Source organism: Haloferula sp. A504, from assembly GCF_044385805.1.
GTDB lineage: Bacteria > Verrucomicrobiota > Verrucomicrobiia > Verrucomicrobiales > Akkermansiaceae > Haloferula.
This window is the reverse complement of sequence record NZ_JBISBU010000029.1, coordinates 1-56,245: the sequence shown is the minus strand read 5'-3', so window position 1 is coordinate 56,245 and position 56,245 is coordinate 1. Positions and strand designations below refer to the sequence as shown.

General features: G+C 63.3%; 48 protein-coding genes and 1 tRNA gene (1 of these 49 cut by a window edge). 20 read left to right on the top strand and 29 right to left on the bottom strand.

Annotated features, from left to right (window positions below; translation table 11 throughout):
• Positions 1–155 carry the 3' end of a tyrosine-type recombinase/integrase gene (locus tag ACG2LG_RS14030; RefSeq protein WP_396259960.1) on the top strand. It extends 991 nt beyond the left edge of the window, so the window shows 155 of its 1,146 coding nt (coding positions 992–1,146); the start codon falls outside the window, past its left edge; it ends in the stop codon at positions 153–155.
• Between the two features lie 32 nt (positions 156–187).
• Here ACG2LG_RS14030 and ACG2LG_RS14025 read toward each other — a convergent pair whose 3' ends face one another.
• Positions 188–1,006 (bottom strand): helix-turn-helix domain-containing protein, encoded by an 819-nt coding sequence (locus tag ACG2LG_RS14025; RefSeq protein ID WP_396259959.1) that lies wholly within the window; start codon positions 1,004–1,006, stop codon positions 188–190.
• 92 nt (positions 1,007–1,098) lie between these two features.
• On the opposite strand from ACG2LG_RS14025, the gene ACG2LG_RS14020 reads away from it, so the two are divergent.
• From ACG2LG_RS14020 to ACG2LG_RS14005, 4 genes are all read left to right on the top strand, one after another.
• On the top strand, positions 1,099–1,299 hold the full coding sequence (locus ACG2LG_RS14020) for a helix-turn-helix transcriptional regulator (RefSeq protein ID WP_396259957.1): 201 nt from the start codon (positions 1,099–1,101) through the stop codon (positions 1,297–1,299).
• 15 nt (positions 1,300–1,314) lie between these two features.
• The gene (locus ACG2LG_RS14015; protein WP_396259955.1) at positions 1,315–2,256 is read left to right on the top strand and encodes a CHC2 zinc finger domain-containing protein; all 942 of its coding nucleotides are present in this window, start codon (positions 1,315–1,317) and stop codon (positions 2,254–2,256) included.
• Positions 2,253–3,533: an AAA family ATPase gene (locus ACG2LG_RS14010; protein WP_396259954.1), complete on the top strand. Its 1,281-nt coding sequence runs from the start codon at positions 2,253–2,255 to the stop codon at positions 3,531–3,533. The genes ACG2LG_RS14015 and ACG2LG_RS14010 overlap by 4 nt, the downstream gene beginning before the upstream one ends.
• Before the next feature lie 77 nt (positions 3,534–3,610).
• Positions 3,611–3,889 (top strand): hypothetical protein, encoded by a 279-nt coding sequence (locus ACG2LG_RS14005; protein ID WP_396259953.1) that lies wholly within the window; start codon positions 3,611–3,613, stop codon positions 3,887–3,889.
• A gap of 216 nt (positions 3,890–4,105) precedes the next feature.
• Here the strand turns inward: ACG2LG_RS14005 and ACG2LG_RS14000 are convergent, their stop codons facing one another.
• From ACG2LG_RS14000 to ACG2LG_RS13960, 9 genes are all read right to left on the bottom strand, one after another.
• Positions 4,106–4,666 carry a hypothetical protein gene (locus tag ACG2LG_RS14000; protein ID WP_396259951.1) on the bottom strand — a complete coding sequence of 187 codons (561 nt, stop codon included), beginning with the start codon at positions 4,664–4,666 and terminating at the stop codon, positions 4,106–4,108.
• On the bottom strand, positions 4,569–5,003 hold the full coding sequence (locus ACG2LG_RS13995; RefSeq protein WP_396259949.1) for a helix-turn-helix domain-containing protein: 435 nt from the start codon (positions 5,001–5,003) through the stop codon (positions 4,569–4,571). Before ACG2LG_RS13995 ends, ACG2LG_RS14000 begins: the two co-directional genes overlap by 98 nt.
• Positions 4,993–5,442, bottom strand: a complete 450-nt coding sequence (locus tag ACG2LG_RS13990; protein ID WP_396259948.1) for a hypothetical protein — start codon at positions 5,440–5,442, stop codon at positions 4,993–4,995. Before ACG2LG_RS13990 ends, ACG2LG_RS13995 begins: the two co-directional genes overlap by 11 nt.
• Before the next feature lie 129 nt (positions 5,443–5,571).
• The gene (locus ACG2LG_RS13985; RefSeq protein WP_396259946.1) at positions 5,572–7,416 is read right to left on the bottom strand and encodes a DUF262 domain-containing protein; all 1,845 of its coding nucleotides are present in this window, start codon (positions 7,414–7,416) and stop codon (positions 5,572–5,574) included.
• A gap of 1,005 nt (positions 7,417–8,421) precedes the next feature.
• Entirely contained in the window at positions 8,422–9,162 is a 741-nt protein-coding gene (locus ACG2LG_RS13980; RefSeq protein ID WP_396259944.1) for a hypothetical protein, read from the bottom strand.
• A 40-nt stretch (positions 9,163–9,202) separates the two neighbouring features.
• Entirely contained in the window at positions 9,203–10,456 is a 1,254-nt protein-coding gene (locus ACG2LG_RS13975; RefSeq protein ID WP_396259967.1) for a restriction endonuclease subunit S, read from the bottom strand.
• Between the two features lie 71 nt (positions 10,457–10,527).
• A complete protein-coding gene (locus ACG2LG_RS13970) occupies positions 10,528–11,976 on the bottom strand; it encodes an N-6 DNA methylase (protein ID WP_396259942.1) in 1,449 nt (482 codons plus the stop codon).
• Positions 11,977–12,271: 295 nt separating this feature from the next.
• On the bottom strand, positions 12,272–15,646 hold the full coding sequence (hsdR, locus tag ACG2LG_RS13965) for a type I restriction-modification system endonuclease (protein ID WP_396259941.1): 3,375 nt from the start codon (positions 15,644–15,646) through the stop codon (positions 12,272–12,274).
• A gap of 115 nt (positions 15,647–15,761) precedes the next feature.
• Complete coding sequence (locus ACG2LG_RS13960) at positions 15,762–15,983, bottom strand: helix-turn-helix domain-containing protein (RefSeq protein ID WP_396259940.1); 222 nt, start codon at positions 15,981–15,983, stop codon at positions 15,762–15,764.
• Between the two features lie 94 nt (positions 15,984–16,077).
• Between ACG2LG_RS13960 and ACG2LG_RS13955 the strand changes: the two genes are divergently transcribed.
• The 3 genes from ACG2LG_RS13955 to ACG2LG_RS13945 all read left to right on the top strand — a co-directional run bounded on the left by ACG2LG_RS13955 (position 16,078) and on the right by ACG2LG_RS13945 (position 18,216).
• Positions 16,078–17,478, top strand: coding sequence for a hypothetical protein (locus ACG2LG_RS13955; RefSeq protein WP_396259938.1), 1,401 nt, complete (start codon positions 16,078–16,080; stop codon positions 17,476–17,478).
• Positions 17,479–17,528: 50 nt separating this feature from the next.
• Positions 17,529–17,855 carry a hypothetical protein gene (locus ACG2LG_RS13950; RefSeq protein ID WP_396259936.1) on the top strand — a complete coding sequence of 109 codons (327 nt, stop codon included), beginning with the start codon at positions 17,529–17,531 and terminating at the stop codon, positions 17,853–17,855.
• Between the two features lie 275 nt (positions 17,856–18,130).
• Positions 18,131–18,216 (top strand) — tRNA-Leu (locus ACG2LG_RS13945).
• 411 nt (positions 18,217–18,627) lie between these two features.
• Here the strand turns inward: ACG2LG_RS13945 and ACG2LG_RS13940 are convergent.
• From ACG2LG_RS13940 to ACG2LG_RS13930, 3 genes are all read right to left on the bottom strand, one after another.
• Positions 18,628–19,491, bottom strand: a complete 864-nt coding sequence (locus ACG2LG_RS13940) for a nucleotidyl transferase AbiEii/AbiGii toxin family protein (RefSeq protein ID WP_396259934.1) — start codon at positions 19,489–19,491, stop codon at positions 18,628–18,630.
• A complete protein-coding gene (locus tag ACG2LG_RS13935; protein WP_396259933.1) occupies positions 19,488–20,093 on the bottom strand; it encodes a hypothetical protein in 606 nt (201 codons plus the stop codon). Before ACG2LG_RS13935 ends, ACG2LG_RS13940 begins: the two co-directional genes overlap by 4 nt.
• A gap of 76 nt (positions 20,094–20,169) precedes the next feature.
• Entirely contained in the window at positions 20,170–20,388 is a 219-nt protein-coding gene (locus ACG2LG_RS13930) for a hypothetical protein (RefSeq protein WP_396259931.1), read from the bottom strand.
• Between the two features lie 281 nt (positions 20,389–20,669).
• Here ACG2LG_RS13930 and ACG2LG_RS13925 point away from each other — a divergent pair, with 281 nt between their 5' ends.
• Both ACG2LG_RS13925 and ACG2LG_RS13920 read left to right on the top strand, forming a co-directional pair.
• A complete protein-coding gene (locus ACG2LG_RS13925) occupies positions 20,670–23,783 on the top strand; it encodes a DUF3427 domain-containing protein (protein WP_396259929.1) in 3,114 nt (1,037 codons plus the stop codon).
• Positions 23,784–24,055: 272 nt separating this feature from the next.
• On the top strand, positions 24,056–24,499 hold the full coding sequence (locus ACG2LG_RS13920) for an ExbD/TolR family protein (RefSeq protein WP_396259927.1): 444 nt from the start codon (positions 24,056–24,058) through the stop codon (positions 24,497–24,499).
• Positions 24,500–24,509: 10 nt separating this feature from the next.
• On the opposite strand, the gene ACG2LG_RS13915 is transcribed toward ACG2LG_RS13920, so the two are convergent.
• From ACG2LG_RS13915 to serA, 3 genes are all read right to left on the bottom strand, one after another.
• Entirely contained in the window at positions 24,510–25,253 is a 744-nt protein-coding gene (locus tag ACG2LG_RS13915; protein ID WP_396259926.1) for a hypothetical protein, read from the bottom strand.
• Positions 25,254–25,370: 117 nt separating this feature from the next.
• Positions 25,371–25,802 carry an exosortase system-associated protein, TIGR04073 family gene (locus ACG2LG_RS13910; protein WP_396259924.1) on the bottom strand — a complete coding sequence of 144 codons (432 nt, stop codon included), beginning with the start codon at positions 25,800–25,802 and terminating at the stop codon, positions 25,371–25,373.
• A gap of 301 nt (positions 25,803–26,103) precedes the next feature.
• The gene (gene serA / locus ACG2LG_RS13905) at positions 26,104–27,708 is read right to left on the bottom strand and encodes a phosphoglycerate dehydrogenase (RefSeq protein ID WP_396259923.1); all 1,605 of its coding nucleotides are present in this window, start codon (positions 27,706–27,708) and stop codon (positions 26,104–26,106) included.
• Positions 27,709–28,038: 330 nt separating this feature from the next.
• Here serA and ilvD point away from each other — a divergent pair, with 330 nt between their 5' ends.
• Complete coding sequence (gene ilvD / locus ACG2LG_RS13900) at positions 28,039–29,739, top strand: dihydroxy-acid dehydratase (protein ID WP_396259921.1); 1,701 nt, start codon at positions 28,039–28,041, stop codon at positions 29,737–29,739.
• A gap of 86 nt (positions 29,740–29,825) precedes the next feature.
• A complete protein-coding gene (locus ACG2LG_RS13895) occupies positions 29,826–30,281 on the top strand; it encodes a hypothetical protein (RefSeq protein ID WP_396259920.1) in 456 nt (151 codons plus the stop codon).
• Positions 30,282–30,381: 100 nt separating this feature from the next.
• On the opposite strand, the gene ACG2LG_RS13890 is transcribed toward ACG2LG_RS13895, so the two are convergent.
• Both ACG2LG_RS13890 and ACG2LG_RS13885 read right to left on the bottom strand, forming a co-directional pair.
• A complete protein-coding gene (locus ACG2LG_RS13890; protein WP_396259918.1) occupies positions 30,382–31,839 on the bottom strand; it encodes a hypothetical protein in 1,458 nt (485 codons plus the stop codon).
• Between the two features lie 169 nt (positions 31,840–32,008).
• On the bottom strand, positions 32,009–34,525 hold the full coding sequence (locus tag ACG2LG_RS13885; RefSeq protein ID WP_396259917.1) for a M16 family metallopeptidase: 2,517 nt from the start codon (positions 34,523–34,525) through the stop codon (positions 32,009–32,011).
• Between the two features lie 102 nt (positions 34,526–34,627).
• Here ACG2LG_RS13885 and ACG2LG_RS13880 point away from each other — a divergent pair, with 102 nt between their 5' ends.
• Positions 34,628–35,008: a hypothetical protein gene (locus tag ACG2LG_RS13880; RefSeq protein ID WP_396259916.1), complete on the top strand. Its 381-nt coding sequence runs from the start codon at positions 34,628–34,630 to the stop codon at positions 35,006–35,008.
• A 66-nt stretch (positions 35,009–35,074) separates the two neighbouring features.
• Here the strand turns inward: ACG2LG_RS13880 and ACG2LG_RS13875 are convergent, their stop codons facing one another.
• The 3 genes from ACG2LG_RS13875 to ACG2LG_RS13865 all read right to left on the bottom strand — a co-directional run bounded on the left by ACG2LG_RS13875 (position 35,075) and on the right by ACG2LG_RS13865 (position 39,636).
• Positions 35,075–36,940 carry a SulP family inorganic anion transporter gene (locus tag ACG2LG_RS13875; protein ID WP_396259915.1) on the bottom strand — a complete coding sequence of 622 codons (1,866 nt, stop codon included), beginning with the start codon at positions 36,938–36,940 and terminating at the stop codon, positions 35,075–35,077.
• Positions 36,941–36,950: 10 nt separating this feature from the next.
• Positions 36,951–38,012 carry an LptF/LptG family permease gene (locus ACG2LG_RS13870; RefSeq protein WP_396259913.1) on the bottom strand — a complete coding sequence of 354 codons (1,062 nt, stop codon included), beginning with the start codon at positions 38,010–38,012 and terminating at the stop codon, positions 36,951–36,953.
• A gap of 79 nt (positions 38,013–38,091) precedes the next feature.
• A complete protein-coding gene (locus ACG2LG_RS13865; RefSeq protein WP_396259912.1) occupies positions 38,092–39,636 on the bottom strand; it encodes a Na+/H+ antiporter NhaC family protein in 1,545 nt (514 codons plus the stop codon).
• Positions 39,637–39,836: 200 nt separating this feature from the next.
• On the opposite strand from ACG2LG_RS13865, the gene ACG2LG_RS13860 reads away from it, so the two are divergent.
• The 3 genes from ACG2LG_RS13860 (at position 39,837) to ACG2LG_RS13850 (ending at position 43,448) form a co-directional block, all read left to right on the top strand.
• Positions 39,837–40,463 carry a D-Ala-D-Ala carboxypeptidase family metallohydrolase gene (locus tag ACG2LG_RS13860; protein ID WP_396259910.1) on the top strand — a complete coding sequence of 209 codons (627 nt, stop codon included), beginning with the start codon at positions 39,837–39,839 and terminating at the stop codon, positions 40,461–40,463.
• 132 nt (positions 40,464–40,595) lie between these two features.
• Positions 40,596–41,942: a Trk system potassium transporter TrkA gene (trkA, locus tag ACG2LG_RS13855; protein WP_396259909.1), complete on the top strand. Its 1,347-nt coding sequence runs from the start codon at positions 40,596–40,598 to the stop codon at positions 41,940–41,942.
• A 15-nt stretch (positions 41,943–41,957) separates the two neighbouring features.
• Entirely contained in the window at positions 41,958–43,448 is a 1,491-nt protein-coding gene (locus ACG2LG_RS13850) for a TrkH family potassium uptake protein (protein ID WP_396259907.1), read from the top strand.
• A gap of 184 nt (positions 43,449–43,632) precedes the next feature.
• Here ACG2LG_RS13850 and ACG2LG_RS13845 read toward each other — a convergent pair whose 3' ends face one another.
• From ACG2LG_RS13845 to ACG2LG_RS13825, 5 genes are read right to left on the bottom strand one after another with little or no spacing between them, the layout of a single operon-like run.
• Positions 43,633–44,430 (bottom strand): hypothetical protein, encoded by a 798-nt coding sequence (locus ACG2LG_RS13845; protein ID WP_396259905.1) that lies wholly within the window; start codon positions 44,428–44,430, stop codon positions 43,633–43,635.
• Positions 44,427–45,665: a thymidine phosphorylase gene (locus ACG2LG_RS13840; RefSeq protein WP_396259903.1), complete on the bottom strand. Its 1,239-nt coding sequence runs from the start codon at positions 45,663–45,665 to the stop codon at positions 44,427–44,429. Before ACG2LG_RS13840 ends, ACG2LG_RS13845 begins: the two co-directional genes overlap by 4 nt.
• Positions 45,665–46,063, bottom strand: a complete 399-nt coding sequence (locus ACG2LG_RS13835; protein ID WP_396259900.1) for a type II toxin-antitoxin system death-on-curing family toxin — start codon at positions 46,061–46,063, stop codon at positions 45,665–45,667. The genes ACG2LG_RS13840 and ACG2LG_RS13835 overlap by 1 nt, the downstream gene beginning before the upstream one ends.
• The gene (locus ACG2LG_RS13830) at positions 46,060–46,287 is read right to left on the bottom strand and encodes an AbrB/MazE/SpoVT family DNA-binding domain-containing protein (RefSeq protein ID WP_396259898.1); all 228 of its coding nucleotides are present in this window, start codon (positions 46,285–46,287) and stop codon (positions 46,060–46,062) included. Before ACG2LG_RS13830 ends, ACG2LG_RS13835 begins: the two co-directional genes overlap by 4 nt.
• A 57-nt stretch (positions 46,288–46,344) precedes the next feature.
• Positions 46,345–47,490 carry a phosphopentomutase gene (locus ACG2LG_RS13825; RefSeq protein WP_396259897.1) on the bottom strand — a complete coding sequence of 382 codons (1,146 nt, stop codon included), beginning with the start codon at positions 47,488–47,490 and terminating at the stop codon, positions 46,345–46,347.
• 183 nt (positions 47,491–47,673) lie between these two features.
• On the opposite strand from ACG2LG_RS13825, the gene clpB reads away from it, so the two are divergent.
• Positions 47,674–50,250: an ATP-dependent chaperone ClpB gene (clpB, locus tag ACG2LG_RS13820; protein WP_396259895.1), complete on the top strand. Its 2,577-nt coding sequence runs from the start codon at positions 47,674–47,676 to the stop codon at positions 50,248–50,250.
• A 56-nt stretch (positions 50,251–50,306) separates the two neighbouring features.
• Positions 50,307–50,771 (top strand): hypothetical protein, encoded by a 465-nt coding sequence (locus ACG2LG_RS13815; protein ID WP_396259894.1) that lies wholly within the window; start codon positions 50,307–50,309, stop codon positions 50,769–50,771.
• A 171-nt stretch (positions 50,772–50,942) separates the two neighbouring features.
• Here ACG2LG_RS13815 and ACG2LG_RS13810 read toward each other — a convergent pair whose 3' ends face one another.
• The 3 genes from ACG2LG_RS13810 to ACG2LG_RS13800 form a co-directional block, all read right to left on the bottom strand.
• Positions 50,943–52,547, bottom strand: coding sequence for an MFS transporter (locus ACG2LG_RS13810; RefSeq protein ID WP_396259892.1), 1,605 nt, complete (start codon positions 52,545–52,547; stop codon positions 50,943–50,945).
• Between the two features lie 220 nt (positions 52,548–52,767).
• Positions 52,768–53,814: a ketol-acid reductoisomerase gene (gene ilvC / locus ACG2LG_RS13805; protein ID WP_396259891.1), complete on the bottom strand. Its 1,047-nt coding sequence runs from the start codon at positions 53,812–53,814 to the stop codon at positions 52,768–52,770.
• A 100-nt stretch (positions 53,815–53,914) separates the two neighbouring features.
• Positions 53,915–54,331, bottom strand: a complete 417-nt coding sequence (locus tag ACG2LG_RS13800; RefSeq protein WP_396259889.1) for a DUF5069 domain-containing protein — start codon at positions 54,329–54,331, stop codon at positions 53,915–53,917.
• Positions 54,332–54,496: 165 nt separating this feature from the next.
• Here ACG2LG_RS13800 and fabD point away from each other — a divergent pair, with 165 nt between their 5' ends.
• Positions 54,497–55,423: an ACP S-malonyltransferase gene (fabD, locus tag ACG2LG_RS13795; protein ID WP_396259887.1), complete on the top strand. Its 927-nt coding sequence runs from the start codon at positions 54,497–54,499 to the stop codon at positions 55,421–55,423.
• Between the two features lie 2 nt (positions 55,424–55,425).
• Positions 55,426–56,025 (top strand): recombination mediator RecR, encoded by a 600-nt coding sequence (gene recR, locus ACG2LG_RS13790; RefSeq protein ID WP_396259886.1) that lies wholly within the window; start codon positions 55,426–55,428, stop codon positions 56,023–56,025.
• The last annotated feature ends 220 nt before the right edge of the window (positions 56,026–56,245 follow it).

Genomic DNA, 56,245 nt, shown 5'->3' with positions numbered 1-56,245 from the left:
ATCGGGTGGCGCTGTGGATGGGCCACACCTCGGCGGCGGTGACCTTTGCCCACTATCAGGAGCGGGCGACTACGGAGGAGGCAGAAGCTTGGTTTGGAGTGTTTCCGAAGGCCGAAGAGCCGAAGGGAGAGAAGGGGAAGCAGAAGGCAGGATAAATTGTTCTCTTTCGCGTATCGCGAATGAGGTGTCACCGGACTCTCCGGCTGGTGGTTTGGCCCAAGCGAGCCGCTCTGTTGGCGAGCCTCCAAACCCATCCGTGGCGGTATCTGGGATTCCCCTGCCTCAACGGCTTTAGGCGGTAGGGACCGGTGCCACGCTCAAAGTGAGCCTTCTCTCGCGCGATAGATTGCTGAAGGAGCTCCCGTGCGGTCGTCTCGGGGAGTTGCTTGAAATGCTGGTTGGCGGACTTCACGGTGTCGTAACGCACCATTTCGTCGCTTTCCCAGAGTTCGGGACTTTTTGCCAGTTCGGCAATCGTCTTGCGAATCCGCGTGTGGTTGATACGGGCTGGCTTCTTGCTCGGCCATGGGAAATTGAGCGATTCTGCCGCAAATGCTGTGTAGCTGAGAGAAACGCTGTCCAAGACCGTGTCTCCGACGGCTCTCATTGCCCGCCGCAGAGCGATTCTTACCACGGGGAGGATTGCTTCGAGTATCTCCTCTTCTCGTCGGGACAACCTGCGATTCTCGTTCCAGAGCGCCTTGCGGCCTGCAACCCACTCGCTGTATTTCTCCTCGCCCTGCCACTTGGGCCAGTGCTCGACGAGCATTTCGTTGCAATCGCGGATCGGAGCCCCCGGGTCGCCCGCCATCAGCCAACTCGCCGACACTCCGTATGCTGAGGAGATTGCGACCGCTTCTTCGGTGAGCAGAGTGCGGCCATACAGCTCCACCGCCTGAATTGTCCCTTTGCTGCTGCTGATCTGCTGCGCAAAGGACTCGCGATCAATTCCGAGTGCGTTGCGCAGAACAGCAACTGGATGGTTCTCTGCCGTTCGTTTGGACATTTTCAGTTAGAGTTTTGGTCATTCGATCGATTGGCGGGATCACTGGATTCCTATTCAACCCTAGGGAGTTCGGCACGACGCCGCTGACCGCTATGAAGCCACACCCACCCCACCTAATCGATGCCAAAGGTGCCGCCGAGATGCTCGGTGTCGCCCTGAAGACCGTCCGCAAACTCACCCAGGCCCGTCGCATTTCGTGCGTCCGCCTGAGTCGTCGCTGCGTCCGCTACGATCCCGCCGCGCTGGCCGAGTGGATCGAGCAACGGACCGTGAAGGCCATCACCCGCAAGTAATCGGGAGAACGAGCCATGAACTTCTCCGAACTTCGCGATTTGTGTCGGCACCGGCTTCTTGAATACGCCGAGCGAGTCGGCATCGAGTTTCACCGGTCGGGCAAACGCTGGCTGGCAAGGTGCCCTTTCCACCCGGACCGCAACCCATCCTTCTCCGTCTTCATCGGTCGGAATGGCCTTCCCAGGATCATCTGTTCGTGTGGATGGCAAGGGGACGTTTTCGACCTCGCGATCGCGATGGGCCGGGCTTCTGGATTCAAGGAGGCGCTCGATGATGTCGCGGCGGTTCTTGGGCTGCCGGTCGTCGGCGCGAGAACTGTGGCTCAAACTCCAAGTCGTCACCCGCGGGGGAGGAGAACTCCGCCCCGCCGTCCCCAATCAGAGCCCATCGTCCTACCTGCCGACTTCGAGGAGCGGCATCGACGTGCAAGGTGGCGTCTGTGGTCTTCGCCCAGGCTTTTGGCAAAGGTCGCGGATGAACTCGGCGTGCCTGTCGAAGTGGTCCGATCCCTCTGCTACACCACGGATGCCCTTGGGTGGGCAAGCGGGCGGCTGGTCTACCTCTACGAAACGGGGGCCAAGCTGCGGAACTTGCCTGGAAGGAAGCCTCGTTTTCGCTGGATCGTGGGGAAAGCAAGCCGTCCTTGGAGGTGGCACTTCGCCGCCCGCGAGGAGGTCAGGCGGATCTACATTTGCGAGGGCGAGTCCGATTGCGTCGCCGCAGTCGCGGCTGGACTGGAGGAATTGCACCCGAGGGGTGGGGGAGTGGGTGCGGCGGTCGTTGCTTCTCCGGGCACATCATTTCCGCTGGAGTGGGCGGAGCTTTTTCAGGGGAAGGAGGCACTGTTGCTCTTTGACTTGGATCAAGCGGGCACGACTGCCGCCGAAAAGGTCGCCGGACTGCTAAAGCCCTTTGCCCGTTCCGTGCGGGTTGCCGGGAAGGAGGGGGCAAGATGAGCAAGGAGCCGAAAGACCTTCGGGAAAGGTTTGTGGCTGAAGGGCCGGAAGGAATCCGGAAGTTTGCAGAAGGTGCCGCCCAGGTCTCTGAAGGCCAGCCGCTCCCAGAATCTCCAAAAGCGGTGCCCCTGATGGACCTGCGGACCGAGCCTCCGGAAGGGGCGGAACTCCTCAAGTCACGCCTAATGTTCCGAGCGGAGGGTATGGTGGTGGTCGGTCAAACGGGTGGTGGAAAATCTACCCTTTCGATCGGCATGGCGCTGCACTGGGGGTGCGGCCGGATTTATCTTGGGATCGCGCCGTCCGGCCCCCTCAAGATCCTGATTGTCGAAGCGGAGGACGTGGAATGGACCAACGGTTTCATGCGAGACGGGGCCTTGGTTGCGATGGAACCCCTTGATGACTGGGAACGCAAGTTGCTGAAGCAGAACGTGCACGTCTGCGAGACACGAAGCCACGTTGGGCCTGGCTTCTTTGACAAGGTGCTGCGTCCGCTCCTTGAGAAGCACCGTCCCGATCTCGTTTTCATCAATCCTGCCTTCTCGTACCTCGGAGGAGAGGCGAACTCTGCGGTCGATGTCGCCGATTTCCTGCGCGTTGGATTGAACCCGCTGTTGGAGGAATTTGACTGCGGAGCGGTCGTGTTTCACCACACGAACAAGCTGCCGGGGATCGAGTCGCAGCGCATGAAGGATGTGAATCCACTCTATCTCGCGTCTGGACACAACGAGTGGAACAACTGGCCGCGGGTGGGGCTGGCCATGATGCCCACTTCGGACCCGGAAATCATGGCTCTGGTTGCCACGAAACGCCCGAAGGCTGCTGGGTGGCGGGACGACGAGGGGAATCTCACTTCGACCTGCTACATTCAGCGGAGTGCTGACCCAGGAGAACCGTCATGGACGATGATAGGATGCGTCGAAGCTCGAAAATCAATGGCCGAGGCTTCGCCGAAGAAGGCCGGTCGGCCTGCCAAGATCACATTCGAAATTATCGAGAGGATTGCATTGGAGGCAGGTGTGGAAGGCATCCGCAGAGCGGAATTGACCGCGCAATGTGAGGACGAGTCCGGAGCAGCCAATTCGACTTGCAGAGAGAGGGTCCGCCAAGCGCTCGAGCGCGAGATTCTAGTCGTGCTGCGAGAGGAACAGCAGAAAAGGGCGGATGGAAGCCCTGTCGGTTGCCGAAAGATCCAAGTCCTCGGTCACAGGGAGGCGATTGCTGAAAACTTTCCGTCAATCGATGGAAACCCAATTCCGGCAGTCGAGAGCGATTGATCGATGAAAATGCCGCAACCTTTAGGTGCGGCATTTCAATCGATCGATCCCTGCCGGGACTACCGAACGCCAAATCCATGAGACAGAAATACAAGAAGCGGTTCTCAGAGAACCTGACAATTATCGTCGAAGTCGAAGCCCCGCTGGTCGAGGGAATGCAACCGACCGTGAACGCGAATGTGATCGGTCGGATGGTTCCGAAACATCTCCCCGCCTACATCGAGTGGATGGAGAGGATTTACCAAGAATGTGCCGACCACTGGCAGCAGACAATTGCGGTCATGCTTCCGACGGGGAGCAAGCACACCATGCTGGTGGAAGTCTTCAAACCATGCCCGGATACGGCGAGGAATTGAGCATCTCGCCCCCCCGCCCGGCATCTCGGAACTCCAGGTCCTTGCGTCTGTCGGTGAAGACGCAGCGGCCAGGCCAGATTGATGGGCTCGATGCTGAGTCGCGCGTAGTCGAGAACCGCTCAGCGGGAGACGGATGGATGGGTCACGAACTCCTACGTCTCCGCATGGGAACGAAAGCCGATCGTGGCAAAATCGAAGACTCGTTTCATCGGGCGATCAGGACCGCTGCCCTGAAGCGGACTTCTTCTTTGCCGCCTTTTTGGCTTTCCGGCCGGTTGCATCCGGTTTCTTCGTGATCGGCTCAAACGACACCGAGGGAATCGAGAGCATGCCATGAACGGACCGGGCTGTGAAGTTTGCCAGAGCTTCGCGGCAGGTTCCGTAAAGGATGGAGGCGGCGGTGACTTCGATGAGGGCGTTGCGCCTCTCTTCTGGATACGCTTCCGACACGGAGAACCAGCCGCGGACCACCACTTTTCCCGAGTAGGGTGCCTGCTTGGCACTGTCGGGTGTCCCAATCTCGACGGTCAGATCGACCATCCACTTCAGAGGGTCTTCAGGGTGCCGTTCGATTTTCCGGTTTGTCCGCAGCGAGTGGTGCCCGTCAGGTTCGGCAGACTCCGAGGCGGTGATCTCAAACGCCAGCAGCGTGTGATGCTCCAGAGTCAAGGGCGAGGCTTTAAGCGGCGTTGGCATCGTCGTGGTCGGCGATTTCGTCGGTTTCGAGGGTGAAACTGGCGAGGACTTCGGTCCTCGGCTCGGGACGGAAAGCGGCATGCACTTCGTCGTCCCGGTAAATTTGCCATTGCGCCTTCGCTCCCTTGGGAACGAGAGCCGTCGAGATCGAGGCACCGACAGCGTCGGCCGCACGCACCAGCGTCTCCATCTTGAAGTTGCTGGTGCCGTTGAGCATGGCCGTCACCCGGGACGGCCCTACGCCCATCTTCTTGGCGAGCTGGGTGCGGTTGATGCCCTTCTCCTTCATGAGGCCGAGGAGCTGCTCGACGAACATCAGCCCCTGGAATTCCGCTTCGCTTTCCGGATCGAAAGGGAGACGGGAAACGAGTTGCTGAAGCTCGCTGGGGCGGTCGGGTTTCTGGATTTCAATTTTCATCAGGTAGCGGGACGAGGGTGAGTTTGGTGGACGGGGCTTGCTTCGCTTTCAGGTAGGCCTTGCGAAGCTGCTTGGCCTTGGAGATGTCGGCGGACTGCTCTTTCTTGTTGCCCTTCTTCCCGCCGCAGGCGGCGACGATGAACTGGCAGCCAAGTCCTTGGATTTCATCGGGGAAAGTGTAGAAGCGGAGCCCGCTCTTGGTCTTCACTTCGAAAATCTGGTCTCCGACGTGCCGAAAGGTGATGCGGTTCTCGATCCGGTCGTGCTCCGCGACGACTTCGAGCCGCTTGAGGATGCTCTGAAGACCCTGGGGATTGCTTTTGCCGAGCTTGAGGAGGAAATCATGGGCGAGGTCCTTTCCGTTCAGGCCAAGCGTGACCACCCGCTTGGCAGAGCCAACATGCAGGGTGGTAAGCGTGATTTCCAGTGACTTTTTCACGCGCAGGTGAAATTTTGGTTAATTTTCCCTAAAGATCGCGGCGTAGCCTCACCTCCGGAGCATCGGCAGAAACGTTTTCTGAAGTAGCCATTCGGACGATTGTAACGGGTTGGTGTCTTTGGTGGACCGCTACTCCGAGTCCTCCTCTCCTTCCTCGCTTTCGGCTTCGGGGGCGATTCCTTCGGGGAGGTGTTCGACTTCCTTGCCCATCGCCGCCTCGACGAGGTCGAGAAGTGAACGGGTGCGGGCGGCGACGAAGCCGGCGAAATCGTCGTCCCTGAGCAACTCGGGATCGATTCGATGGGACTGGAGGATTTCGTCCATCCCTTCGTCGGCGATCTGGACCTGCTTGTGGGACTGGATGGCCTGAATGTAGGCGGAGGGAGCCTTGCCGCCGATCATCCGGTTCGCCTTGGCGGAAATCGGGGTCTTGTTGGCGATGCCATCGTACACCTTCCGGTCGATCCCGTTGTCCTCGCACCACTTGCGCGGGAAAATGTGGTGGATGTCGAGATTGATATCGCCTGCTTCGAGTTCCTGGATGTCGGACTTCCAAAAGAAATCCTTGGCACCGTCGCGGAGGACGAGAATGTTCAGGCCCTTGTAAGCGGCGCTGTTGCGGCTCCGCAACGTCGCCAGCCGGTTCTCTTGGAAATTCGCCTCGTAGACCGTGCGTGGCAGGGCATTGTCATCCTCAAACCATTCAAGGAGCTGCTCCAGATCGTTTGCAACACGGGTTTCGACCGCTCCTCCGTAAAGTTCTCCAAGGACCCCGCACCAGAACCAGCGGCAGAGCTTGTCGTAGATCCTCGGTTCCCGCCAGCGTTCCTCACCAAGCCATGTCATCACCGCGGCCAGCGGCACCAGCTGAGTTCGATAGGGGATGTCACGGTCGGAGAAGAAGCACTGGTTCTTGAGGAACTTGCCGACCTGTCCAAACCCGGCCTCCACGCGATCGGCCCAGCGGCGGTAGTCCTCCAGCGCCAACGACAGCATCGAAACGCGCTTGGCGCTTACGGGGGCGATACTCTTGCCGGTCTTGCCCGCCGCTATGTCGGCACGGCGGCGCTCCAGCGTATGAAGGAGGGTGATGGCCTGGATGAAGTCCGTGTTCTCGATCGGCTCCAGCAGTTTCTCCCGTTTCAGCCGTTCGTGCCGGCCCTCGACCTTCCGCAGGCGGCTGCCGAACCAATCGTCGCGAAGGTTGAAGCCGTCTGCGGCGAAGGAGGCGGTAATCAGCTCGAAGACCGTCAGTGGGACGCCGCCTGTGTTCACCTTCTCGAAGACGAGGCAGACCGCCTCTTTGCTGGTCTCTTTCCCGAGGGCGATGACCGGAAGCAAGTAGCTTCGGAAGGCGCTCAGCACCGTTTTCCGGAATGACATGTAGGTTCCGAACTTGTCCGGAGCGAAGTCCTGGAGGCTCTCTTCCCATGAGTCGGAGTTGAGGATCTCCCGGCAGGGGAACATCATTTGCGTGCACTCCAATTCACGAGTCGAAAGGTCGCGGTCCACCTTGCGGCCGAAGTCACTCTTGATCTGCCGGCCGGAATCGACGGCGAATATCGCCTCGTCCAGCCGGCCGTCCTCCATCGCGAGGGCGATGTCGATGTAGTAGTAGCGTTCAATCGGCTTCTTCTTCTCGTTGAAGGTCTTCACGGGCCGGTCAAGGGCCAGCACCTGGGTGAGTGAGGTCAGCCTCTGCTGGCCATCGAGAATCAGTTGGTCTGCTTCTGGCTGACCGTGGGGGAACGCGACGTTTTCCACCGGTCGCACCTGGAAGCGAACCTCACCACCCGTGTCGAGGAGCATCACCGCACCAACCGGAAAAGAGCGGGCAATGCTCACCAGAAGCGAGCGCACGTGCTCGTCGTCCCAAACCCATCCACGCTGGAAGTCGGGCAACTGGATCTTTCCTTCGGTGATGTCCTGGATAATGGTAGGAAGCGAAGTCTTGGTGCTGTCAAACGTGCTCATGATCTGGATAGAAGGAAGGGGGAAGGCCGGGTGGTTTCGGCTAGGAGAATTGAGCCTTGTAAAGGATGCGAATCAGTTTTCGAGGTGCTTTTCGATGAAGGCCTTGAGCGACTTCTCGACGGCCCTCGAGGAAGCAGGGATTTCGGTGACGTGGTCGTAGGTGAGCTTGAAGAGTTTGAGGTCGGACATGATGACGCAGAGAGAAGCTTTGAGATCAGGGCCAATAGTTCAAATGCAGTAACTCACGATCGACTTTCGGAAGATCCTCGGAGGCTGCTTGAAGCGCTCGCAGGCCGGCGTCTTTTAGGCCGGCTATGAAGCGATTTCGAGTACTAGTGGTAGATCTCGCCCATTCGGATTCGACCTTGTAATCCTCGACAAGCTGCTCCGGAGTCCTCTCGTCCTCAGGTATCTCCCCGGCATGTCGTCTGGAATATTCATTTAGAAGCCACCTTTGCCAACGACCATAGTGTCGATTTCTCATGATAAAATCCAGCAAGACGAAAGCTGGGAAGATGTCCGGATGTTGGTGGAAGTGAAATCGAGGCTGTCCATCAGGAATCGAGTGGACGTGAGGGAACGGGTGGTTGAAAATCTGTCCCCGCTCTTCAAAGGAATAGTCTAGCCGGTAGTATTGTGACTTGGCCCTCCGTCTCCAATACAAGAACTCCAAATCTCGATCTGGCGTGACCACTGCCTGGACAGAGCACCGAGTAATCAGGCTTTCGTTCCACGACAGGTCGATGAAAATTCCCACCCCCTGTGCCAGCTGACAGCTTTTGATGGATTGATAGACTGTCCTTCGATCAGGGTGCTGAATGCCGCATGCCGATTTGACGATGCGCCGGAAAAACTGGGTAGGGTTGTAGTGCTCATTCCGAAGGTCCACATCAGACCACTCAGTCGCGACTGGGAACCTGTATCTCCCGCTTCCTCTTCCACAACGGAAAAGGGAATTGGTTAAATTGGCCATCCCTTCCGCGCCAAGCAGCGGTTCAGTGCTCATCAGAGTCCTTCCAATTGATCCAAGATTTGCTGAATGGCGGGCCTGATCCCCAATACGGAGTTCTCAAGGACAGATTGGTGGTCAAAATAGGTGCTGCATGAGCAATAGTCAGGAGCCAGCTCGATCGGTTTGCCGGTTTCGAGCGGGATCTCCCTTCCGAGGCCGATGTGCTCTGTGGGCTGTGTCAGGCAATCAGGGCGGTATCCAGGACGACGATCAGGTTCATCTAGCCGCTCGTCCGTGCTATCGTAGATCGTCGTAACTGATACATGAAGACGTGATCGAATTACGGAGTGAATTCTTTGAATATAAGAGGAGTGATTCGCGAAAATTGAGTGCCTTAAAGAGTCGAATGCTTTGTGGAAATCCCTGAGGAAAGAGCGCCGAACAATGTGCAGCGAAGGGCCGCATGGCCCGATGATGGTCGCGTATTCTGAATCGTTGAATGTGGTTATCACTTCGATAAAGTCTTCCTTACTCATCGCCCATTCGGATGCCGCGATGTTAATGGGAACCAGTTCGCGACGCTGTAGGAACACTTCCAAGTGATTCCGATTGTAGGGCCCGTCACCGAGCTCTGTTGGGTGGTGATGAGTTCCGGCAAAGAGGCGGGCTTGGAGCAAGACGCGCTGCGTATCTGCGTCTTCCCAGTCAATCCCATACCAATCGGTAATGTCATCGCGGGTCCATTCCTGGCTTCTGAATAGTTGCAGGCGTCTAGAAACTTCTTCCGATGTCATTGATCTTGTAAGTTCAGGTGCGTCGTTTTTGCTTCTTCGATCAGGGCGTGGGGCTACTCGCAGCGAGGTGCTCCAGAAGGCGGGCGGCCGGTTCGTCGTTCGGGTCCTGGGGGGCGAGTTCGCCGCGGAAGGCTTTGGCGAGGGTGGCGGGTGTGAGGCGGTCGATGAGCTTGCGGGCCTCGGCGAGGCCGGATTCGATGCGGTCTGCGAAGGCGAAGAGCGCTTCGACGCGGTGGACGATTTCTTGTTGTTCGGCGAGGGAGGGTAAGGCGAAAGTAAAGCTCTTGAGTTGTCCGAGATTGATTCGGGGGCGGGTGGCACCGTGAACGTTCTCAGCAAGGAGGTGAAAGGTTGAGCGACATGCGAGGCGCAACATCAGGAACTTGGGGAGGCAGCGTTGCTGATCGGCGCGAATGCAGTAGCAATCCGATTTATTGATGGCATTGCCTGACCATGAGTCGGGTAGGACGGCGACCCGAGTTTCTTCGGAGATGAAGGAGGAAAAAAGTACGTCGTCACTCTTCAGGGTGTGCCGCGTCAGAGTCTTGTATTTCGCCGGTGAAATGAAGGCTTCCTTGTCAGCGTGGAAGTTCATCCAGCCGATGTTCTCAAGCCTTGCAACGCGAATGCCGGACGAGGTGTAGTCGACGGTCTTCAGGTGGGACCCGAAAGGACCGTCGAAGATCTGTTGAGCGATATCTTGGACTTGGGTGTCGTGCCAGTCGTCGCCCACCGCCTCCTCCACCCTCCACTCCTCGGTGAGTTTGCCGGAGGTGGCGGCGGCGAGGACGGATTGGCGGAAGCGTTTGAGGAGGGCGGGTAGGCGGTCGAGGCGGGCGCGGCAGGCGTCCACCCGGCCCAGCAGCACCTCCAGCTTGTCCGCGATGCGTTTCTGTTCGGCGAGGGGAGGAACCGGGAGGCTGTAGTTCAGAAACGATTTTCGCGTGAAATGCTTGATGGTGGTGCCGCTGAAGAAGTCTTCGAGTACGCGGTTGGCAGCGTCCAAGCGGAGGCGGTAGGCGATCCATTCAGGAATCACGGAACCATTTGAGCGGAAGCGAAGCAGTGCCTTTTGGTAAACGAGCTGGCTGTCGCCTCCTCTCCAGACAGAAGCCCGACCTGGTTCTCCACCCTCGCAAACAAAGACGTCTCCATCCCGAACCGAGAATTTATCCCTCTCTTGCTCCGCGATTCTGACCTCTTTGAGGTCTGATAGGTCGATGGAAAACCATCTCACATTGATGTTTCTAAGGTAGAAGCACGGCTCTCCCTTGTTCTTGGATCGGTCGAGCATCTTGCCCAACTGCACTTCGCCGAGGTGAGCGATGACCTCGGTGGTCCAGTTGGCCGGTAGATAGCCCTCGCTCATGCCATTGCCTCCTCCTCAATCTCCTCCCCAAGCTCCGTGAGGATGCCGCGGAGGTCATCCATGATGCCGTCGAGTTCCTCCATGGCGGTGGTGGCGAGAGCGGCGGGTTCGGGGAGGGACTCGCTGGAGTCGGCGGTCTCGTCCTTGAGCCAGGAGATGTCGAGCGAGTCGTCGCGCTTGGCGATGTCCTCGCGGGTGAAGCGGCGGAAGCGGCCGGTTTCGCCGGTGTCCTTGCGCTTTTTCAGTGCGGCGGCTTTTGCCTGCGGGTCCTTGCCGTAGGCCTTCTCAAAGTCCGAAAAATGCTCGCGGGTGAGGGCGGTGCGTTTGCCGAAGGCGGGCATGTTGGCGCGGAGGTCGTAGATCCAGACTTCCTTGGTGTTGCCTTTTTCCGTCCGGCCGCGGGTGAAGAAGAGGACGTTGGTTTTCACGCCGTGAGCGTAGAAGATGCCGGTGGGCAGGCGCAGGATGGTGTGGAGGTTGCACTTGTCCATGAGGTCGCGGCGGATCTCCTTGCCGACATTTCCCTCGAAGAGAACGTTGTCGGGCAGAACGACGGCGGCGCGACCGCCGGGGGCGAGCGAGCGGTAGATGTGCTGGAGGAAGCAGAACTGCTTGTTGCTGGTGGGGTAGGTGAAGTCGGTGCGGGTGGGCAGGCCGCCGCCTTTCTTGGTGCCGAAGGGGGGATTGGTGAGGATGAGGGTGGCCTGGGGCAGCGTGGTGCCGTCCTCGGAGAGGGTGTCGCCGTAGCTGATGCCCTGCTCGATGCCGTGGAGCATCATGTTCATGAGCGCGAGGCGGTGGGCATCCTGGACGTGCTCCATGCCGAAGAAGGTTTCGTTGCGGTATTTCCGCTGCTGCTTCTCGGTGAGCGAGTCGATGTCGTGGTGCTCGCGCAGGTAGTGGTTGGCGGAGATGAGGAAACCGCAGGTGCCGGCGGCGGGGTCCTGGATGACGTCGTCGAGCGTGGGCTTCATCACCGCGACCATGGACTCGATGAGCGGGCGGGTGGTGAAGTACTGGCCGGCCCCGGATTTCTTCTCGCTGGCGTTCTTTTCGAGCAGGCCCTCGTAGAGGTCGCCGAGTCCCTCCTGGCGGGCGGAATACCAGTCGAGCTTGTCGATCTCGCTGACGAGGGTGGAGAGGGTGGCGGGCTTCTTGATGAAGGAGGCGGCATTGGCGAAGATCTCCTTCACCAGCCGCGAGCCGTGGGAGCCGAGGTGGATGAGGGTCTTCTTGTAGGCTTCGAGCCGCTCGGGGGCGGCGAGGGCTTCGAGGTCGGTCCAGCGGTGGCCCTCGGGGATCTGGTCCTCGGTGCCGGTTTCCTCGGCCATCTTGAGGAAGAGGAGGTAGGTGAGTTCGGTGACGTACTGGTGGTAGGTCACGCCGTCGTCCTTGAGGACGTTGCAGAGGTTCCAGAGCTTCTGGACGATGTCGTGGGTGGACATGGGTGGAGTAGATGCTGAAAGGCTGAAAAGCTGAGATGCTGAAATGGAGAGTGGGTGAGGTGTGGGGGCGTTGGGGAGAGTGAAATGGAAAAAGAAGAAAGTGGAAGGTGTCTGGGGGTGGAGTGAGCGTGGTGACGGAGGGTCCGCGAGAATCCATTCTCGGGTAGGACAGCGATGGGGTCAGGTGACGAAGAATTGTGGGGTCGGTCGGGTGTGCATAGAAAATCGGGAAATCTATGCACGTTGAAGGCAATGAGTTCAGTTTGAGGGCATTTCTATGCGCTTTGCGTGGGCATCACTGGGCTTGGTTCCAGACGGTGTCGTTGAAATCGTCGAGGATGGTTTCGAGTTCGCCGCCGAAGATCTTGTTGAGACGGCGGAAGCCGCCGCCTTCGGCCTTGAAGATGAGGATGGGGTCGTCGAGGGCCTCGCGATCGACGATGTTGTTGGCCTTGGTCTGGGCGGCGAGTTTCTTGAGCCACTCGCGCTGGGGAGTGGTCCAGGATCGGGAGGCGAGGATGGTCTGGAGGGCGTGATCGACGCGTTCCTTGAAGGGGACGAGGGGATCGCCGAGGGCGGCCTGACGAATGTAGCCGATGATGCGGGCGGCGATCTCTTGGTTGGTCGTCTGCTTCCACGCGGCTGCGAGGGTGGTCTCGGAGAAGCCGGCGCGGTCGAGTTCGAGAACGAGTTGCTTGAGCTGCTTGCGCGTGAGGTCCCGGGGGCGGGTGAGAACGGCCTGGAGGGCGGGGAGCTCGTTGGAGTTGGATTGGATGAACTCCTTGAAGGCATCGAGGAAGTCCTCGGGCTTCTGGCCCTCCGGGAAACCGTGGGACACGCCATCCAACTTGTCTTCGTGATCGGAGACGAAGATGGGGGCGCGGGGGCGGTCACCGGTGCGGTCGAGAATTTCCCCAAGGCCCGGATGTCGGGTGAACCAGCCGACGATCTGGTCGAGTGGCATCGAGCGGAGTGCGGTCGCGAAATCATCGGGCGTCATCCCGGCGCAGGTCTCGAAGTCAGCCCTGGCCTTCTCCGAAAGGGTCCGTTTCTTACGCTGGAGCTTGGCGACAAACTGGTCGCGGACGAGGCCGAGCGCCTCGGGTGTGGGAGCGGTGCTGGTTTCCTCCGCGAGCTGGGTGAAGGAGATCGATGGGTCGACGACCACGGGTTTCATTGAGGTGACCGCCTGGAGCGAGTCGTAGAGGCGGACGGCGTCGAAGATGCGGAAGGTTTCCTTGCCGACCTCGTCGCAGCGACGGGTCGCCCGGCCGAGCATCTGGTCGTAGAGGATGCGGCTGTTGATGCGGCGGAGGAAGACGAGGTTGCAGATCGCGGGAACGTCGATGCCGGTGGTGAGGAGATCGACTGTGACGGCGACGTTGGGAAGCTGCTCGTTCTTGTAGCGCCGGATCAGTCTGAGTGGCTGGTCGGCATTGCCCGTGATCTTGATGACGGCGTCGTCGTCCACCGAGTCGTATTGCTTGCGGAACGCCTTCTTCAGCAGATCGACCACGAGGTCGGCGTGGGCGTCATTGGCGCAGAAGATGAGGGTCTTTTGCGGCGAGGCGGGGTCGAGTTCGGTGGCGAGGTAGTCGCAGACGACCTGGTTGAAGGACTTCGTGATGACTTTGCGGTTGAAGTCCTTCACGTCGAAGGCAAGCGCGTCGGGGGCGTTGTGGAGATCGACGGTGTCAGTCTGGGGGTTGTAGACCGAGACCTTGTCGCCCTTCTTCCACTTGATGCCCTTCTTGCTGAGTTCGGTGGTGATCTTGATGGGCGGGTCGTGATCGATCAGGTAGCCGTCGATGACCGCCTCGCGATACGAGTAGGTGAAGACGGGTGGGCCGAAGATTTCGGAGGTGTGGAGGGCGGGGGTGGCGGTGAGGCCGATCTTGGTGGCGTCGAACCAGTCGAGGACGCGACGGTATTTCGAGATGTAGTCGTCGTAGCTGCGGAAGGTAAGTTCCGTTTCCGAGAGTTCGCGGTCGAGCAGGTAGCCGCGGTGGCATTCATCGACGATGATGCAGTCGTATTCGTCCACCGGGGGAGGCGAAGAATCCTCGCCCGGGTAGAGCACGCGCTGGACCATGCCCTGGATGGTAGCGATGTGGACGGCGGTATCGGAGTCGGGGCTCTGGTCCTCAAGCTCCTTGATGCCGAAGATCTCGGCGAAAGTGTTGAGGTTCTCCATTCGCGTGTCCTTGAAGGCATTGGCGGCCTGTTCGCCGAGGGCGGCGCGATCGACGAGGAAGAGGATGCGGCGGAAGCGCTTGGTCTTGAGGAGGCGGTAGATCAGGGCGATGGCGGTTTTGGTCTTGCCGGTGCCGGTGGCCATCGCGAGCAGGATTTCCCGCTGCATGGCGGCGATGGCACCCTCGGTGAGGAGGACGGCCCGGATCTGGTAGTCGCGGAGGGTGAAGCCGTAGTTGAAAGGCTCGGACGAAAGCTGCTGGTGGGCGGCCTTGGAGTCCTGCTTGAGCAGGGCGACCAGTCCTTCCGGGGAGGGCCAGCCCTGGAGTGGGTGGCTGAGATTGTCGGGCCGCCGGAGGTCGCAGAACCAGATGCCGCTGTGGGTTTCGAGTTGGCGGAGGAAGGGGCGGCCGTTGGTCGAGAAGGCGAAGGGCAGGCGGAACTCGCCATCGGAACCCCAGTTGCTCTCGTGGAGTTCGGTTTCGTCCGAAGGCTGGAAGCCGCGGCTGTAGCGCTTGGACTGCTGGAGGGCGGAGGAGACGTTGAGGTTGCGGCGCTTGGCCTCGACAGGACCGAGCGGCAGGAGTCCGGCGAAGAGGATGTAGTCGGCCGGGCCGCTTTCGGTGGGCCACTCGGCGATGGCGAGGAACCTGCCTTTCTCAGGGCGTGCTCCCTTTGAGTAACGCAGGTTTTCCGAGTCGGCGGTCCAGCCGGCGGCCATGAGCTGGGCGTCGATGAGCTGGCGGGTGGCGGCTTCGTCGAGTTCGACATGCTCGGCGGCCTGACTGGCGGCTCGCGAGATCCGGGCGGTCTCGGCGGGGGGCTTTTCAGCGTTCGAGGCTTGCTGGGCGGAGAGGCGAGCCTGGAGCTGCTGGTTCTTGGCTTCGATCTCGGAGGCGAGTTCTTCCCAGAAAGCGCGCTCGTCTCGAGCCTTGTCGCGTTGTGCGGCGATCTCGTCGAGTTGCCGGGATTGGATCTCCTGCGCCTTTTCTTGGGAGGCGAGTTCCTCCCGTGCTTTGGCGAGGGCTTCCCGCAATTCCTCGCTCTGGTCGGCCGGAGGCGTGGGAGGGATGAAGGCACCGGACTTGAAGCCGGGATCACGGAAGGTGCGGTGGAACCAGACGGCGAGCTGCCAGGTGATCCGGAGAGTCGCAAGGGCGGTTCGGTGGTCGCCTGCGAGGGAGTGGTTCGCCGCATTGCCCGAGCGCCGGACTTCACCGAAGAGCTGGTGGATCTCGTAGGGGAGGATGCCGCGGTCCCGGAGGCGGGAAAGGAGGTCGTATTGGCTTTCCTCAGGGTCGGAGTAGAGGCCGGCGTAGGAAGCGACGGTCTGGGCGAGGATTTCCGCCAGTTGGCGGAGCTTGAGGAGAGAGGTGTTCGGGTCTTCGGGAAAATACCGCTCAGCGAGCACTCCGATGCGGAGAAGCTGCTCGTCGTGCTCTGCCAGGCAGGCGAAGTTGCTCTGAAGTCGTGGCATGCGGTGCGAGGCCGGGTGGCCGGAAATATCTACAAACCAATCCCCTCCGGACCTAACACCACCCTGAAGAGGCCTAAAGAGCAGTTCAAGCCCGCAGTCAGCCAGCCGGGACTTGTCACTTGAGCAAGTCAGCCAGATCGACTCGCAAGGCTCGGGCGATCCGAAGCAGGCTGTAGAGGGTCGGACTCGTCTGGAGGGACTCGATGTGGCGGAGGCCGGTTCGGCTGATTCCGGCCATTTCCGCAAGGCGTTGCTGGGAGATTCCCCGCTCGGTCCGCGCTCGGGTGAGTGCCTTGCAAACCATCTCGACTGTCTTTCGCTCCTTGTCGGGCTTCACCCCTGACCATTTATGGTCTTGAGGTAGACTGGCTGTATGGCCATGAATGGCCATAGTGATTGCCAAATGTCTTTCCCCTCCGCGATGGATGGTAATGGCTGCAATCGCGATCGTGTTCGCGGGAGCCGTAGGGGCGGAGCCGCAGTCAGGTGAGGCCGAGCGGTCGGCGGCGGAGGCGCGGAAGGATTGGTGGTTGGAAAAGGAGCGGAGTAATTTGGAAGGCCGGATGAGGCAGGGAGTTCCATGGGTGGAGCGCCGTGCTTGGAATCGTCGTGCGAGTGAGGCGAACCGTGTTGGAGGATTCAAGGAGGGGGACGCGGGTTACATCGCACTGCTGCCGGTGGATCCCAACGCCACCGCGGGAGCTGGTCGCGAAGTGGCGGTGGGTGAGGAGAGGCATGCGGAGGCTGAGGCCGAGCCGGCGAAGATTGATGATGTTGTGGCGGGACAAGTGGAGCCTGAGCGGGTTGAGGCCCCAGGATCAGGTAGGGAGCTGGTAGCGGCCAATGCAGCCGCTCGCTGGCAAATGCTATGGGGGAGCCTCGCTTCGGTCGGTTGTGCCCTATTGGGGTTTGGCCTGTCGACGCAGGGAGGGCTTGGTCGCAGGGCTCTCGGGTTGACCTTATTGGTCTTAGTCATTCTTGGAGCGATGGGCACTGTCGGTATGACGGGGGCCGCAGACGGCATCTTGGCCGTCGTGGGCCTCGGATTCTCAGGTGCCGTGGGTTCCCGAGCTAGAAATGCCGGGTACCCTCTATGGTTGGCGGGTGTTACCGGCATTCCTCTTTTGTCGCTTCCGCTGACCTTGCTGCTTCTCTTTTCCAGAAGTGGCCGAATTAGCTCTGGCCAGCCGCAATCAGAGCCCGAGTCCTCAGAGGTTGATTCAAGGGAATCCGATGAACCAATGGCAGAGGAAGCAGGGGGAGGACCCGAGCCAATAACACGAACCGAGACAACGATGAAGCTGGAAGACTACGCCATTACGATACCGGAAGCCGACGAAATCGAAGGAGGCTACGCCGTCATGAACCATGGAACTCAATACTCCATCGAGCTTCACAACGAATCTTCGAGGCGATGCGACGCCGAGGTGGAGATCGACGGGCGCTCCGTCGGGACATGGAGGGTCGATCCGCACGATTCGATTCGCCTCGAAAGACCTTCGGGTGACACCGGGCGCTTCACCTTTTTCTGCAAAGGCAGCGAAGAAGCCCTCATGGCCGATCTTCATGACAATGAGGCGCTTGGCCTGATCAGTGTGGAGTTCAGACCGGAGAAAAGAGACGACGGGTTGCGGGCCTCGCCGCTGAGCGATGGTCGTTTGGAGGGTGGGGGAACAGGATTGACCGGCGAAAGCAATCAGCGGTTCACCAAGATCGCTGCCCTCGACTACGACCATGAAAGTGTCCGGACAATCCATCTCCGATTGGTCGCCAGGAAGCCCGAAGTGCGACCTCTTCATCCAAGATCCACCCCGGTGCCTCCGCCGGTCTAGTGGATGCTGGGGGGGTGGAAGGCTGACTGGCAGGATGCTATCATCATGCCATGAAGAAGCGGGCAGCAATCGAGGAGTTCCTGCGCCGGATTGCCTCTCATCCGCAGCGGCATCTTCTCAAGCTCTTGGCGGCGGGGCAGACCTTTGTGTGGACGGCCAAGCTTACCAGGATCTCACGGACGACGATTTGGCGCTGGTGCCGCGACGATGAGGAGTTTGCCCAATTGGTGGCCGAGGCCCGTGCACTGGGTGCCGAGCATCGGGCCTACGTTCTTTGGGCGAACCACCCCTTCCGGGGATGCAGACCACCGAGCCGGCATTCAGGTTCAGGTCTTCGCCCGAAGCCTCGTTTCAAATACGGTGTATTCCCAAGGTGAGCCCCAAGACCGCTGATAGCCTCCAAAGCGAATGGCTTCGTACGCGCGCGCGCGCCCCGCGCGGGGTGAGTGTTTCACGATCGGCAAAAAGCATCGACTGGCCGAGTTTGCTCAGGGAACCTCCCGCGTGTCCGGGAGGTGCTTCCCGTGTAAACGGGGACAAGTTTTGGACGAGTGAATCGAGGGTATTTCCTAGTCCTTTGGGGTTCTATGGAGTTCTTTGATTACACGTGAAGCCATTAAATACCACTCATAATGAGTGGGTTATGACTAAAGCCACCGTGGCGGAATTGGTAGACGCCGCGGACTTAAAATCCGCTGAACCGCAAGGTTCGTGAGGGTTCGAGCCCCTCCGGTGGCACTTTCTTAAAACCAAAGACTTAGGGAGAGTCTGGGTAGGTCGTTGACATCCCACCATCGGCAGTGTCTGACAAATTTCTGAGAAAGGGCGATCGGAAGGCCTTCTAAATGGGCGAAAAAAGGGGGGGGGGCCGCACTGCGTCGTTCGCCATCATTCGGTCTCGGTTCCGGTCTACGCCGGGATCCACGGAGGTAAGGCCCGTTCCACGTCGCGGTCGAGGAGTGCCTCCGCCGGACCAACGGAAGGAAGCTCGGGGTCAGGGTCACGGCAGGGTTCTCAAGGTATCGCGGTCTGCGATGTGAATGAGAGCGGTCGCCGGGATCTGCTCGGCCCGCCTGCCTTTGCGCCAGGCGGCCGGCCTCGAGGTGAGTGCATCTTCGATCAGGTTCGACACCTGACCGGGGGCAAGCGTCAACCGACGTTCATTCGCCTGGTGAGGTCGTTGAAGAAATCGAGCGACCAAAGGTCGGTCTCACGGGGATCCGGCAGGAATACCCGGACTTCCTCCGCAGCCTGCTTGAAGTCGACCTTCTCGAAGCGCTGGAGAAGCAGGCGCCTCAGGGTCTCGCCATCGATGAGTGCGCCATCCCAGTGACCGGATTGGCGCATCCGCGCATCGAGGTGCTTGAGATTGGGCTGAACCTTCCGACTGGCATACCAGACGAGATCATAGAAATCCCGTCCCTTGACCCTCTGCTTCCATCCCCGGCAAAGAACGGCATGCAGCTTGCCCGCGAACAGGCTGCCCAAGTCGTAGACTGTGACCTGGTAGGGGCTTGGCAATAGTTGGGTGCGCACCTCGGTGGTGGCGTGAGGTGGCGGCTGCAAGTCCATCTCCAGCTTGATCCGGAGCGTTTGGTTCTTCGGCAAGCGATCGGCAAGGTCGGCCGGTGCCCCGATATGCAGAAGGTTGAGCTGGGTGTTCCCCTTGAGAAATGCGGACTCGATGCCGGTCGCTTCACCGCTGGATTTGGGCTCGGCCTCGAAGGTGAAGCCCCAGGATTCAAGTTCCGTGGCAACGGCGGGAAGGAAGCGGTCGAGCCGTGAACCGTCGCCTTCGTCAAGCAGCGTGAAATCCAGATCCTCGGAGAATCGGCGCAGCCCATGGAAGATCCGCAGGGCCGTGCCGCCATAAAATGCGGCATGGTCGAAGAATCCTCCCCGCCACAGCCCGAGCAGGGCGATTTCCTGAACGACCTCGCGCGCCGCGTTCTGATAGTCCGTCGGCGTCTTCGGCTGGTAGGCGTCCAGCATGTCCCGGAGGACGGCGTTCATGAGTGGAGGAGGCGGTTCTTCTCGGCAAAGCGCAGGAGCCACCGGACCGATGGCCGGCCATAAGCATCCGCGCACTCGGCGAGCTGCGCACGATCCAGTCCTGAGGGCAGCTCCACGCGCATCCCGTCCCACCAGCGGGCGACGTCCGCCATGGACCGGAATCCCGGCTCGCGCGCGATCCGATCGATCAGCGCCTTGGTCGGACTGGCGATGAGGAACGGCAGGTCGGAATCGGTGACGCGGAGAATGCCGACCGGATAGACGGCCTTGGGGATCGGCTGGTATCCAAAGCGGCCGAAGTCGTTCTCGAACGATGCGGCGCGCTTGATGGTGGCCGAGACGACTTCGGCCACTCCCTCCGGAATCATTCCGTGCCACGAAAGCGCGGTTTCGAAGCTGATGTAGGACGGACCGTAGATGGATCCCGCGAGGCAAAGGGGATCGAGGTTCCGGCGAGTGGCATACAGCCCGCGCCGCAGCGAAATCAATTCGCCGGTCTCGAGCAGACGGGCGATTTTCCCGCGCTGATCTGCCACTCCCGCCAGCACATGGCGCATCGAGCCCGTGCCCAGAATCGGCTCATTGGGGATCTCGATATGCATAATTTTTGCTTGAACGTTGCCAAGATGGCAACTTTCAAGAGAAAATCAAACATTATCCGGTCCGGCGTTGCAAAGCTTAATTGGCCCGTGCGTGCCTTCCAGGGAAACCCGAGTCGGCGACCTCGCAGGCGCTCTCTACCGTCAGCGGATCGGGCGGATTCCGGTCGAAGGCCGTGAAGAGGGAGGCGAGCTCCCCCTCGCGGCCCATGAAGGCGTCGAAGAACCTGCGGCTGGTGAACTTGAGTTGTCTGGATATGGGGAGGTGGCTCGTCACCCAGACAGTCCGACTGCGCATGGCGTAGACCTCCATCCGACGAGGTAGCGCGAAAAATCTGTTCGATTACCCATTCCTTCGTAACTCGGTTCCCGGCATCCAGTAGGTAGAAATCTCGCTGCGCCCATCGGACTGTGCGATGGAGTGCAGGTCGTGAGCGATAGTCTTGTTCGGGAAGGAGCACCGCGTGTATTCGTTCGTGCAATTTCCATCGCATCTAGCAAAAGTGACCGAGTAACGTCTGAATTTCTTGTCCATGCGCCCTATGGCTGACCCCCTTGCCGAGAGGCAATTCCAGTTCGATGTCTGAAGAAGAGCAGCTTGCCGAGGGTATCTACGAGACCCTTGTCGACGAGGAGCTCGGAGCTTTGCTCGCCTCCCGGCCCGAGATGGCGGCGACCCTGGAGAAGCTTGACGATGAGTCCGCTCCCCACACCTACAGCCAGTTCGTCTGGCACTTGTTGCATCGAGCGCTCAGGGGCCTGAAGAAGGAACGCAGGCTCGCGCTCGTCAACCGGCTGATCGAGCTCCTCTCTGCCCAGGACGGACTGGAATACCTCGAACGCCGGAAGCTGCTGGAGCAGCCGAAACAACTCCTTCGCGAGATCCGTGCCAGCGCGCTCGTCCCACCGAGTCCGATCCCCTCGACACCCATGAGCGTGAGCAGTCTGCTGACGGGCGCCGGGGAGGACCCGGCGTTGGAACATGAGCTGCGGGCGGAGATGTCGACGGCGGACCGGGTGGACATCCTCGTTTCGTTTATCAAATGGTCGGGCCTGCGGCTCCTCCGTCCCGCATTCGAGACCTTGGCCGAGCGAGGGGTGCCGGTGCGAATCATCACCACCTCCTACATGGGGGCGTCGGATCCGGAGGCGCTTGAGTTTCTCGCCCGGCTTCCTGGCGTCACCATCCGGGTCTCCTACGACACCGAGCGCACCCGGCTCCACGCCAAGGCCTATCATTTCATCCGCAAGACCGGCCTTTCGACCGCCTACATCGGCTCGGCCAACATGTCCCGGGCCGCGATGACCAGCGGGCTCGAGTGGACGGTCAAGGTGACCGCGCAGGACATGCCGCACATCCTCGACCGCTTCGGTGCCGAGTTCGAGACGTATTGGTCCCGGGAGGAGTTCGAGATCTACGACAAGGAGCAGGCCGACCGCTTCCGCAGGGCGATCCAAGTCGGTCGAAGCAGAGATGCATCGGAGGGTCCGCGCTTCTTCGTCGAAGTCACCCCGCATGCCTTCCAAGAGCGGATTCTCGAGAATCTCGCCGCCGTCCGTGAAACCGGTTCCTTTCGCAACCTGGTTGTCGCCGCGACCGGCACGGGGAAAACGGTGGTCGCCGCCTTCGACTACGCCCGCCAACGCAAGGCGTCGACCCCGTCCAGCCGCCTGCTGTTCATCGCCCACCGGAAGGAAATCCTGCAGCAGGCTCTCGATTGCTTCCGACTGGTGCTTCGGGATCCGAATTTCGGTGAACTGATGGTCGACGGCGCCGTTCCGCTGGAATGGAACCACGTCTTCGCCTCGATCCAGAGCTGGAACAATCGCAGGCCGTGGGAGGACCTTGGTACCCAGCACTTCGACCACGTGATTGTCGATGAGGCCCACCACGGCACGGCCGGCAGCTACCGCCCCGTTTTCGACCACCTCGAACCCCGGATCCTGCTTGGCCTCACGGCGACACCGGAGCGGATGGATGGCTCGCGGATCGTGGACGACTTCGACGGCCGATTCGCCGCCGAGATCCGGCTGCCCGAGGCCTTGGAGGAGAAGCTGCTGTGCCCGTTCCACTACTTCGGCGTCACCGATCCCGTCGCGGTCTCCGAGGAGCGCTTCTGGGTGAACGGCAAGTACGACACCGCCGCCCTGACGGAGGTCTACACCGGCGACGACATCCGCGCGCTCAACCGGGTGGACCGGATCATCGAGCGCCTGCACCACTACCAACCCGACTTGTCCAACGTCCGCGGCGTGGGATTCTGCGCGAGCGTCAAGCACGCCAAGTTCATGGCGGCCAAGTTCAACCAGCGGGGGCTCGTCTCAGCGGTCGTGGTCGGGGAGACGTCCCAGGACGAGCGTCGGCAACGAATCGCGGACTTCCGGTCCGGCAAGCTGCCCTTTCTGTTCACCGTCGATGTGCTCAGCGAAGGCCTCGACGTCCCCGAGATCAACTTGGTGATGTTCCTGCGTCCGACGGAGAGCCTGACGGTTTTCCTGCAGCAGCTCGGCCGGGGGCTCCGCAACGCGCCCGAGAAGGACTGTCTGACCGTGTTGGATTTCGTCGGCCAGACGCACCGGAAGTACCGGGTCGACCGGAAGTTTGCCGCCTTGCTGCCGTCGACCCGCCGGCGGATCGACATGGAGATCGAGGCCGATTTTCCCAACCTACCGGCCGGCTGCAGCATCCAGCTCGAGCGGGTCGCCCGCGAGCATGTGCTGCGAAACATCCGCGAGGGACTCGGCAATCTCCAGGCGTTCATTCCGGAGGCGATCCGCACCTTCGAACGTGAGGCAGGGCTCCCTCTGAGCTTCGGGAACTTCGTCGACGCCACCGGGCTCTCGGCGCTGGATGTCCTTGGCAAGAGAACGTGGTCGGAATGGAAGGCTCTGGCGGGAGTCGGGGATCCGGTAGAGGATCCGGACCTGACCGCCGTTCGCCAGGCACTCCGCCGCGTGAGCTTCCGCACCGATCCCGAGGTCCTGAATAGCCTGGCCAGGGTCGCCGATGGCGAGACGCCCTATGCCGGGGAGGATCGAGGCCAGGCCATGCTTCACTACCTTCTGTGGGGAAAACAGGGGGCCAAAGTCGGGGTCGCTAGCTACGAGGAATCCTTCGCCAAATTCCAAAGCAACCGACAGTCCATCCACGACCTGACCGAAGTTGTCGATTGGCGGCGGAAAATCCACGATTTTCCCCTCGGTGCCACCGACCCGACGACGAGAGGTCTGATCCGCCTCCACGGCGCTTATGGGTCAGGGGAAATTAAAGCCGCCTTCGGACTCGCAGACCTCCAGCGGGCAGGCATGACTGGCACCGGCGTGCTGTGCGACAAGGCGACGAAGACCTACCTCCATCTGGTCACATTTCGAAAGGAAGAGGCCGACTTCGCTCCCACGACCCGCTACCGGGACTACCCGATCAGCCGCAGCTTGCTCCACTGGGAAAGCCAGAGCGGCACCTCCCAGGAAAGTCCCACCGGCCAGAACTACATCAACTTCAAAGCGGAGGGCTACCGCATCCTGTTCTTCGCTCGCCTCAACAAACGTGAACAGGGAGAAACCGCCCCGTTCGTATTTCTCGGTGCCGCCCGGGAGCTGAGATCCTATCAAGGAAACCGCCCCATCGAAATGGTCTGGGAACTCGAACATCCCATGCCGGCGGCCTTGTTCGAAGAAGCTCGGACGGCGTAGGTGCTTGTGTTTTGGGCAGTGCTGCGCCGCCGTTTGGTGGGCGTTTTGGCTGTGTGAGGGCCGCAAACCAAGCGCCCCGGGCCGACCGTGCATCGTCTGATCCTTGCCCATGTCCGGGAGAGGCAGGCCCGAGATGGTCAACACTGAAGTGGCCCCGGCTCCGCTCGGTCTCGGTGACCAGCTGCGATAGGGGCGCCGCCTGGGGGTTCGAGTCCCTCCGGTGGCATGGGTTGGCCCAAGACTTTGACGGGCCTGGCCGTTGTCTCCTCGAGATGAGAATGCCGAGATTTGAAGATGTGGACGAGCATCCCCGGAACGGGGTGGCCTCGATGGTGGACGTTGCGTTCCTGATGCTGGTGTTTTTCCTGGTCGCCACGACCATCGTGCCGACGGAAAGGGATCTGATGATGAAGGCTCCGACTCACCGGGGTGATGTCGAAGCCCCAACCCTGCCGATTCACCTGGAGATCGAGGACGACGGCAGCATCTGGTGGGGTGAGGAGAGCGGACGACTGCCGGTGGCCAGCGATGACCGGCGGCTTCCGGAATTGCTCGCCCTGCTGGAGCCGGCGGTCGAGGCGGTGCGGGCGGGTGGCGAGGAACCGCCGGTGGTGTTGAAGGTTGCGGACGGGGCGAAGCAGCAGGATTTCATCAATGTGATGGATGCCCTTGCCTCGGTCGAGATGACCCGGATCTGGCTGACGGACTTCGAGTGATCCCCGGCGGTCAGGGCACCCGGATCGGCTCGAGCTTTTCGGTGGTGAAGCGCACGGCCACCTTGTACTGGCCGGCTTGCATCGAGGTGCCGAGCAGGATCGATCCGCCGCCCTCCATCCGCCAGAGGTGCGAGGCGAGGAAAACGTCGTCCCGCAGCTCGGAGCGGGGCGGGTACTTGCCCGCCTGCAACGGCTTGCCGTGGAGCTGGCTCAGCACCTTGATGAGCTCGGACCAATTGTCCTTGAGCCTCGATTCGTAGGAGTCGCCGCCGAGAGGCTGGGTCTGGAGGCTGATCTCATCGAGCGCGCCGCTTGCGGACCAATCGAAATAGAGTTCGCAATGGAGTCCGCCGATCTGCTGGCGGGTGCGGAAGGTGCCGTTCAGGCCGAGGCGGCCGAAGAAGGTTTCGTCGATGGTGGACTCGACCAGTTGGCTGGCCTTGAGCTTGGCCTCGACCTCCTTGCGGGTGTCGCCGAAGCACAGCGTGTCGAAGACGGCGGCGGGATCGCCATCGGGCTCCGGGGCGTCGGGCAGGTCGCGCCTGGCGAGCCAGTTGCGGTCGTTTTCATGCAGCCGCTCGAGCGGCAGGGAAAAGACCCGGCCATCCTCCTTGCGGATCGTGACCTCGTGGGTGTCGTGGGAGACGTATTCGCCACGGAACGAGGCCGAGGCATCGGTGTTCCTCCAGACCCGGGGTTCGGCCCGGGCCAGGGTCGCGCCAACGACCAGCAGCAGCAGGGAAAGGCGGATCATGTTCGAGGGCAACGTCGCGGGGTCGGATCCTTCTTGGGTGAAATGTCGGATCGCCATCCAAAAAAATCCCGGCAGCGCAGGGCGGTGCCGGGATGAAAGGGGTGAGGGCCTCGGGCCTTACCACTTCTGGGTCCGGGAGTGGCGGAAGTAGGTCTCGAAACCGAGTTCCGGCGGGAATTCCGAGAGGCCGTCGTGGGGATTCATCTCGATGCGGTGATCGGTGCCGCTCCGTTCGTAGGGAGGCTTGAAGGTTCCGCGGTAGGTCGGGCAGGTGAAGGTGAAGAGCTCATACCAGCCGTAGCCGAAGCGGCGCAGCGCGCGGTTGGTGCCGTCGACGACGCCGTAGGAGAAGCCGGCCTTGCGACCGTAGCGCTCGTTCTTGCGGACGATCTGCTCGGGGATCTCGACCAGGCCGTAGAGGATGTTGCTGATGGCCCGGCCCAGCTTGCGGGTGGAGGTGTACTGGCTGCCGGGAGGAGCCTGGATGTCGGCGGAGGCGATGCCGCCGAGTGAGAGGAATACGGTTGCGAGAACGAGGAGTCTTTTCATGACGCTTGAAGGGAGTTTTCCCATTCACCCGCCGCTTGGCAACGGGAAAGTTTGGCACGGGTGAAACTCGAACTGGTGGGAAGCGGGAGGTGGCCGTGCCTTCCAGGCCTCACCTCACGAACGTCGATCAGGGCCCCGGGCCTGGAAGGCCCGGCCACGGCCCGCCGCATGCCGGTCAAGCCAGCTCGCTCCGCCCGCCACTTTCAGTGAAACTCGCTGTCGGGTTTGCCACCTTTGCGGTGAACGGGTGGGGGCAGGGGGAAGGTGGCGGCTCGGCCCCGGGATTCGGGCGCTTTCCGGCTCAGAGCGAGACGCCGGTGGCATTGAGCACCCCCGGAATGACGCGCACCGCCTCCATCACCTCGGGCGAGAGGGGGGCATCGACCTCGATCACGCTGAGGGCATTGCCGGCGGATTTGTTGCGGGCGAGGGAGAGGTTGGCGATGTTCTGCCCGGCTTCGCCGAGGACCGTGCCGAGGGCCCCGACGATGCCGGGGCGGTCGTCGTTGCGAACGATCAGGAAGTGGCCCTTGATGTTGGTGTCGACGAAAAGCCGGTCGATTTCGACGATGCGCGGTGTCTTGCCGATGATGGTCCCGGCGAGGCGGAATTTCCGGCCGTCCTTGCTCAGCTCGGCGACCAGCAGCTCGTGGTATTCGGTGCGGGCGTTGATGGTGGACTCGATCAGGTCGAGGCCCATCTCGGCGGCGACGGCGGGGGCGTTGACGATGTTGACCTGGCCGTCCGCGCGGGCGGACTCGAGCAGGGCGGTGAGGGCGGTGCGGGCGACCAGTGCGGTGTCCTTTTTCGCCAGCGGGCCGTGGTAGGAAATCCGCAGTGAGTCGGGGTTCTCCGGTCCAAGCTTGGCGAGCATGCGGCCGAGGGCGGCCCCGAGGTCGAGGAACGGACCGACCTCGCTGAGCGTGGCGGCGTCGAGCGATGGCATGTTGATCGCGTTGCGGATCTCGCCGGTGCTGAAGAAGTCGCGGATCTGCTCGGCGACCTGGATGCCGACGTTTTCCTGGGCCTCGTGGGTGGAGGCGCCCAGGTGCGGGGTGAAGGCGACATGCTTGCCGAAGGCGAAGAGCGGGTGATCGGCGGGCGGCGGCTCCTCCTCGAAGACATCGAGCGCGCAGCCGGCGATGTGACCGGAATCGATCGCCTCCTTGAGCGCGGCCTCGTCAATCAGGCCGCCGCGGGCGCAGTTGACGACGATCGCGCCCGGGTTCATCAGGGCGAGGCGGTCGGCGTTGAGCAGGTGGCGGGTGTCGTCGGTCATCGGCACGTGCAGCGTGACCACGTCAGCGCCGCGCAGGGCGTCGTCGGGCGATTCGGCCAGCTCGACCTTGAGTTCGTCGGCCCGGTTCTGGGTGAGGAAGGGGTCGTAGGCGACGACCTTCATGCTGAAGCTCTGGGCCCGCTTGGCGAATTCGCTGCCGATGCGGCCCATGCCGATCACGGCGAGGCGCTTGCCGTAGAGTTCGATGCCGGCGTAGGCCTTGCGCGCGGTCTTGAAGTCGCCCTTGAGCACCTCGGCGTGGGCCGGAGCGATGTTGCGGGCGCAGGAGAGCATCAGGGTGAAGGCGTGCTCGGCGGTGGAAATCGTGTTGCCGGTGGGCGTGTTCATCACGATCACGCCGTGGGCGCTGGCGGCATCGCGGTCGATGTTGTCGACGCCCACTCCGGCGCGGCCGACCGCTTGCAGCTTCTTGGCGGCGGCGAAGACTTCGGCGGTCACCTTGGTTTGCGAGCGGACCACCAGGCCATCGTAGTCGCCGATGATTTCCAGCAGTGCCTCCGGGGCCAGGCCGGTGTTGACGTCCACCGAAATGTCCGGGTGGGCGGTGAGGGCGTCGACGCCCTTGTCCGAGATGGGGTCCGAAACGAGTACGCGAAAGCTTGCCATGTCGGCGCGGGGCATAGGGATCCCGGACGCCGCTTGCAAGTCCGGCGAGTTTTCATCCGGTCGGCCGATGGGTCCGGAGCCGGGCGCAGGACGCCCCTGGCCGACGGTTGCGCGGTCCGAAGCGTGATCGGGTTTCTTTGGGCGTCGGAGCGCCGGATCTCGACTCGGAGGCGCTCCCGGTGCGACCAGGGGCGGGATTTGCCAGTAATGCTGTATTTACATTCGATCGCAGATGGCCATACGCAAGGGAAAAGAGAAGGCTTTGGAGGATCGACTTGGGAAAGGCGTGCTTCTTGACGCTCGGGCCGCTGGAGCAGCATGATCCGCGGCATGTCAGACGAACGACGGCCTTTCTCCTCGCCCATGCTTGATGGTCCCGACCGTGCGCCCTCGCGGGGCATGCTCTATGCGGTGGGTTTCAAGAAGGAGGACTTCAACAAACCGCAGATCGGGATCGCCTCGACGTGGTCGGAGGTGACGCCCTGCAACATCCACATCGACCGCCTGGCCAAGGAGTCGGCGAAGGGGGCGGACGCCGCCGGGGGCAAGTCGACGATTTTCAACACCATCACCATTTCCGACGGCATCTCGATGGGGACCGAGGGGATGAAATACTCGCTGGTTTCCCGCGAGGTCATCGCCGACTCGATCGAGACGGTCGTCGGCTGCGAGGGCATGGACGGCTACGTGGCGATCGGCGGTTGCGACAAGAACATGCCGGGATGCCTGATCGCGATGGCGCGGATGAACCGTCCGGCGGTCTTCGTGTACGGCGGCACGATTCTGCCGGGCTGCGCGACGATCAAGGGCGAGGAGAGGGAGCTCGATATTGTTTCCATCTTCGAGGCGGTCGGGAAGCATGCGTCGGGCGAGTACAACGACGAGGATCTGGAGGCGGTGGAGTCCTGCGCGATTCCCGGCGAGGGGTCCTGTGGCGGGATGTACACGGCCAACACCATGGCGAGCGCGATCGAGGCGCTCGGGATGAGCCTGCCGAACAGCTCGGCGCAGGCGGCGGTGTCCGACGACAAGAAGCGTGATTGCTTTGATGCCGGGGTGGCGGTGCTGAATCTGATCGACAAGGGGATCAAGCCTCGCGACATCATGACCCGCGAGGCATTCGAGAACGCGATCACCGTGGTGATCGCACTGGGGGGATCGACCAATGCGGTGCTGCACCTGCTGGCCATGGCGCATGCGGCCGAAGTCGAGCTGAGCATCGATGACTTCACCCGCATCGGGAAAAGGGTGCCGGTGCTGGCCGACCTGAAGCCGTCCGGGAAATACGTGATGGCCGAACTGGTGCGGATCGGCGGCACCGTGCCGCTGATGCGGCGCCTGCTGGAGGCGGGCCTGCTGCATGGCGACTGCATGACGGTGACCGGCAAGACCATGGCCGAGAACCTGGCCAACTCGCCCCTCGAGTATCCGGAAGATCAGCAGGTCATCCGGCCGTTCGACAATCCGATCAAGAAGGACAGCCACCTGCGCATCCTCTACGGCAACCTCGCGCCCGGCGGCGCGGTGGCGAAGATCACCGGCAAGGAAGGCGAAGCCTTCACCGGGCCGGCGCGGGTCTTCGACTCGGAGGACGAGGCGATGAAGACGATTCTCGACGGCGGGATCCACGACGGCGACGTGATCGTGATCCGCCGCGAGGGACCGAAGGGTGGCCCCGGCATGCGCGAGATGCTCGGGCCGACCAGCGCGATCATGGGTCGCGGTCTGGGCCAGAAGGTGGCGCTGATCACCGACGGACGCTTTTCCGGCGGAAGCCACGGCTTCGTGGTTGGCCACGTGACGCCCGAGGCGCACGACGGCGGCCCGATCGGGCTGTTGGTCGAGGGCGACATGATCACCATCGATGCGGTCAACAACCAGCTCTCGGTGGATCTCGATGACGACGCCCTGCAGGCCCGGCGTGACAACTGGACCCGGCCCGAGCCGCGCTACACCCGCGGGGTGCTGGCGAAGTATGCGAAACTGGTGACCAGTGCGAGTGAGGGCGCGGTGACGGACAAGAACTTGTGAGGGGTGACGCACGGCGGTTGCCGTGGGGTGCGCGGCTTGCCGCGGGAAGTCTCAGGGTCTTTGCCTTCGTCTTCCTGCTTTGGCTCATGATCGCCGGACTGGGGCTGGCGGTGTTGTGCTTGCAGGGTGCGACCATCGCCGGGCCCGTTTCCGTCGGCCTTCGATCATGGGGCATCTCTCTTGGTGTGCTGGCGTGCCTTGCCTTTCTCTTTGCCCTGGTTCGGGGGCCGACACTGCTTGCCGGCGGCATCCTGGATGCGCACCGGGGCCTGGATGTTCGGGGAAGGAACTGGGGCCGGGAATTGCTCTGGGATGTGCTGGCCTTTGGGGCGACGACCGCCGCATCCTATTTCACGATTCAATTCCTGTTCGTACTCGCCATCACGCTGTTCACGGGAGCGGAGCCTGCCCGCATGACGCTGCTGGCGCTCAACTTCCTGTGTGCGGGTGGCGGCTGGATCCTCCTGCCACGGATTTCGAAGTGGCAGGACTGTTGGAATACCCGGACAAGTGATCCCGAGGAGCTCGGGGATAAAGGCTGACTGCGTTGCTTCCCGAGCCTGGCGGTGCAGGGGTTTCGCGGGGTTTCGCTGAGGTGAGACACCGTTTCGCTCGACTCTCCCCAAGGGGGGTGCCCCAACCTTAGCCTGTTGTGACCTCCGGCAGGGGTGGCGGCTCAGGCGGATCCGCCGGAGTCCAGAGCAGGCCGAGCATCCACCCAAGCAGTCCGATGCAGGCACCGATGGTCACGCCCAGCGCGGCAAAAGCAGCCACCGCCAACACTTGCGCGGAAACGGGGATGTCGGGATCCGCAATCCCGGCGGCGAGCATGCCGATGAGGGCTCCAAGCAGGTGGGCGGAGACGATGCCCAGGGGGTCGTCGAAGTGATAGCGGTCGAAGGCCCACGAGAGGAGGGAGGAGGTGGCTCCCGCCACCAGACCAAGCAGCGAGGACTGGAGACCGGTGAGGACGTCCGCGGGGGCGGCGATGGCGGCCAGGCCGGCGATGGCCGCGACGAGCAGCGTCACTCCCCGCGGGCGGATGGAGAGGGGAATGGACACGAGGGCTGCGGTCAGGATCGAGCCACCGAGGCAGAGGAAAGTGTTGTGCAGGACGCTGGCGACCACGGGGGTGTCGATCGCAAGGACGGAACCTGCCTGCATGCCGACCGGCAGCAGGAGGAAGACGACCGCGCCGATCACGAAGAGCGTCAGCGACCGGGCACCAAAGCGGGCCCGCTGCGGATCCCGGCGGACCGGGATACCCGCCGTGGTCGAGTCGACCTGCCACGGTGCCATGGGCGGACAAATCCGGGCGAGGGCGACCATGGCGAGGCCGACGCCTCCCGCGAGCAGATGGACATTTCCGGCTCCGCCGAAATCGACCGCCCCCATGACGGACAGCCAGCCGCCGCCCCAGAGCCAGGCGGTGGCGAGTGGGAATCCGAACGCACCCGTGGCCACCGCCGCCAGCACCACCATCGGCGTCCGGTAGCGCCCGGCCATCAGGCCGACGACGAATACCCCGCTGCTGATCGCGAAGGCGGCCTGATAGAAAAAGTCGGTCCACATCGTGAAGGCGAGGCCGTAATCAAACGGGTCCGAGTGCAGGGAGTCCTCGACGAGCAGCGGTCCACCGATCGAGGAAGGAAGGAAGCCGCCTGCCGCGTGGTCCATCGGATACGAGGTGTTGAACCCAAACAGCCAGTTGCCGAGAAGGATGGCACCACCGCTGCCGAGGACCGCCAGCGGCGCGAATCGACCGGATCGGCGCCGGGCGATGGCGGCGATGATCAGGCCGTAGCCGGAAAGTCCGAGGATCATCATCACCCCGCTGCTTGCCACGAAGCCGTTGCTGCGGCTGAAGAAGGCCTTGGTTTCCTCGCCGACAGGGGAGCCGTCGAAAGTGAATGCGTCCTGGTATTCGGCGGGTTGACCGGCTCCCGGCGCGGCGGCAAGGGCCTCGCTCCAACCGTAGTCGCCGGCGGGGGCATCGACCGGTGAATCGAAGGCGAGTCGGGCGAACAGCAGGAAGAGCACGATGAAGCCGATCGAGGCGAAGCCCAGGAGGATCCATTGAACGAGTCGAGCGGCTTTCACGGGGGTGAGCTAGCACCCCGGGAGTGAGATGGCAATGGGGGCGAGGGGTGGAGGGAGGTGGCTGTGTGGCGCAAAGCTCTGCTTTGCGAGTGGATCCCCATGGCTCTGCCGTGGGGTGAGTTGGGCCGATAGGCGGCGAAGCGGGAGCTTCACCGATCTCTCGCAAGGCTCAGCCTTGCGCCACCTCGGGCAGGATCCGGATGAGGGTGGGATGACGGTCGAGGAGGTCGCGGGCGGTGCTGCGGACGGCGTCGGGGGTGAGCGCGCGGTAGATCTCGGTGCAGTCACGGTGATGGGTGACCGGGAGACCGAAGAGCAGGTCGATGGCGGCGTGGCGTGCGACCGAGCCGGGCGATTGCATTTCGATGGCGGTCGCGGAGAGGACGGTGGCGCGAACGCGGTCGAAGGCATCGGCGGGAATGCCGTCACTGGCGAGGGCGGCGATCTGCGAACGCAGTTCTTCCTCGGCGAGTTCGACCTGGCCGGGATCGGTGGCCATGTAGAAGGCGAACAGCCCGGTGTCGTGGCCGTGGAACTGGGTGGCGCCGACTTGATAGGCGAGTCCCAGTTGTTCGCGGATGCGCATGAAGAGCGGCCCGGCCATGTCGGTGCACCATTCCTGGAGGAACCGCAGGGCGTGGCGTGAATTGTCGAGCGCGGCGGCTCCGGGGTAGCCGAGGGCGAGCACGGCCTGCTTCTTGGGTAGGTGTCCGACGTGTTCGGCGGCCTCGAGGACCGTCGAAGACGGCGGCTGCCAGGCCTCGCCGCCGGGGAGGGGATCGAGCGCCTTGGCCAGAAGCTCGCGGGCGGCGGTGGGATCAAAATCGCCGGCGAGCGCGACCACCAGGTTGGGCCCGCGGAAATGCAGCGAGTGGTGGGCGGCCAGCGCGAGCCGGTCGAGGGCTTCGAGCGAGGCTTCCTCCCCGAGCGAATGGACGCCGAAGCCGGTGTCTCCGAAGAGATGGCCACGCAGCTGGCGGAAGGCGACGGACAGGGGGTCGGCAAGGGTCTCGCGGAGCTGGGCGAGCTGTGCGGCGCGTTCGCGGTCGATGGCCGCGCTGTCGAGCGCGGGTGCGGCGAGGATTTCGCCGAAAAGCGGGAGCAGGGTGTCGAGGTCCGGCGTGAGTCCCGCGAGCTGGACCAGCAGCGAGTTGTTGCCGGAACTGGCGCCGACCGAGGCACCGCGGGACTCCAGCAGTGTGGAAAGCTCGGCGGCGTCGTGGTGGCGGGTGGCCTGCGGCAGTGTGGCGGCGAGCAGGCGGTTGAGGCCGGCGGTGGCGGTGGTCTCGGAGGCGGCCCCGGCGCGGATGGCGGCCTGAACCGCGATCACCGGAACGCGGGGATCCGGAAGCAGGGCAACCGTGGTGCCGTTGGCGAGCGTGAAGGTTTCCGGTTCGGGATGGCTTTTGCGCGCGGGGCGCATGGCGGTGGGCACCGGCGCATCCTCCGGGTCGAGGACGGTGAGCGTCTCGCGGGACTCGGTGAGCTTCGCCAGGGCCTCGCGGATGGCGGCGGCATTGACGGCCTCAAGTTGATCGACATAGCGGCGGGTGAAGTCGAGGTCGCGGGCCTCGTGCCAATTCGACGCGAGGTCGGTGGCGCGTCCGGAAGCGGTGCTCAGCGCGCGGAACTGGGCGGCCGCCACCTGCCGCTTGGCGCGGGCGAGGTCGTCTTCGAGCGAGGTGCCGGTGTAGGCAACGAGCTCGGAGCGGATGGCCTCGATCAGTGCGTCGCGCTTGGCCGGATCAGCCTCGGCGGTGATGCCGAAAAGCCCCTCGCGCCCGGGGCCGTTCCACGACCACGCGGAGATCTGGAGGGCGAGTTCGCGCTCTTGCCGGAGGTGCCGGTAGAGCGGGGCGGAGCGGCCCTTGCCAAGCATCACGGCGGCAAGATCGAGCGCGGGGGTGTCGGGATGCCCGAGCGGCGGGGTTTTCCACACCAGCGTGATCTTCGAGGCCGGGATGGCGAAGGTGTCGCTACCGTGCCGGGGGCCGAGTTGCTCGGAATCGACGGGGACGACGGGTTCCTTTCCGCCACCGCGATCGAAGCGACCGAAAATCTCCGTGATCCGGCTTTGTAGAGCCGCTTCATCGAAGTTCCCCGAAAGGCAGAGGCAGGCCCGGTCGGGCGAGTAGCGGGACGCGTGGTAACTACGAAGGTCGTCGTACTGGATGGCATCGAAGAGGTGTCGGTGGCCGATCACCGGTTGGCGGCGGGCGTCGTGGACGAATGCGGTCGAGAAGAGGAGTTGGTGGGCGCGGTCGTCGGGGTCGTCGAGGCCCATGTCGATCTCGCGGCGGATCACGTCCTTTTCGCGCTCGAACTCGGATTCCGGCAGGTGCGGCTCGAAGACCATCGCGGCGAGGACGCGGAGGAAATCGTCGAGGCCGGAGTCGGGGCCGTCGATGTAGTAAACGGTCCGGTCGAAGCTGGTGTAGGCATTCCAGTGGCCGCCGGCCGCCTGGACGGTTTCGGCGAGTTCGGTCGGGCCGAATTCGCCGGCGCCCTTGAAGACCATGTGTTCGAGGAAGTGCGAGAGGCCGCTGCCGAGAAGCTGGTCCTCGTGGATGGATCCGGTCTCGATCCAGAGCTGGGCGCTGACGACCGGCGCGGCGTCGTCGGGGTCGAGGATGACCGACAGGCCGTTCGGCAGGGTGGTGAGGGTGGCGGTGGTGGGCGGGAGCACGGGGCGAAGCTGAAGTTCCAAGTGAGAAGTTCCAAGTTCCAAGCGACGGGCAACCTGGGCGAAAGCTTGCGTGAGTAGGCGGGGTGGGGGAGCGTGGCGGGGATGTCGGAGGATCCGTATCGGCCGCCGAAGAGCGATGATGACGCCCCGGTGCTCAGCAAGCACGCGCTGGTCGAGGTGGTGCGTGCCTGGGAGAAGCTGCGGATCGCCTACAACCTGATCCTGCTGCTGCCGGGCCTCGGCATCGCGGTGTTGTGGATGACCCGCCAGCAGCTGCCGGTGGTTTTTGTGATCGTGCAGGTGATCCTGGTGACGATCGCGGCGAACCTGGCCTTCCTGCTGGGACCGGCGGCGGAGGTGTATTTTCGCGCCATCTTCCGCAGGGGCGAGACGATCGGCTTCGGGCGGATGCTGATCTTCGGCGCCGGGCTCGTGGTGTCCGCCGGGGTGTTTCTCGTGGCGCTGTTGCTGGGGATGGCGTGAGCCGGACCTCCGCGTGCCAAAGCTGGAGCTTCGGCAACCTCTCGCAAAGCGGGAGTCTTGCGCCACTCAGTCCTTGCCCGGATCGTAGAAGATCCGGACGTCGGCCTTCTGGCCGCCGAGCAGTTGCTGGGCGCGCTTGAGGGCGTCGCGGGTCGAGAGGTTCGGATTGCTCGGGCGGTACATGAAGATGTTGCTCTCGCCGGCTTCCCGGTCGGTGCCTTCCTGGATGAGCTTCAGAGTGCCGGACTTCCGCAGGACCTTGTAGACATCCTTGGGGGCGCCGGAGATGAGCACGTGCCGGTCCTGTGAGCGCATGAACTTGATGAGTTCCTCGAGGGCGAGCACCGAGGTGGCGTCGAGGTGGCGCGCGTTCTTGAGCCGGAGGATGAGCACCTTGAGCGAGGGGTCGGCCGCAGTGCGCTGGACCTGGTTGCGGAAAAGCTCGGCCGCGCCGAAGAACAGGTCGCCCTCGACGTGGACGATGGAGATCGCCGGGTTCGGGCGCTTGCGCTTTTCGCCCATCTCACGGAGTTCACCCTTCTCGCTGAACTCGTATTCGACGAGGTGCGGCTTGCTCGCCCGGCGGAGGAAGAGGGTGATCGACAGCCCGACGCCGATGAAGATCGCGACATGCAGCGGCGCCAGCAGGGTCGCCAGGAAGGTGGCGGTGATCACCGCGGCGTCGTCGTGGGTCGAGCGCAGGCAGACGCGGATGTTGGTCGGATTGATCAGGCTGGAGGCAATCGCGATGACCAGGGCGGCGAGTGCGGACTTGGGGACGTAGTCGATGAGGGCAATGCCGATGCCCGGCAGCCAGGCGATGAGCAGGGCGCAGAGGAGCACGATCACGCCCGAGTAGAGCGAGGAAAACCGGGTGCGGGCACCGGCCTCGTAGTTGAGGACCGAGCGGGTGAGCGAACCGGAGGCGGCCATGCCGCCGGCGAAGGCGGATGCCACGTTGGCGGCGCCGACGGCGAACATGTCCTGGTTGACCTCGGCGCGGTCGCCCGAGCGTGAGGCGATGGACTTCGCCATGACGGTGTTTTCGAGGCAGGCGAGGAAGGCGATGGCGAAGGCGACACCGGTGAGGGCGCTGAGGTCGTTCCAGAACCGGCCCGAGGTGAAATCAGGCATTCGGGGGGCGAGATCGCCGAAAGTGAAGGTCTTGAACGTGGCGACCCCGGCAAAGGATCCACCCGAGTGGATCATGGATCCGAATACCGCGGAAACGGCGACGAGCAGGATGGTGAAGACGGGCCAGTGTGGCTTCCATTTCTGGAGCAGGTGGTAGGCGGCGAAGGTCACCACCCCGATCAGCAGGGGCTGCCATTGGATTTCACCGAGGTGGCGCCCCAGCGACATGACAAGGTTGATGAAATTCGCCGGGTGGTCCGCACTGACCTGATCCGAGATGCCGAAGACGTGCTTGAACTGGTTGGCCATGATCAGCACGGCAGCACCGGTCAGGTAGCCGACGAGCACGGAGCGCGAGACATACTGGAGGAGATCGGCGACCTTCAGGGCACCCCCGACGAGGCAGAACACGCCGACCATCAGGACCAGCAGGGGGATCAGCTCGACTTCGCGGGGGGCGAGGGCCTGCTCGGCGGCGAAGAAGCTGAAGAGCATGAAGGCGGTGGCATTGGTCGGGCCGAGGATGGTGTGTCGCGAGCCGGCGAAGACCGGGGCGACGATGGCGGCGACAGCCGAGCAGATGATGCCGAAGGAAATCGGAAGTTCGGCGATGGCCGCGTAGGCGATGCCCTGGGGGACCGCGAGCAGCGCGACATTCGGCGCGGCGCCGATGTCGGCGCGGAACTTGGCGCGGTCGTAGCGTCGGATGGGGCCGCTGATCGCGTTGAGACGCACCCCGCCCTCACCGAAGAAGCCGCGGATGCGGCGCCAGAACCGGCTCGGCTGTGAGGAGGGCATGGGCGGGATTCTAACGGAAGCGGGCGCGGCGGAAAAGCAGGATGCCGAGGGCGATGCAGGCGAGGTTCGGGATCCACAGGATCCACTGGCCGTCCTCCGACGGGCTTTCCAGGACGGAGCCGGCGAGGAAGTAGAGGGCGCCGATCCCCAGGCTGATGACCAGGCCCGAGGAGGTGTCGCGGCGGCGGGCCTTGATGCCCATCGGCACCCCGATCATGGCGAAGGCGAGGCAGGCGAAGGACGAGGTGTAGCGCCGCCACTGCTCCGCCACGAAACGGGCCCGGAACTTCTCGGGAAGATGCTGGTTTTCGTCGAGGAATCGGTCGATCTCGGCGTTGGTCATGGCGCTCGGCCGGGGCTTGCGCTGCACGTCGTCCGAGTAGTCCACGACCATCCACTCGAGTTCCTCGGAGAGCAGCGTGAAATCCTTGTTCGGTCCGGCCGGGCCGTCGGAATAGGCTCCCGTGAGCTTCAGCCGGATCTGCTTGTTCTCCTCGTCGACCACGGTCTCGGCGGTGTCCGCGTGGATGTAGGCTCCGCCGATCCCGCTGTCCTCGCTGTCGTCCATGACGAAGATGTGGAAGTTGTGGAAGACATCGCCGCGGCTGTATTCCGAGTCGACCTTGACGTTGCGGATGCGGGTCTGGTCGACGCCGGCGCGGAGGAGCGACCGTGGGTCCTGGATGATGGTGTTGGTGACGATGTCCTCGACCTTCCGTTTTGCCTCCGGAGCGACCTTGATGTTGAGCCACATGCAGAGGCAGGAAAGCAGGATGCCCAGGAGTAGTACCGGCACCGAGAGCCGCGTGAGGCCGATGCCGGCGGCGCGGAAGGCGTTGAGTTCGTTGTCGGAGGACAGCCGGCCGAAGACCAGCAGCACCGCCGAGAGGAAGGCCCAGGGGATCGTGTAGATCAGCGACACGGGGAGCACGCCGAGGATGAAGTCCCACAGGATCCAGACGGGGGCGCCCATGTCGACGAGCAGTGGCCGGATCTCCTTGAAAAGATTTCCCAGCACGAGCAGCGCGCAGAGAAGCATGATCGCGAACAGGGTGCCTGAAAGGACGCTCAATCCGATGTATCGATCCGAAATTCGCATGTTCGCAACGGGCGGAGCTTGGATCCGGTGGAGCGGGCTGTCGAGATGGGAGTCAGGCTGACTTGCGGCGGCTGAGCAGGACCACCACCGCGGCCAGCCCGAATCCGGCGAGGGCGGTCGCCGCCGCCGGGTGGAGCCCGATGGCGATGAGCGCGTAGCCGAGCGCGGCGGCGGCGGCGGCGGAGAGTGCGTAGGGCAGCTGCGAGAGGATGTGGTCGAGCGGTTGGCAGCCGGCGGCCATCGCGCTGACGACCGAGGTGTCGGAGAAGGGGCTGGCATGATCGCCGAAGACCGCGCCGCCGAAGACGGCACCGATCACGGCCGGGGCGAGCGTGGCGACGACCTCGGGCGAATGCCCTTCACCCAGGATTCCGAGGGCGAGCGGCATGATCAGTCCCATCGTTCCCCAGGAGGATCCGGTGCTGAAGGCGGTGATCGAGGCGGTGGCGAAGACGGCGAGCGGTAGCCAGCCGGGGCTCACGTTCGCGCCAAGAAGGTCCTTCACGGCGGTTGCCGCGCCGAGGGCCTCGAAGACGCTGCCCAGCGACCAGGCGAGGACGAGGATGACCAGGGCCGGGAGGAGACCGGCGGCTCCGCGGACGGCGGCCTCGGCGGGACGCGTGGGAGCATCCCCGGGGTGGCAGAGCCAGGCGGTGAAGAGCCCGAGCAGGGCGCCGCCGACGAGGGCGACCGGGCCGGCCTGGCCCGACGCCGCCTCTCGCCAGGCGTCGAGCGAGAAAAGACGAACGGAATTTCCCGACCAGACCTGGAACGAAAGCGCGATGCCGAGCGCGAGGGCGAGCAGGGGCACGATCACCCGCCAGATGGCGCTCGCGTGGTTCTCCTGATCAGGGACCTCGTCGCGGGTCGGGCGGTAGCGGCGCATCGCCTTCGGTTCCCAGCGGACGAAGATCGCCAGGGGGACGAGGATCAGGGTGAGGACACAGTAGGGGTTGGCGGGAATCGAGCGGAAGTAGAGCTCGTAGGCGTTCTGTTCCGGCAGGCTGTCCCGGATGAGGGTGAGCTGGGTGGCGATCCAGGTGGAGATGAAGGCGACGCAGGCGACCGGAGAACTGGTCGAGTCGACCACCCAGGCCAGCTTTTCACGCGAGATTCCGGTGCGGTCGACGGCTTTTCGCGCGATGCGGCCGACGAGCATGGAGTTGGCCAGGCCGTCGAAGAAGCACAGCAGCCCCATCGCGTAGGCGGAGCCGAGAACCTTGCGCTGCGGGGGCTTGGGACCGTTCAGCAGGCGTCGCAGCAGGGTCTCGAAGCCTCCCGAGGTTTCGAGCAGCCCGGCGAAGGCCCCGAGCAGGAGGGTGAAGACCAGCGCCCCGATGTGCCAGGCTCCCTCGAACTGCGGGAAGACGTGCACGCCGAGGGCGACCCGCAGGGTTTCCAACGGCATCCCTTCGGCAAGGATCAGGGATCCGGCGATCACCCCGGCGGCCAGTCCGGTGGCGGCCTGACGTTGCACGACGATCACGGCAACGGCCACCACCGCGGGCCAGAAAGGGGCGACGGCTCCGAGTGGGGGGATCCGCGCCACCGCAATCGCCGACCCGGTGACGGCAAGCCAGAGGATGAGGGAGCGCATGGGGCAAGGATGGAGACCGAGCGCCCGATGGGAATCCGGAAACGTGGGTGGTGCGAGCGGGGCTCCTTGTCTGTTAGCGAAATTGCTTGATATCCAGCGGGATGCGGGATTGGCTCCGCCCCAACTTTTCCGTCTCCCAACGGAATGGTTGTTGTTGTCGGCACGCGGCCTGCTTGCTGACTGACCCCGACTCGTCGCCCATGTCAGCCCAAGAAATCCCGACCTCCTCGAATTCCTCCATCGAATCCTACAGCCGTCGTCGCGCCCTCGGGGTGATCGGTATGGGAGGTCTTTCCCTCGCTCTCTCCACCACACCCGCCTCGGCCTTCTGGTTCGGCAGGAAAAAGGCCGCTCTTGATCTTTCGAGCCTGCCGTCGGACTGGGTTCACCGGCAGGGAAGGAATCTTGAGAACTACGCCGATTTCCTGGCGGGCTTGAGGCTCAAGAAGGTGACGCCGCTGCAGGTGATCGAGGCCCACGCCAAGCGTCGCGGCAGCGTGTGGAACACCCTTCCGCCCAAGTCGATGTGGCGCAACATGGCACCCACGCTCAAGACGCTCGACCGCGTCGCGATCGAACTGGACCAACCGGTGAAGGAGATTGTTTCCGCCTACCGCAGCCCGGCCTACAACGCCCGCTGCGCCGGCGCCCGGCGGGGTTCCTGGCACAAGGCCAACGTCGCTCTCGACGTGAAATTCCATTCGCGCCCCTCCTCGGTGGCGTCGGTCGCCCGGAACCTTCGTTCGAACGGGCATTTCCGCGGCGGCATCGGACGGTATTACTCGTTCACGCACATCGACACCCGGGGCCAGAACGTCGACTGGTGAGCGGATCGGCAGCGGGGTTTGTCGCTTGCGGGAATTTTCCGGTCCGGATTTTCGGCTGGCTGACCGGGGCTTCCTGTTGTTGAGATCCAGCCCTCCGGGAGCACCGCAGGGCGGGTTGCCGGTTGATCTGAGATGAACATCATCATCGTCGGTGCCGGAGAGATCGGCCGCCACCTTGCCACCTCGCTGTCGAGGGAGTCGCACAGCATTTCGGTCATCGAGAGCGATCCCGATCTGGCCAGCGATCTCGAACAGAGCATCGACGCCAAGATCGTCGGGTCCGACGGCACCAGCGTCGAGGCCCTGGTCGAGGCGAACGTCGGCGAGTGCGGGCTGTTCCTCGCCCTCACGAGTTCCAACACGGCGAACCTCGTCAGTTCATCCATCGCCAAGAAGATGGGCGTCGAGCAGGTCGTCTGCCGGGTCCATCCCAGCCTCCAGCGCGAAGAGTGGCTGTTCGACTTCAAGGGCACCTTCGGGGTCGATCACCTGTTTTCCTCGGAAAGGCTCGCCGCGATCGAACTGGCAAAGTTCATCCGCAATCCGGAGTCGCTCACCGTCGAGGAAATCGCCCGCGGGCGGATCGAACTGCAGCAGGTGCGGGTCGACCCGAAGTCCGATGCGGTCGGCCGGACCCTCGCCGACCTCAAGGCGCCGGAGCGAACCCGGATCGCGATGCTGACCCGGGGTTCGGACCACCTGGTGCCGACGGCGGAGTCGCGGATCGAGGCGGGGGATGTCGTCACGATCTTCGGCGAACCGCGCAAGCTCAAGTCGCTGGCCGAGCGGCTGCAGAAGAAGAAGGACGACCGCGAGTCGCTGCGGGTGGTGATCTTCGGCGGCGGCGAGTACGGATTCTCGCTGGCCCAGATGCTGGAGAGCTATCACTGCAAGGTCCGGATTTTCGAGCAGGATGAGGCGATCTGCCGTGGTCTGGTGGACCGGCTGTCCAACACCACGGTCATTCATGCCGACGCGACGGTGGTCGCCGAGCTTCAGGAGGAGCAGATCGACGGAGTCGATTTTTTCGTGGCGACCAGCAGCAGCGACGAGGACAACGTGATGACCTGCCTGCAGGCGCACACGCTGGGTGCGAAGACCTGCCTGACGCTGATTCACCGTGCGGACTATGCGGAGGCGATCAGCTCGTCGGGCCGGCACTTCGGGATTCAGGCGGCGGTCAGTCCGCGTGATGCCACCCGGCGCGAGATCGAGCGTTTCATCACCTCGGACCGCTTTCACCTCGTCAAGCAGATGCCCGGTGCCGAGATCCTCGAGATGCGGGTGCGCAAGGGGTCGCTGGCGGCGGGGCACATGGTCAAGGAGGTCGACTGGCCGCAGGGCTGCGTGCTCGTCGGACTGCTTCACGCCATCCATGCGGATGTCCCCGGTCCCGACGACGTCCTGCAGGCCGGGGATCACATCTACGCGGTCGTCTCACCGAAGGCGCGCAAGGCCTTCGTGAAACTGCTCGCCTGACGCGGCCTTGTTCCGATGAATTTCCGGATCCTCTCCAAAGTCCTCGGCTTGCTGTTGCTGCTGCTCGGTCTGGCAATGGCCGTGTGCGGGCTGTTCGCGCGCCTCGATGGCGTGCAGGCGGAAGGCCAGGCGGTCTCGGCCCTGCTGGTCTCGGCGGGAGTCACGGCGGTCGCGGCCGCGATCCTGATCGTCGCGGGGATCGGCAGGATCGAGCGCATTCCCCGTCGTGAAGGGGTGGCGATCGTCGGGCTCGGGTGGATTCTCTCGACGATCTTCGGTGCCTTGCCGTTCATCCTGTGCCCGCCGCATCTCAGCTGGCCGCAGGCGATCTTTGAATCGTCATCGGGTTTCACGACGACGGGATCCACGGTGATCGGCGACCTTGCGGCATGGCCCCGCGGCCTGCTGTTGTGGCGCGGCGTGACCCAGTGGCTGGGTGGCATCGGGATCCTGGTGTTGTTTGTGGCGGTGCTCTCGTATCTCGGCGTGGGATCGAAGTCGCTGTTCCGGAACGAGTCGTCCTTCCAGGCGGGGGAAGCATCGACCGCCCGGATCCGCGATACCGCGATGACCCTGCTGCGCATCTATCTCGGCATTTCGCTGACCTGCATGCTCGGGCTTCGCGCCTTCGGCTTGAGCTGGTACGACGCGGTCTCCCACGCGATGACCACGGTCTCGACCGGGGGATTCAGTCCGCACAATGCCAGCCTCGGATACTATTCGGGCTGGGGAAACGGCTGGGCGATCGAACTTTGGATCAGCCTTTTCATGGTCGTCTGCAGTCTCAACTTCCTGATTTATGCGGTCATCATCCGTCGCCGCTGGAGCCGCCTCAAGGATGAGGACGATGCCCGGTGGTTCATCGGGATCTGCACCCTGATCGCGGTCGGGATCGCGGCGGGCCTGGCGCTCGACGAGCGGTATTCCGTCGGCTTTGCCGGAGCCCTCCGGGAGAGCTGGTTCGTGGTGGTTTCGATTGCCTCCACGACCGGGTTTGGAACGGCCGACTACGAACTCTGGCCGGCGTGGTGCCAGGCGCTGCTGGCAATCCTGATGGTGGTGGGAGGCTGCTCGGGATCGACCGCGGGGGGGATGAAGGTCAGCCGCTTGATCGTTTTCCTGAAATCCTCCGCGCACGAGGTCATCCGGGCCTTTCGTCCGAACCAGGTCTTTCGCATGGTGGTCAACGGCAACCCGATCGACGGTGACGTGAGGGCCAGGACCACGTCGTTCGTGGCGCTGTATCTTCTGATCATCGCCGTCGGCTCGGTGGTGGTCGGGATCTTCGAGGCCGGGCACGGGATCAAGCTGGAGACCTGCCTGGCAGCCGTGCTCGCGACGCTCTCGAACATCGGCCCCGGTTTTGGAGATCTCGGGCCGACCGACAATTTCTCCGGTCTGCGGGAACCGACCCTGGTGGTTCTCTCCGGCCTGATGATCCTCGGCAGGCTGGAGCTGTTCGCCATTCTCGTGCTGTTCGTGCCGGCGGCGTGGAGGCGCTACTGAAGGAGCGCCGATTATGAAATCGGCAAGCGCAAGCGTGGAGGCTCGGTCGCCGATGCAGGTTTCAGCAGCGGTTGCGGGCGTGGGGCTGGGGACAGGAGGAGCCTTGCCGGGATGACTTCCCGAGCGCATTTCTTCTGACTCTCACGGGCTTGCCGATTTCATCATCGGCGCTCCATCCCAGGGGCTACTCTTTCGGGTACAAGTCCCGGTTGGAAGCCTGGAACTCCGGCTTCAAGCGCAGGGTGATCTTCGAGAGGTCGACGACCTTCCACGGGCCGAAGGTCCATTCGCCGCTCTTTCCGTCGTGGCCGATCCCGACGAGCAGGTGCACCGCGTCGTCGTTGATCTTGAGGTTCTCTTTCTTGGGCTCGAAATAGAAGGTGCGGAAGCTGCTGTCCCACGAGTCTTCCTCGACGAGTTTGGGGTCGAGATAGAAGACGTCGCCACTCGCCTCGTCGACCACGCGCAGATCGGGGTAGCCGCTGCGTTGTTCCTTGCCCTCGCGGGTCGTCGGGATCGAGCAGCTCAGGCCCTCGGTGGCGTCGAGATCACGCTGCAGGGCGTCCTCGAAGTGGCGCGAGACCTCGTTGATCCTGCGATGCTCACGGGCGGGGGAACCCTCGCGGCTGAGGACCTCGGTCGCCCGCGTGAGCGAGGCGTTGATCGCGTCGAGAACCCGGCGATGGGAAGGCTGGGCGGGTCCGAGCGGCAGGACCAGTTTGTCGGATGCGGCGTTCATGACGGTGGCGAATTGAAAGCGCCGCTCGTCGAGGTTCTCGCCGATCAGTTGACGGACGAGGGCGACATCGCGCTGGTTGGCGTCGCGGACGGCCTGTTCCTGCGAGGCCTGTTCCATTTCCGCGATCCGCCGTGAGTCCGGCCGGCTGGCCCCGCGGTAGAATCCCCATGCGATCATGGCCAGAAGGATGCCGACGATGATGATGGCGGCGTTGCGGGCGGAGGACTCCTTGCGGGAAGTCATGGCTCGATGGAAACGGCTTGATCGATGAGGGCTTCGGCCATTTCGGCATCGATGGCGCTGCGGGCGTGGATCCGGACGACCGGTTCGCCCTGGTGAACCTGCTGGCCGATCTTGGCGAGTCGACTGAATCCGACTGCCGGATCCACTCCATCGGTGGCCCGGGCGCGTCCGGCGCCGAGTTGAAGCGCTGCCTGACCGATCAGTCCGGCATCCATCCTTGAGACGGTGCCGGTGTCCTCGGCGGGAATCTCCCGGATGAACGGTGCGGCGTGAATCTCGCCAAGTCTTGGTAGATCATCGGGCTTGGCTCCCTGCGCCGCGACCATTTCATCGAAACGCTCTCGAGCGCTTCCGTCGTCGAGCAGTGCTTCGAGGGCAGGCCGATCGATTTCGACCAGCACTTCGGCGAGATCGAGCACCAGTTTGCGGAGGTCCTCCGGCCCGCCACCTTCGAGGCATTCGAGGGACTCGACCACCTCCAGGGCGTTGCCGACCGTCTGCCCGAGCGGCTCGGACATCGGATTGAGCAGCGCGTGCACCTCGACATCCATCTCCTTGCCGACCGCGATCATGGCGTCGGCGAGCGCCCGTGCCTGCTTCTCCGTCTTCATGAAGGCGCCGGATCCGAATTTCACATCGAGCACCAGGCGGTCGAGCGACTCGGCCAGTTTCTTCGACATGATCGAGGCGGTGATCAGGGGGATCGAGGGGACCGTGCCGGTGACGTCGCGCAGGGCGTAGAGCTTCTTGTCCGCCGGGCAGAAGTCGTCGGTCTGGCCCATCATCACGACTCCGATCCTGGCAAGTTGGGCGGCGGCCTGGTCGAGATCGAGGTGGACCTGGAAGCCGGGGATGGCTTCCAGCTTGTCGAGGGTGCCTCCGGTGATGCCCAGCCCCCGGCCGGAAACCATCGGCACGCGGCAGCCGGCCGCGGCGACGAGCGGGGCGAGGACCAGCGAAACCTTGTCGCCGATGCCCCCGGTGGAGTGCTTGTCGACGACCGGAGCGCCCTTCGGGTGTTTGAAGACGTCGCCGCTCTCGAGCATCGAGCGGGTCAGCGCCGCGGTTTCGACCGGATTCATGCCCTTGAAGAAGACCGCCATGGCGAAGGCCGACATCTGGTAGTCGGGCACCTCACCGGCGACGTAGCCGTCGATGAGTCCGCGGATTTCCTCGGGCTTCAGGTGCTCACCGTCGCGCTTGCGGCTGATGAGGGTGGGGATGTGGGGTTGCATCAGACCGGGGCGGTGTTTTGGCGGAGCCATTGGGCGAAGTCGTCTTCAGTCAGCTCACCCGAAGCGAGCGACAGGTAGAAGGGATACTTCTCATCCTCGCTGGCGGTGGGATACAGCCCATTGCGCACGAGAAACGTCTCGCAGGCCATCGCGCTGGTGCGCTTGTTACCGTCGATGAACGGATGGTTTTTGGCGATGCCGAATGCGTAGGCGGCGGCGAGCGCGCAAAGATCCGGCTTCGGATCGCCATAGTGCCACTTGTCCAAGGGTCTGCCGAGGGATGACTTGAGCATCCCTTCATCGCGGATGCCGGCGGAGCCGCCGTGTTCAGCAAGTTGTCGAGAGTGGAGCATGAGGATGAACTCATGCTTCAGCCAGATGGGTTCCGGGCCACTCATTGCGCCAGTTTCCGGAGGAGGTTGCGATTCTCTCGCATCAACTTCTCAGCGATCTCCATTTGGCGCTCCACTTCTTCGTCATGAGCCGACAGCTCGACTCCATTCGGCGTCTCGGTGACAAAGAGCGTGTCACCCTTGCTGACGCGAAGCTTCTCCAGCAGTTCCTTGGGCAGAATGACGCCGGCGGAATTCCCAACGGAAGTGATCTTGAGGGTGTGGTTCATGGAGGGACGTTATTACAGATGTTCTACCATGTCCAGTGGACCCTTCCGGGTGTTTGCTCAGGCCAATGGCCGGAAGTGTTCGGCCAGGAGCGCGGCGACCAGGCCGAAATCACCGTTGTGGACGGCAGGCCCCACCGCATTCAGCGTCAGCAGCGGGACCCGCTCGCGGGTGTGGTCGGTCCCGTGATGGTAGGGATCGTTGCCGTGGTCCGCCGTGATGATCAGCAGGTCGGGGGCCTCGAAGCGGCCGAGAAAGCCCCCCAGCCAGCGGTCGAACTCGATCAGGGCACCCGCGTAGCCCCGGGGGTCGCGGCGGTGGCCGTAGAGCATGTCGAAGTCGACGAGGTTGGCGAAGATCAGGTGAGGCGTGGCGCGATTCTCCCGCCACAGCTCGTCGATGGTTGCCATGCCGTCGGCATTCGATTTCGTCGGGTGGGACTCGGTGATCCCCGAACCCGCGAAGATGTCCGAGATCTTGCCGACACCGATGGTGTCGACCCCGGCAGCTTCGAGGCGGTTGAGCACGGTTGGCGGCGGGACGAGAGACTCGTCGTGGCGGTTCGAGGTGCGCTGGAAATCCGCTGCCGAGCCGCCGATGAAGGGTCGGGCAATCACGCGACCGATGCGGATGCCCTGCCGGTCGAGAAGCTCCCGGGCGTCGCGGCAGAGCGTCAGCAGGCGCTTGAGGCCGAAGATTGATGGGTCTTCATGCGCGGCGATTTGCATCACCGAGTCGGCGCTGGTGTAGAGGATCGGCTTGCCGGAGCAGAGGTGTTCCTCGCCAAGGCGCGAGATGATCTCGGTGCCGGACGCCGCTTCATTGCCGAGGAAGGAGGTGCCGGCGATTTCTTCGAGTTTCGTGACGAGATCGTCGGGGAACCGCTCGAAGGTCTCCAGTGCGGCATCAAGCGGAGCACCCATCAGCTCCCAATGTCCCGTGGTGGTGTCCTTGCCGGGAGATCTTTCCGTCAGGTGCGCCGAGGCGGAACCCGGCAAAAGGGGTGGGGAGGGGAGAGGGAAGTCCTCTCGCAGATCCCGAAGGATTTCGTGCAGTCCGAGGCCCGAGAGGGCGGGCAGCGCAAAACCGGGAACCCGCTCGAAGAGATGCCCAAGAGTATCGGCACCGGCATCACCGAAGTCGGCCGCGTCGGGAGCATGCCCGCAGCCGACGGAATCGAGAACCATGCAGAGGGCGCGGGGCATGCCGACATTCTTCACAGACGAGAGGCAAAATCGAGGGCGGATCGGTCCTGAAGTCATAAATGAAAGAATGCACAAAGGATTTGAATAAAGTATCTGCTATGGCATCGAATGATCAGAAACGGGCAGGCGGCGGTTCACGCCCGCTTGCAACCCCGGAAAAAGAATCAGACAATATTCACACCTATGGGACTCGATAAGATCACGACGAAACTTCAGGAAGCGCTGCAGGCGGCCCAGCGGCTGGCCTCGAAATCGGCGCATCCCGAGCTGAAGAGCATTCACGTGCTGCTCGCGCTCTTGCAGCAGGAAGGCGGCATCGCGGTGCCGATCCTGAACAAGGCGGGCGTCGACATCACCCAGCTCAAGGCCTCGGTTGCCGCGGCGCTGGCGAAGGAGCCCAGCCAGCAGGGTGCCAGCGCCCAGCCGCAGCTGAGCTACGGACTGCGGGCGGCGCTCGATGCGGCCGACGAGGTTCGCGAGTCGATGGGTGACGAGTATCTTTCGGTCGAGCATTTTCTCCTCGGCGCGCTCAAGGCGGACTCGCCGGCGGGCAGGCTGCTGGGCGAGGCGGGGCTTGATGAATCCAAGGCCAGGGAAGCTCTCGAGGGCATCCGCGGATCCCACAAGGTCACCGACGAGAATCCGGAGGGCAAATACCAGGCGCTCGAGAAGTATGGCACGGACCTGACGGCCCGTGCGCGCGAGGGGAAGATCGACCCGGTGATCGGTCGCGATCACGAGATCCGCCGCGTGCTGCAGGTGCTTTCGCGCCGGACGAAGAACAACCCGGTGCTGATCGGCGAGCCGGGGGTCGGCAAGACCGCCATCGTCGAGGGACTGGCCCGACGGATCGTTTCGGGCGACGTGCCCGATGCGATGAAGAACAAGCGCATCATTTCTCTGGACCTCGGCGGCATGCTCGCCGGCGCGAAGTATCGCGGCGAGTTCGAGGATCGCTTGAAGGCCTTCCTCAAGGAGGTGACCGGGTCGGAGGGCGAGATCATCCTCTTCATCGACGAGTTGCATACCATCGTCGGAGCCGGTGCGAGCGAGGGTGCGGTGGATGCGGCCAATCTGCTCAAGCCGCAGCTTGCCCGCGGCGAGCTCCACACCATCGGCGCGACGACGCTCGATGAGTATCGCAAGCACGTCGAGAAGGACGCCGCGCTGGAGCGTCGCTTCCAGCCGGTGATGGTCGGCGAGCCCTCGGTCGAGGACAGCATCGCGATCCTCCGCGGTCTCAAGGAACGCTACGAGGTGCACCATGGCGTGCGCATCCAGGATGGCGCGCTGGTGGCGGCGGCCACGCTTTCGGACCGCTACATCTCCGACCGGTTCCTTCCGGACAAGGCGGTGGACCTGATGGACGAGGCCGCGTCGCGGCTGAAGATCGAGCTCGATTCGATGCCGACGGAAATCGACGAGATCGAGCGCCAGGTCATGCAGCTCGAGATGGAGAAGAAGGCTCTCGAGAAGGAAAGCGACAAGGCCTCGGCGGTCCGGCTTGAGAAGGTCAATGAAGAGCAGGCGAACCTGCGCGAGCAGTCGGCCGGGCTGATGGCGCAATGGCGGAATGAGAAGGAAGTGATCGAGCGAGTTCGCGAGCAGCAGTCGGCCATCGACCACCTCAAGACCGAAGCCGAGCAGGCCAAGCGGATCGGCGACCTGACGCGTGCGTCGGAGATCACCTATGGCCAGATCCCCGAGGCCGAAAGGGCACTCGAGGATGCCGAGAAGGAACTGGTTTCGCTGCAGAAGTCCGGGGCCATTCTCAAGGAGGAGGTCACCGAGGAGGACATCGCGCGGGTGGTGTCGTCGTGGACCGGGATCCCGGTCAGCCGGCTCCAGGAGGGTGAGAAGGAGAAGCTGGTCCAGATGGAGGATCGGCTGGGAGAACGGGTGATCGGTCAGAAGTCGGCGGTGCAGGCCGTCTCGAATGCGGTCCGCCGGGCGCGTGCCGGCTTGCAGGACGAGAACCGTCCGATCGGCTCGTTCCTCTTCCTCGGCCCGACCGGCGTTGGCAAGACCGAGCTTTCCAAGGCGCTGGCGGAGTTCCTCTTCGACGACGAGTCGGCGATGATCCGCATCGACATGTCCGAATACATGGAGAAGCACAGCGTCGCCCGCCTGATCGGGGCACCCCCCGGATACATCGGCTACGACGAGGGCGGACAGCTCTCCGAGCACGTACGGCGCAAGCCGTATTCAGTGGTGCTCTTTGACGAGATCGAGAAGGCGCACCCCGACGTGTTCAACGTGCTCCTGCAGGTGCTCGACGACGGCCGCATCACGGACGGCCAGGGTCGGACGGTGGATTTCCGCAACACGGTGCTGATCATGACCTCGAACATCGGCTCGCAGTTCATCCTCGGTGAGGAAAACGCCGAGCAGCGTGAGGCGAAGGTGTTGGAGGCACTGCGCGGACACTTCCGACCGGAATTCCTCAATCGCGTGGACGACACGATCATCTTCGACCGCCTGCAGCGGGAGGAATTGACCACCATCGTCGAGCTCCAGCTTGAGCGGGTGCGGCAGCGCCTTGCCAAGCAGGGCCTGGCGCTGGCGCTGACACCCGAAGCCAAGGAGCTTCTCGGCAACCAGGGCTACGATCCTGTCTATGGCGCCCGGCCGCTCAAGCGGGCGATCCAGCGTCACCTGCTGGATGAGCTTTCGCTGGAGATCCTCGAAGGGAAGTTTGTCGATGGCGACGTGATCGAGGCCGCCGTGGACGACGGCAGGATCGTTTTCCGGAAGGGTTGAGGCGGTCATGTCACTGGTAGCTTGTGCCGGGCACGGCGGGATGGTTCCTTCCCGCCGTGCACCTGCGCTTTACGGACGACGAGTTGGCGACGCTGATCGAGATGCTCTCGCTCGCGGCGAACGTGGCGAGCTGGAACCGCCGGCCGGGCTCGGACGAGGGTGTCGCGGCCTTCGAGGCGCTGGAGGACAAGATCCTCGGCAAGGCCAAGGTTGCCGGATTCGGCGATGCGATCGGCTGGGACGAGGAACGGCAGCGCCACGTGGTGAACAAGGAGTTTGCTGAAAAGGCCTTCTTCTCCGAATGCTACGACGAGTTCCGAAACGAGAACTTCTGGGAAGAGCTGGTGGTCCGGTTGGCCGACCGGGACCTCCAGCGGTCCATCGGCAAGGAGGCCTGGGAGAAGCTCGGCGAGGACGAGCGTCGTCGTCGCACCTCCGAGATCGAGAAGAACTACTGGCAGGAGTTCACTGCCCGCGGGATCGAACGGGTTGCCGTGATCTTTCCGCCGGGGGAGGGGTGACGGGGAGGCGGATCGCCCTCGTCCGGCAATCGCCAGACAGCACTTTTCTCAGGGGCCGTCGGGCACGTGCCACAGCATGACCCTTTGCGGGGCGAGGGCGCCCCGCCTCCAAAGAAGAGGCGCGCCCCCGGGTGGGAGCGCGCCTTGAAATGAATGGGAAGGGAACTCCGGTTACAGCTCCGAGGCTCCTTCGGTTCCACCAGCGGCTTGCTTTCCGGTGAGTTCGACCGGTTTGTAGCCACCGCGCGATTTGAAGTAGAAGTGCATGCCGATGTAGAAGGCGAGCATCATCGCCGGGAAGATGGTGATCTTCGCGAGTGCGCCCTGCTTCGCGGCCTTGGCCGTCTGCTTGACTTCCTCGGCCTGCTCTTCAGCCAGTTCGGCGACCTTGGTGTCATCGACGGCGTGATACTCACCAAGCACATACTCCTTCGTGCTGGAGACCTTCTCGTAGACACCTGGAAGGCTCTCTTCGATCGAGACCTGGGCGGACTTCTCCTGCATCGCACCGATGATGGGACCGCCAAGGATGCCGACCGAAAGCATGCCGATGCCGGCGATGGCGTTCAGCGTCAGCGCCCCGCCCTTCGGGAACTGTTCGGCAACCACGCCAAGGGTGGTGGGCCAGAAGAAGGTCTTGCCGATGCCGTAGAGGGTGGCGGCGGCGAAGATGATGACCAGACCCTTCGAGACCGAGAGGGCGAAAAGGCCGGCGATGGCCAGCACGGCCGAGAGCATGAGCAGGCCCAGCGGATTGATCCGGTGGACGATGCTGCCGGCAAAGAAGCGGAGCACCATCATGATCGCCGAGGTGTAGATCAGCACCCAGAGCGGGTTCTGGCCGGCTTCCATCAGCGGCTCCTCCATGATGCCGGTGATGGCGCCATCGGTGCCGAGCTCGGTCGTGGCAAGCGGCAGCATGACCACGCACAGGAGGATCATCAGCGGGCGGCCCAGCGACTTGCAGTAGAGGCCGTAGCCGACCACGGAAACGACGATGAGTGCGATGGTGACGCCTCCGCCCCAGCCGAACACGAGGCCGAGTTGCTTGAAGATGAGGGCCGCCGCAATGAAGGCGCCAAGGATGCCGAATTCGGCGAGCATCTCCTTGTAGGTCACGCCGGAGGCGACACGCTCGTTCACCGGGAACTTGGCCTTGAAGAGCATGATCAGGTAGACCACGGCAGGTGCGGCGATGATGTAGATCAGGACCCGCCAGTCTTCGGCCGCCTGGCTGCCGAGAAGAATGGTGATGATGCCGCCCAGCACGAGGCCGCCCGGCCATCCCGCGTGGAGGATGTTGAGCCACTTGGTCTTCTCCTTGTTGAAAATCGTGGCCACCACCGGGTTGATGAAGGCTTCGACAGTGCCATTGCCCAGGGCGCAGATCACCGAGCCGATGTAGAGCAGGTTGTAGGCTTTGTGCTGGGCGGCCGTGAGGGCCTCTCCGGTGAGTTCCTCACCACCGGGGTTGACGACGCCGTAGGCGCGCAGGGCGAAGACCGCGTAGAGGGCATAACAGACGAAGCTGAAGATCATCGCCGCCCGGTAGCCGATCTTGTCGATGATCAGGCTGAACAGAATGATCGAGATGGCGAAGGGCCAGATGCCGGCGCCGAAGAGTTCCTGGCCCTGGACCTGGTTGAGGCCGAACTCCGCGGGCCAGAGATCCGGCATGTTGACCATGAAGGCCCGGCTGATGAAGGCGAACGAGGTGGTGACCAGGGCGATGAAGCAGCCCCAAAACACTAGTTTCTGGTTGGCGGTGGTACTCATGGGATTGGTGGTGGAATCTGGGTCGGGGGAGGGTCTAACGATCGCGTGGGCACCTTGCAAGCCCTCACGCGGGCTGGATTGCCTTCAAAAACGAGGGGGATCCGGCGTTTCTGTCGGAAGATACGGACTTTTCCGGGCCCGGGTGGAGGACAGGAAAAAGGCCCGGACCTCCTGGAGGACCGGGCCTTGGGAAATGGGGGGGCTCGTCGGGCCGAAGTCCTTACTTGGAGGCCGAAACGTAGCTGGCCTGGGCGGCGCCCTTCTTGAGCTTCTTCTGCTTGATCCAGCTCATGGTGCCACGCAGGCGCTCACCGACCTTCTCGATCTGGTGCTTGGCCTCCTCGCGGCGGATCTTGTTGAAGTTCTTGCAGCCGCCTTCGGCCTCGGCGATCCACTCGCGGGCGAACTTGCCGGACTTGATCTCCTTGAGTTGCTTGGCCATGCGCTTCTTGACCGAGGCGTCGATGATCTTCGGGCCGACGGACACGTCGCCCCACTCGGCGGTTTCGGAAACCGAGAAGCGCATGCCGGCGATGCCGGACTCGTTCATCAGGTCGACGATGAGCTTGAGTTCGTGAAGGCACTCGAAGTAGGCCATCTCGGGCTGGTAGCCGGCCTCGACGAGCACCTCGAAGCCCGCCTTGACCAGTGCGGAGGCACCGCCGCAGAGGACCACCTGCTCACCGAAGAGGTCGGTGACGGTTTCCTCTTCGAAGTTGGTTTCGAACACCCCGGCGCGGGTGCAGCCGATGCCGCGGGCCCAGGCGAGGGCGATCTTCTTGGCCTTGCCGTCGGCGTCGTTGTGGATGGCGATCAGGCCGGGCACGCCCTTGCCGTCGACAAACTGCGAGCGCACGGTGTGCCCGGGTCCCTTGGGGGCGACCATGACGACGTTGACGTCCTTGGGCGGGTCGATGGTCTTGAAGTGAACCGCGAAGCCGTGGGAGAAAAGCAGGGTCTTGCCCTTGGTCAGGTTGGGCGCGATGTCCTTGTTGTAAACCGAGGCGATCTTGGTGTCGGGCACGGCGACGAAGATGACGTCGGCGGCCTTCACCGCGTCGGCGGTGTCCATGACCTTGAAGCCGAGCTTCTTGGCGACCTCGCGGGACTTCGACTTGGCGTAGAGGCCGATGACGACGTTCATGCCGCTGTCCTTGAGGTTGAGGGCGTGGGCGTGGCCCTGGGAGCCGAAGCCGATCACGGCGAGGGTCTTGCGCTTGATGGTCGCCAGGGTGGCGTCCTTGTTGGTGTAGATTTTCGCGGCCATGGGATGCGAGGTGTCGTTGGTGGTTGTGAAATTGCCGCAGGTTCGTCCGCAGCGGGGCGGCAGGCTGGCGGGAAAGCGCCAAGTTTCAAGTTTCAATTCATCAACGGCCTTCGTCGGCGTCGATGTAGTCCATGAAGGTCAGGATGTCGTTTCGCTCATTGAATCCCGACTCCTCCTTACGCTGGGTCAGCCGTTCGGCGAGATCGTCGCGGAATCCGCGTGTTTTCATGAAGGCCGACCACCAGGCGAATTCGTGATCCGGGCGCTCGACCCCGTTCCGGCGGGCCCAGGCCAGTGCTTCTTCATCGCTGGCGCCGTCGCTGACCAGCTTTGCCAGGGCCTGATAGTCCACCCCGAGGAACTGGCAGATCCACAGATCCATGCCGCTGCCGAGATTCGCATGATAGTCCGTGGGGAGCTCGCCCCGGGCGTGGAGCCGGATCTTGTCGCACATCCGCGGGAAGTAGACGAGGCCATCGATTTCATCCTTGGGGCTGCGGGGAAAGTTGGAAGCCATGGCCCGTTTGTGCCGGCCGGGAACGCTTTGCTCAATCCGGAAATGGCGCTGTTGGGAAGAGGATCGAAGCGCCGGCCTTCTTGTGATCGCGCCACTTGGATCCGGGGCCGATGCGCCAAGGGCTTGATCCGGTGGGGGTCGCGGGTTAGGAGGCGCGACCGCATCATGAGTGACGTCGTTCTTCTATTCTCCGGACAGGGCGCCCAGAAGGTGGGCATGGGCAAGGAATTCTTCGATTCGTCGGCGGAAGCGCGGGCGATGTTCGGGGAAGCCGACGAAACGCTCGGCTTCGAGTTGAGCCGCGTGATGTTCGAGGGGCCGGAGGATGAGCTGACGCGCACCTCCCGTTGCCAGCCGGCGCTGTATCTGGACGGTCTCGTGGCCCTGACCTTGCTCCGGCAGCGGCTTCCCGGCTTGAAGCCGGTTGCGGCAGCGGGCTTGTCCCTCGGAGAGTTCACGGCGCATGCGGCAGCCGGTTCGTTCTCGTTTTCGGACGGCCTCCGGCTGGTCTCCAAGCGGGGTGCGTTCATGGAGGAGGCCTGCGAGGCGACCCGGGGGGCGATGGCGGCGATGATCAGCCGCGACGAGGAGGTGGTGAAGGAACTGGCGGCGGAATGTGATGTGGATGTCGCGAATTTGAATGCCCCCGGTCAGATCGTGCTTTCGGGTTCGGTCGCGGGCATCGACAAGGCCGCGGAAGGGGCGCGCGACAAGGGGATCCGCCGGGCGGTGAAGCTCAAGGTGGCCGGTGCCTACCACAGCCGCCTGATGCAATCGGCCCAGGAAAAGCTGGCCGCCGAGCTCGCGGGCGTGGAAATCTCGAAGCCCTCGATTCCGGTGGTTTGCAATTTCGGGGCCTCGGTGGTGGAGGAACCCGCCGAGATCCGCCAGATGCTCGAGCAGCAGGTCACCGGCTCGGTGCGCTGGTCGGAGTCGATCGAGTGGCTCGTCGGTCAGGGTCACCGCACCTTCGTGGAACTCGGGCCCGGCAAGGTGCTGGCCGGGTTGGTGTCGAAGATTGCGAAGGACGTGACGGTCCACAGCATCGATGACCTGGCATCGCTCGACGCCGCCGCCGAGGCGCTGGCTTGACCATGGCCCGGATCGAATATCCCGAGGCGGTCGGCACGCTGGTCGATGAATTGAAGGCGTTGCCGGGCGTGGGTCCGCGCAGTGCCGAGCGCATCGCGATCTGGCTGCTGCAGCATCCGAAATCGGATCCGGCGGGTCTCGCCGCGGCGTTGACCCGGGCCAAGGCCGAGGTCTCGTCTTGTCCGATGTGCGGCTTCTTCGCCACCTCGGAGCGTTGCTCGATTTGTGACCATCCGAACCGCGAAAGAACCCTGTGCGTGGTCGAGCAACCGACCGACGTGTTGCCGATGGAACGTTCGGGGGTCTTCAAGGGCCGCTATCACTGCCTGGGTGGCCGCCTTTCGCCGCTCGACAACGTGACGCCCGACGACCTGCGGATCGCGGGGCTGGTGCGCCGCGTGGAGGAGGAGGGCGTGGAGGAAGTGATTCTCGCGCTCGGCGCGGATGTCGAGGGCGAGGCGACGGCGAGCTATCTGGGTGACTTGCTGAAGGGGAAGTGCCGGGTCAGTCGGCTGGCGCAGGGCCTGCCGGCGGGTGGCGGGCTTGAGCATGCCGATGCGCTGACCCTGGCCCGGGCCTTCGAGGGTCGGCGGGAGCAGTGACGGGAGTGGCTCCTTGCAGGAGCCATGCCGGGGCGGGGCGGCATTCGTGCCGCGGGGTGCGGCATGCATTCAAGAATGAGCCTGCAGTTCCACTTGCGGCCAGCTGCAAGCCGCGATCGGGAGATCGCCATGCCCCGGTATGGCGCTTGGAAAGCGCCACTCGTGCGCGTGCACCTACATGAAACCAACCAGTGAGAGTCTGAGTCCTCCCGAGACGAGC

Bases quoted from the DNA above. Each gene is read 5' to 3' on its own strand.
- ACG2LG_RS14025 (WP_396259959.1), bottom strand. From the start codon at position 1,006: ATGTCCAAACGAACGGCAGAGAACCATCCAGTTGCTGTTCTGCGCAAC.
- ACG2LG_RS14020 (WP_396259957.1), top strand. From the start codon at position 1,099: ATGAAGCCACACCCACCCCACCTAATCGATGCCAAAGGTGCCGCCGAG.
- ACG2LG_RS14015 (WP_396259955.1), top strand. From the start codon at position 1,315: ATGAACTTCTCCGAACTTCGCGATTTGTGTCGGCACCGGCTTCTTGAA.
- ACG2LG_RS14010 (WP_396259954.1), top strand. From the start codon at position 2,253: ATGAGCAAGGAGCCGAAAGACCTTCGGGAAAGGTTTGTGGCTGAAGGG.
- ACG2LG_RS14005 (WP_396259953.1), top strand. From the start codon at position 3,611: ATGAGACAGAAATACAAGAAGCGGTTCTCAGAGAACCTGACAATTATC.
- ACG2LG_RS14000 (WP_396259951.1), bottom strand. From the start codon at position 4,666: ATGCCGCTTTCCGTCCCGAGCCGAGGACCGAAGTCCTCGCCAGTTTCA.
- ACG2LG_RS13995 (WP_396259949.1), bottom strand. From the start codon at position 5,003: ATGAAAATTGAAATCCAGAAACCCGACCGCCCCAGCGAGCTTCAGCAA.
- ACG2LG_RS13985 (WP_396259946.1), bottom strand. From the start codon at position 7,416: ATGAGCACGTTTGACAGCACCAAGACTTCGCTTCCTACCATTATCCAG.
- ACG2LG_RS13980 (WP_396259944.1), bottom strand. From the start codon at position 9,162: ATGACATCGGAAGAAGTTTCTAGACGCCTGCAACTATTCAGAAGCCAG.
- ACG2LG_RS13975 (WP_396259967.1), bottom strand. From the start codon at position 10,456: ATGCTCGACCGATCCAAGAACAAGGGAGAGCCGTGCTTCTACCTTAGA.
- ACG2LG_RS13970 (WP_396259942.1), bottom strand. From the start codon at position 11,976: ATGTCCACCCACGACATCGTCCAGAAGCTCTGGAACCTCTGCAACGTC.
- hsdR (WP_396259941.1), bottom strand. From the start codon at position 15,646: ATGCCACGACTTCAGAGCAACTTCGCCTGCCTGGCAGAGCACGACGAG.
- ACG2LG_RS13955 (WP_396259938.1), top strand. From the start codon at position 16,078: ATGGCTGCAATCGCGATCGTGTTCGCGGGAGCCGTAGGGGCGGAGCCG.
- ACG2LG_RS13950 (WP_396259936.1), top strand. From the start codon at position 17,529: ATGAAGAAGCGGGCAGCAATCGAGGAGTTCCTGCGCCGGATTGCCTCT.
- ACG2LG_RS13940 (WP_396259934.1), bottom strand. From the start codon at position 19,491: ATGAACGCCGTCCTCCGGGACATGCTGGACGCCTACCAGCCGAAGACG.
- ACG2LG_RS13935 (WP_396259933.1), bottom strand. From the start codon at position 20,093: ATGCATATCGAGATCCCCAATGAGCCGATTCTGGGCACGGGCTCGATG.
- ACG2LG_RS13930 (WP_396259931.1), bottom strand. From the start codon at position 20,388: ATGCGCAGTCGGACTGTCTGGGTGACGAGCCACCTCCCCATATCCAGA.
- ACG2LG_RS13925 (WP_396259929.1), top strand. From the start codon at position 20,670: ATGTCTGAAGAAGAGCAGCTTGCCGAGGGTATCTACGAGACCCTTGTC.
- ACG2LG_RS13920 (WP_396259927.1), top strand. From the start codon at position 24,056: ATGAGAATGCCGAGATTTGAAGATGTGGACGAGCATCCCCGGAACGGG.
- ACG2LG_RS13915 (WP_396259926.1), bottom strand. From the start codon at position 25,253: ATGATCCGCCTTTCCCTGCTGCTGCTGGTCGTTGGCGCGACCCTGGCC.
- ACG2LG_RS13910 (WP_396259924.1), bottom strand. From the start codon at position 25,802: ATGAAAAGACTCCTCGTTCTCGCAACCGTATTCCTCTCACTCGGCGGC.
- serA (WP_396259923.1), bottom strand. From the start codon at position 27,708: ATGGCAAGCTTTCGCGTACTCGTTTCGGACCCCATCTCGGACAAGGGC.
- ilvD (WP_396259921.1), top strand. From the start codon at position 28,039: ATGTCAGACGAACGACGGCCTTTCTCCTCGCCCATGCTTGATGGTCCC.
- ACG2LG_RS13895 (WP_396259920.1), top strand. From the start codon at position 29,826: ATGATCGCCGGACTGGGGCTGGCGGTGTTGTGCTTGCAGGGTGCGACC.
- ACG2LG_RS13880 (WP_396259916.1), top strand. From the start codon at position 34,628: ATGTCGGAGGATCCGTATCGGCCGCCGAAGAGCGATGATGACGCCCCG.
- ACG2LG_RS13875 (WP_396259915.1), bottom strand. From the start codon at position 36,940: ATGCCCTCCTCACAGCCGAGCCGGTTCTGGCGCCGCATCCGCGGCTTC.
- ACG2LG_RS13865 (WP_396259912.1), bottom strand. From the start codon at position 39,636: ATGCGCTCCCTCATCCTCTGGCTTGCCGTCACCGGGTCGGCGATTGCG.
- ACG2LG_RS13860 (WP_396259910.1), top strand. From the start codon at position 39,837: ATGTCAGCCCAAGAAATCCCGACCTCCTCGAATTCCTCCATCGAATCC.
- trkA (WP_396259909.1), top strand. From the start codon at position 40,596: ATGAACATCATCATCGTCGGTGCCGGAGAGATCGGCCGCCACCTTGCC.
- ACG2LG_RS13850 (WP_396259907.1), top strand. From the start codon at position 41,958: ATGAATTTCCGGATCCTCTCCAAAGTCCTCGGCTTGCTGTTGCTGCTG.
- ACG2LG_RS13845 (WP_396259905.1), bottom strand. From the start codon at position 44,430: ATGACTTCCCGCAAGGAGTCCTCCGCCCGCAACGCCGCCATCATCATC.
- ACG2LG_RS13840 (WP_396259903.1), bottom strand. From the start codon at position 45,665: ATGCAACCCCACATCCCCACCCTCATCAGCCGCAAGCGCGACGGTGAG.
- ACG2LG_RS13835 (WP_396259900.1), bottom strand. From the start codon at position 46,063: ATGAGTGGCCCGGAACCCATCTGGCTGAAGCATGAGTTCATCCTCATG.
- ACG2LG_RS13830 (WP_396259898.1), bottom strand. From the start codon at position 46,287: ATGAACCACACCCTCAAGATCACTTCCGTTGGGAATTCCGCCGGCGTC.
- ACG2LG_RS13825 (WP_396259897.1), bottom strand. From the start codon at position 47,490: ATGCCCCGCGCCCTCTGCATGGTTCTCGATTCCGTCGGCTGCGGGCAT.
- clpB (WP_396259895.1), top strand. From the start codon at position 47,674: ATGGGACTCGATAAGATCACGACGAAACTTCAGGAAGCGCTGCAGGCG.
- ACG2LG_RS13810 (WP_396259892.1), bottom strand. From the start codon at position 52,547: ATGAGTACCACCGCCAACCAGAAACTAGTGTTTTGGGGCTGCTTCATC.
- ilvC (WP_396259891.1), bottom strand. From the start codon at position 53,814: ATGGCCGCGAAAATCTACACCAACAAGGACGCCACCCTGGCGACCATC.
- ACG2LG_RS13800 (WP_396259889.1), bottom strand. From the start codon at position 54,331: ATGGCTTCCAACTTTCCCCGCAGCCCCAAGGATGAAATCGATGGCCTC.
- fabD (WP_396259887.1), top strand. From the start codon at position 54,497: ATGAGTGACGTCGTTCTTCTATTCTCCGGACAGGGCGCCCAGAAGGTG.
- recR (WP_396259886.1), top strand. From the start codon at position 55,426: ATGGCCCGGATCGAATATCCCGAGGCGGTCGGCACGCTGGTCGATGAA.